At 65.6% G+C, this 53,920-nt stretch carries 60 protein-coding genes and 1 riboswitch (2 of these 61 cut by a window edge); of the genes, 35 read left to right on the forward strand and 25 right to left on the reverse strand.

What is annotated here, in order from left to right:
• From EJE94_RS10745 to EJE94_RS10825, 17 genes are all read right to left on the reverse strand, one after another.
• Window positions 1–38: the 5' portion of a hypothetical protein gene (locus EJE94_RS10745; protein WP_124962452.1), read on the reverse strand. It extends 832 nt beyond the left edge of the window; the window shows 38 of its 870 coding nt (coding positions 1–38); the start codon lies at window positions 36–38; the stop codon falls past the left edge of the window.
• Between the two features lie 417 nt (window positions 39–455).
• The gene (locus EJE94_RS10750) at window positions 456–980 is read right to left on the reverse strand and encodes a hypothetical protein (protein ID WP_121241331.1); all 525 of its coding nucleotides are present in this window, start codon (window positions 978–980) and stop codon (window positions 456–458) included.
• 10 nt (window positions 981–990) lie between these two features.
• Window positions 991–1,338 (reverse strand): hypothetical protein, encoded by a 348-nt coding sequence (locus EJE94_RS10755; protein ID WP_121241333.1) that lies wholly within the window; start codon window positions 1,336–1,338, stop codon window positions 991–993.
• Window positions 1,339–1,355: 17 nt separating this feature from the next.
• Window positions 1,356–1,541: a hypothetical protein gene (locus EJE94_RS10760; RefSeq protein ID WP_121241335.1), complete on the reverse strand. Its 186-nt coding sequence runs from the start codon at window positions 1,539–1,541 to the stop codon at window positions 1,356–1,358.
• 34 nt (window positions 1,542–1,575) lie between these two features.
• Complete coding sequence (locus tag EJE94_RS10765; protein ID WP_121241337.1) at window positions 1,576–1,959, reverse strand: hypothetical protein; 384 nt, start codon at window positions 1,957–1,959, stop codon at window positions 1,576–1,578.
• Between the two features lie 31 nt (window positions 1,960–1,990).
• On the reverse strand, window positions 1,991–2,386 hold the full coding sequence (locus EJE94_RS10770) for a type II toxin-antitoxin system VapC family toxin (protein ID WP_121241339.1): 396 nt from the start codon (window positions 2,384–2,386) through the stop codon (window positions 1,991–1,993).
• Window positions 2,383–2,658, reverse strand: a complete 276-nt coding sequence (locus EJE94_RS10775) for an AbrB/MazE/SpoVT family DNA-binding domain-containing protein (RefSeq protein ID WP_121241341.1) — start codon at window positions 2,656–2,658, stop codon at window positions 2,383–2,385. The genes EJE94_RS10770 and EJE94_RS10775 overlap by 4 nt, the downstream gene beginning before the upstream one ends.
• A 167-nt stretch (window positions 2,659–2,825) precedes the next feature.
• Window positions 2,826–3,668, reverse strand: coding sequence for an IolE/MocC family protein (locus EJE94_RS10780; protein WP_121241343.1), 843 nt, complete (start codon window positions 3,666–3,668; stop codon window positions 2,826–2,828).
• A 56-nt stretch (window positions 3,669–3,724) separates the two neighbouring features.
• The gene (locus EJE94_RS10785; RefSeq protein WP_121241346.1) at window positions 3,725–4,132 is read right to left on the reverse strand and encodes a type II toxin-antitoxin system VapC family toxin; all 408 of its coding nucleotides are present in this window, start codon (window positions 4,130–4,132) and stop codon (window positions 3,725–3,727) included.
• The gene (locus EJE94_RS10790; protein WP_121241348.1) at window positions 4,132–4,404 is read right to left on the reverse strand and encodes a type II toxin-antitoxin system prevent-host-death family antitoxin; all 273 of its coding nucleotides are present in this window, start codon (window positions 4,402–4,404) and stop codon (window positions 4,132–4,134) included. Before EJE94_RS10790 ends, EJE94_RS10785 begins: the two co-directional genes overlap by 1 nt.
• Window positions 4,405–4,503: 99 nt before the next feature.
• On the reverse strand, window positions 4,504–5,289 hold the full coding sequence (locus tag EJE94_RS10795) for an N-acyl homoserine lactonase family protein (RefSeq protein ID WP_121241350.1): 786 nt from the start codon (window positions 5,287–5,289) through the stop codon (window positions 4,504–4,506).
• A complete protein-coding gene (locus tag EJE94_RS10800) occupies window positions 5,286–5,921 on the reverse strand; it encodes a cysteine hydrolase family protein (RefSeq protein WP_121241352.1) in 636 nt (211 codons plus the stop codon). The genes EJE94_RS10795 and EJE94_RS10800 overlap by 4 nt, the downstream gene beginning before the upstream one ends.
• Complete coding sequence (locus tag EJE94_RS10805; RefSeq protein ID WP_121241354.1) at window positions 5,918–6,805, reverse strand: DMT family transporter; 888 nt, start codon at window positions 6,803–6,805, stop codon at window positions 5,918–5,920. Before EJE94_RS10805 ends, EJE94_RS10800 begins: the two co-directional genes overlap by 4 nt.
• A gap of 7 nt (window positions 6,806–6,812) precedes the next feature.
• A complete protein-coding gene (locus EJE94_RS10810; protein ID WP_121241356.1) occupies window positions 6,813–7,829 on the reverse strand; it encodes a fatty acid desaturase in 1,017 nt (338 codons plus the stop codon).
• A 59-nt stretch (window positions 7,830–7,888) separates the two neighbouring features.
• A complete protein-coding gene (locus EJE94_RS10815; RefSeq protein WP_121241358.1) occupies window positions 7,889–8,881 on the reverse strand; it encodes an ABC transporter substrate-binding protein in 993 nt (330 codons plus the stop codon).
• 48 nt (window positions 8,882–8,929) lie between these two features.
• Window positions 8,930–9,040, reverse strand: a riboswitch (guanidine-I (ykkC/yxkD leader).
• A gap of 250 nt (window positions 9,041–9,290) precedes the next feature.
• Window positions 9,291–12,593: a transglutaminase family protein gene (locus tag EJE94_RS10820; protein ID WP_121241360.1), complete on the reverse strand. Its 3,303-nt coding sequence runs from the start codon at window positions 12,591–12,593 to the stop codon at window positions 9,291–9,293.
• Between the two features lie 88 nt (window positions 12,594–12,681).
• Window positions 12,682–13,464 carry a proteasome-type protease gene (locus EJE94_RS10825; RefSeq protein ID WP_121241362.1) on the reverse strand — a complete coding sequence of 261 codons (783 nt, stop codon included), beginning with the start codon at window positions 13,462–13,464 and terminating at the stop codon, window positions 12,682–12,684.
• Window positions 13,465–13,611: 147 nt separating this feature from the next.
• Here EJE94_RS10825 and EJE94_RS10830 point away from each other — a divergent pair, with 147 nt between their 5' ends.
• Genes EJE94_RS10830 through EJE94_RS10845 form a run of 4 tightly spaced genes read left to right on the forward strand, consistent with a single transcriptional unit; the run spans window position 13,612 to window position 18,448 of the window.
• The gene (locus tag EJE94_RS10830) at window positions 13,612–15,081 is read left to right on the forward strand and encodes a circularly permuted type 2 ATP-grasp protein (RefSeq protein ID WP_121241364.1); all 1,470 of its coding nucleotides are present in this window, start codon (window positions 13,612–13,614) and stop codon (window positions 15,079–15,081) included.
• Window positions 15,078–16,043, forward strand: a complete 966-nt coding sequence (locus EJE94_RS10835; RefSeq protein WP_121241366.1) for an alpha-E domain-containing protein — start codon at window positions 15,078–15,080, stop codon at window positions 16,041–16,043. The genes EJE94_RS10830 and EJE94_RS10835 overlap by 4 nt, the downstream gene beginning before the upstream one ends.
• A 43-nt stretch (window positions 16,044–16,086) precedes the next feature.
• The gene (locus EJE94_RS10840) at window positions 16,087–16,818 is read left to right on the forward strand and encodes a trypsin-like peptidase domain-containing protein (protein WP_121241368.1); all 732 of its coding nucleotides are present in this window, start codon (window positions 16,087–16,089) and stop codon (window positions 16,816–16,818) included.
• A 10-nt stretch (window positions 16,819–16,828) separates the two neighbouring features.
• On the forward strand, window positions 16,829–18,448 hold the full coding sequence (locus tag EJE94_RS10845; RefSeq protein ID WP_121241370.1) for a sigma-54 interaction domain-containing protein: 1,620 nt from the start codon (window positions 16,829–16,831) through the stop codon (window positions 18,446–18,448).
• 70 nt (window positions 18,449–18,518) lie between these two features.
• Here the strand turns inward: EJE94_RS10845 and EJE94_RS10850 are convergent, their stop codons facing one another.
• Complete coding sequence (locus EJE94_RS10850; protein ID WP_121241372.1) at window positions 18,519–19,061, reverse strand: OsmC family protein; 543 nt, start codon at window positions 19,059–19,061, stop codon at window positions 18,519–18,521.
• 338 nt (window positions 19,062–19,399) lie between these two features.
• Between EJE94_RS10850 and EJE94_RS10855 the strand changes: the two genes are divergently transcribed.
• The 7 genes from EJE94_RS10855 (at window position 19,400) to cynS (ending at window position 24,930) form a co-directional block, all read left to right on the forward strand.
• Window positions 19,400–20,602, forward strand: coding sequence for an acyl-CoA dehydrogenase family protein (locus EJE94_RS10855; protein WP_121241374.1), 1,203 nt, complete (start codon window positions 19,400–19,402; stop codon window positions 20,600–20,602).
• 10 nt (window positions 20,603–20,612) lie between these two features.
• Window positions 20,613–21,005, forward strand: a complete 393-nt coding sequence (locus EJE94_RS10860) for a DUF302 domain-containing protein (RefSeq protein WP_121241376.1) — start codon at window positions 20,613–20,615, stop codon at window positions 21,003–21,005.
• Between the two features lie 3 nt (window positions 21,006–21,008).
• Entirely contained in the window at window positions 21,009–21,197 is a 189-nt protein-coding gene (locus tag EJE94_RS10865) for a rubredoxin (protein ID WP_121241378.1), read from the forward strand.
• Between the two features lie 146 nt (window positions 21,198–21,343).
• Window positions 21,344–22,684, forward strand: a complete 1,341-nt coding sequence (locus EJE94_RS10870; protein WP_121241380.1) for a CmpA/NrtA family ABC transporter substrate-binding protein — start codon at window positions 21,344–21,346, stop codon at window positions 22,682–22,684.
• 9 nt (window positions 22,685–22,693) lie between these two features.
• Window positions 22,694–23,536: a nitrate ABC transporter permease gene (gene ntrB / locus EJE94_RS10875; RefSeq protein ID WP_121242225.1), complete on the forward strand. Its 843-nt coding sequence runs from the start codon at window positions 22,694–22,696 to the stop codon at window positions 23,534–23,536.
• Between the two features lie 4 nt (window positions 23,537–23,540).
• Window positions 23,541–24,470 carry an ABC transporter ATP-binding protein gene (locus EJE94_RS10880; protein WP_121241382.1) on the forward strand — a complete coding sequence of 310 codons (930 nt, stop codon included), beginning with the start codon at window positions 23,541–23,543 and terminating at the stop codon, window positions 24,468–24,470.
• Window positions 24,471–24,486: 16 nt separating this feature from the next.
• Window positions 24,487–24,930, forward strand: coding sequence for a cyanase (cynS, locus tag EJE94_RS10885; RefSeq protein ID WP_121241384.1), 444 nt, complete (start codon window positions 24,487–24,489; stop codon window positions 24,928–24,930).
• Window positions 24,931–25,041: 111 nt separating this feature from the next.
• Here cynS and EJE94_RS10890 read toward each other — a convergent pair whose 3' ends face one another.
• The 3 genes from EJE94_RS10890 to EJE94_RS10900 all read right to left on the reverse strand — a co-directional run bounded on the left by EJE94_RS10890 (window position 25,042) and on the right by EJE94_RS10900 (window position 29,610).
• Entirely contained in the window at window positions 25,042–27,249 is a 2,208-nt protein-coding gene (locus tag EJE94_RS10890; RefSeq protein ID WP_121241386.1) for an SLC26A/SulP transporter family protein, read from the reverse strand.
• Window positions 27,250–27,345: 96 nt separating this feature from the next.
• Complete coding sequence (locus EJE94_RS10895; protein ID WP_121241388.1) at window positions 27,346–27,927, reverse strand: PM0630 family protein; 582 nt, start codon at window positions 27,925–27,927, stop codon at window positions 27,346–27,348.
• Complete coding sequence (locus tag EJE94_RS10900) at window positions 27,928–29,610, reverse strand: ABC-F family ATP-binding cassette domain-containing protein (protein WP_121241390.1); 1,683 nt, start codon at window positions 29,608–29,610, stop codon at window positions 27,928–27,930.
• A 198-nt stretch (window positions 29,611–29,808) separates the two neighbouring features.
• On the opposite strand from EJE94_RS10900, the gene EJE94_RS10905 reads away from it, so the two are divergent.
• Complete coding sequence (locus EJE94_RS10905; protein ID WP_306307956.1) at window positions 29,809–30,279, forward strand: low molecular weight protein-tyrosine-phosphatase; 471 nt, start codon at window positions 29,809–29,811, stop codon at window positions 30,277–30,279.
• 46 nt (window positions 30,280–30,325) lie between these two features.
• On the opposite strand, the gene EJE94_RS10910 is transcribed toward EJE94_RS10905, so the two are convergent.
• Complete coding sequence (locus EJE94_RS10910; RefSeq protein WP_121241394.1) at window positions 30,326–33,001, reverse strand: Rne/Rng family ribonuclease; 2,676 nt, start codon at window positions 32,999–33,001, stop codon at window positions 30,326–30,328.
• Window positions 33,002–33,433: 432 nt separating this feature from the next.
• On the opposite strand from EJE94_RS10910, the gene EJE94_RS10915 reads away from it, so the two are divergent.
• From EJE94_RS10915 to EJE94_RS10930, 4 genes are read left to right on the forward strand one after another with little or no spacing between them, the layout of a single operon-like run.
• Window positions 33,434–34,396, forward strand: coding sequence for an RluA family pseudouridine synthase (locus EJE94_RS10915; RefSeq protein WP_121241396.1), 963 nt, complete (start codon window positions 33,434–33,436; stop codon window positions 34,394–34,396).
• Window positions 34,380–35,036, forward strand: coding sequence for an HAD-IA family hydrolase (locus EJE94_RS10920; RefSeq protein WP_121241398.1), 657 nt, complete (start codon window positions 34,380–34,382; stop codon window positions 35,034–35,036). The genes EJE94_RS10915 and EJE94_RS10920 overlap by 17 nt, the downstream gene beginning before the upstream one ends.
• Complete coding sequence (locus tag EJE94_RS10925) at window positions 35,015–35,368, forward strand: Rieske (2Fe-2S) protein (protein WP_121241399.1); 354 nt, start codon at window positions 35,015–35,017, stop codon at window positions 35,366–35,368. The genes EJE94_RS10920 and EJE94_RS10925 overlap by 22 nt, the downstream gene beginning before the upstream one ends.
• On the forward strand, window positions 35,365–36,315 hold the full coding sequence (locus EJE94_RS10930) for a S49 family peptidase (protein ID WP_121241401.1): 951 nt from the start codon (window positions 35,365–35,367) through the stop codon (window positions 36,313–36,315). The genes EJE94_RS10925 and EJE94_RS10930 overlap by 4 nt, the downstream gene beginning before the upstream one ends.
• Here the strand turns inward: EJE94_RS10930 and EJE94_RS10935 are convergent.
• Together EJE94_RS10935 and EJE94_RS10940 are read right to left on the reverse strand one after the other, a co-directional pair.
• Window positions 36,302–37,015, reverse strand: a complete 714-nt coding sequence (locus EJE94_RS10935) for an SAM-dependent methyltransferase (protein WP_121241403.1) — start codon at window positions 37,013–37,015, stop codon at window positions 36,302–36,304. The two genes, EJE94_RS10930 and EJE94_RS10935, sit on opposite strands and share 14 nt — an antisense overlap.
• Before the next feature lie 10 nt (window positions 37,016–37,025).
• Complete coding sequence (locus EJE94_RS10940; RefSeq protein WP_121241406.1) at window positions 37,026–37,613, reverse strand: Maf family protein; 588 nt, start codon at window positions 37,611–37,613, stop codon at window positions 37,026–37,028.
• Between the two features lie 48 nt (window positions 37,614–37,661).
• Between EJE94_RS10940 and EJE94_RS10945 the strand changes: the two genes are divergently transcribed.
• The 10 genes from EJE94_RS10945 (at window position 37,662) to EJE94_RS10990 (ending at window position 45,234) form a co-directional block, all read left to right on the forward strand.
• Window positions 37,662–38,225 (forward strand): YceD family protein, encoded by a 564-nt coding sequence (locus tag EJE94_RS10945; RefSeq protein WP_121241407.1) that lies wholly within the window; start codon window positions 37,662–37,664, stop codon window positions 38,223–38,225.
• 22 nt (window positions 38,226–38,247) lie between these two features.
• The gene (gene rpmF / locus EJE94_RS10950; RefSeq protein WP_121241409.1) at window positions 38,248–38,427 is read left to right on the forward strand and encodes a 50S ribosomal protein L32; all 180 of its coding nucleotides are present in this window, start codon (window positions 38,248–38,250) and stop codon (window positions 38,425–38,427) included.
• A 68-nt stretch (window positions 38,428–38,495) separates the two neighbouring features.
• Window positions 38,496–39,521, forward strand: coding sequence for a phosphate acyltransferase PlsX (plsX, locus tag EJE94_RS10955; RefSeq protein ID WP_121241411.1), 1,026 nt, complete (start codon window positions 38,496–38,498; stop codon window positions 39,519–39,521).
• An 8-nt stretch (window positions 39,522–39,529) separates the two neighbouring features.
• Window positions 39,530–40,498, forward strand: coding sequence for a beta-ketoacyl-ACP synthase III (locus tag EJE94_RS10960; protein WP_121242226.1), 969 nt, complete (start codon window positions 39,530–39,532; stop codon window positions 40,496–40,498).
• 95 nt (window positions 40,499–40,593) lie between these two features.
• Window positions 40,594–41,526, forward strand: a complete 933-nt coding sequence (gene fabD, locus EJE94_RS10965; protein ID WP_121241413.1) for an ACP S-malonyltransferase — start codon at window positions 40,594–40,596, stop codon at window positions 41,524–41,526.
• Between the two features lie 3 nt (window positions 41,527–41,529).
• Window positions 41,530–42,270: a 3-oxoacyl-ACP reductase FabG gene (gene fabG, locus EJE94_RS10970; RefSeq protein WP_121241415.1), complete on the forward strand. Its 741-nt coding sequence runs from the start codon at window positions 41,530–41,532 to the stop codon at window positions 42,268–42,270.
• A 61-nt stretch (window positions 42,271–42,331) separates the two neighbouring features.
• A complete protein-coding gene (gene acpP, locus EJE94_RS10975; protein WP_121241417.1) occupies window positions 42,332–42,568 on the forward strand; it encodes an acyl carrier protein in 237 nt (78 codons plus the stop codon).
• A 25-nt stretch (window positions 42,569–42,593) separates the two neighbouring features.
• Window positions 42,594–43,826 (forward strand): beta-ketoacyl-ACP synthase II, encoded by a 1,233-nt coding sequence (gene fabF, locus EJE94_RS10980; protein ID WP_121241419.1) that lies wholly within the window; start codon window positions 42,594–42,596, stop codon window positions 43,824–43,826.
• Window positions 43,827–43,850: 24 nt separating this feature from the next.
• Window positions 43,851–44,255 (forward strand): protein YgfX, encoded by a 405-nt coding sequence (locus EJE94_RS10985; protein ID WP_124962453.1) that lies wholly within the window; start codon window positions 43,851–43,853, stop codon window positions 44,253–44,255.
• A 10-nt stretch (window positions 44,256–44,265) separates the two neighbouring features.
• Window positions 44,266–45,234, forward strand: a complete 969-nt coding sequence (locus EJE94_RS10990; RefSeq protein WP_121241423.1) for a PDC sensor domain-containing protein — start codon at window positions 44,266–44,268, stop codon at window positions 45,232–45,234.
• A gap of 3 nt (window positions 45,235–45,237) precedes the next feature.
• Here the strand turns inward: EJE94_RS10990 and nadB are convergent, their stop codons facing one another.
• A complete protein-coding gene (nadB, locus tag EJE94_RS10995) occupies window positions 45,238–46,806 on the reverse strand; it encodes an L-aspartate oxidase (protein WP_207855939.1) in 1,569 nt (522 codons plus the stop codon).
• A 198-nt stretch (window positions 46,807–47,004) separates the two neighbouring features.
• Between nadB and rpoE the strand changes: the two genes are divergently transcribed.
• The 9 genes from rpoE to EJE94_RS11040 form a co-directional block, all read left to right on the forward strand.
• On the forward strand, window positions 47,005–47,604 hold the full coding sequence (gene rpoE, locus EJE94_RS11000; protein ID WP_121241427.1) for an RNA polymerase sigma factor RpoE: 600 nt from the start codon (window positions 47,005–47,007) through the stop codon (window positions 47,602–47,604).
• 2 nt (window positions 47,605–47,606) lie between these two features.
• A complete protein-coding gene (locus tag EJE94_RS11005) occupies window positions 47,607–48,131 on the forward strand; it encodes a sigma-E factor negative regulatory protein (protein ID WP_121241429.1) in 525 nt (174 codons plus the stop codon).
• Complete coding sequence (locus tag EJE94_RS11010) at window positions 48,128–49,105, forward strand: MucB/RseB C-terminal domain-containing protein (RefSeq protein ID WP_207855911.1); 978 nt, start codon at window positions 48,128–48,130, stop codon at window positions 49,103–49,105. The genes EJE94_RS11005 and EJE94_RS11010 overlap by 4 nt, the downstream gene beginning before the upstream one ends.
• Window positions 49,102–49,575: a SoxR reducing system RseC family protein gene (locus tag EJE94_RS11015; RefSeq protein WP_121241431.1), complete on the forward strand. Its 474-nt coding sequence runs from the start codon at window positions 49,102–49,104 to the stop codon at window positions 49,573–49,575. The genes EJE94_RS11010 and EJE94_RS11015 overlap by 4 nt, the downstream gene beginning before the upstream one ends.
• A 4-nt stretch (window positions 49,576–49,579) precedes the next feature.
• Window positions 49,580–51,004: a DegQ family serine endoprotease gene (locus EJE94_RS11020; RefSeq protein ID WP_121241433.1), complete on the forward strand. Its 1,425-nt coding sequence runs from the start codon at window positions 49,580–49,582 to the stop codon at window positions 51,002–51,004.
• Window positions 51,005–51,008: 4 nt separating this feature from the next.
• Window positions 51,009–51,239, forward strand: coding sequence for a glutaredoxin family protein (locus tag EJE94_RS11025; protein ID WP_243642591.1), 231 nt, complete (start codon window positions 51,009–51,011; stop codon window positions 51,237–51,239).
• Between the two features lie 69 nt (window positions 51,240–51,308).
• A complete protein-coding gene (gene lepA, locus EJE94_RS11030) occupies window positions 51,309–53,102 on the forward strand; it encodes a translation elongation factor 4 (RefSeq protein WP_121241435.1) in 1,794 nt (597 codons plus the stop codon).
• A 19-nt stretch (window positions 53,103–53,121) separates the two neighbouring features.
• The gene (lepB, locus tag EJE94_RS11035; RefSeq protein ID WP_121241437.1) at window positions 53,122–53,910 is read left to right on the forward strand and encodes a signal peptidase I; all 789 of its coding nucleotides are present in this window, start codon (window positions 53,122–53,124) and stop codon (window positions 53,908–53,910) included.
• Window positions 53,911–53,918: 8 nt separating this feature from the next.
• Window positions 53,919–53,920 carry a 2-nt sliver of a DUF4845 domain-containing protein gene (locus tag EJE94_RS11040; protein ID WP_121241439.1) on the forward strand. It continues 355 nt past the right edge of the window, so just 2 of its 357 coding nucleotides fall inside the window; the start codon is cut by the window's right edge — 2 of its three bases fall inside, at window positions 53,919–53,920; its stop codon lies beyond the right edge, outside the window.

Below are 53,920 nucleotides of genomic sequence, written 5' to 3' on the forward strand. Positions count from 1 at the left end.
CCCTCAGATAACGACTTCCTTAGGAACGTGTACCACATTGACTTCCCAGTTCCTCGTCGAACAACTCGAACATGTTCGCAGTAGCGATCACGTTTCCCCTTACCTATGTATCGCGGGACCCCATCAATGACGAACACATATACGTAGTAGCCAAAGGGCGCAACTTTTGGGTAGTGGACGTTTTTCATTGCCTTTGCCTTACTGCGGCAATCCTTAATGACTATTCATCAATCAGTCGCGCACTCATATGTCGTCACGACGCAGGCAGCTTGAAGGTTCCGGAGCAAGCGGGAGATGAATCGCCACTTTATGGAACAGCCTGCTCCCATTTTTATCATCGCTTTCTGCTGACATGTCTGAAAAGCAAGCCTGTAGGAGAGGCACGGCGCGCGCGATCCTCTGCTGCTATCTGGCCTAGCTTATCGGTGTCGAGCATGGGAATTCCTGAAGACGGATTACTCGGGCGGGAACCGCAGCTGCGAAAAGCTGCGCCCGGCCTGGATGGCTCGCCGCTCGATATCCGCGGCGGACTCAAGCCAGCCTTGCTGCTCCAGAAACAACAGATAAGCGCGCGTACTGATCTTGCGGCAGTTGTCCGGCAGCAAAAAGCTGGCGCGGGCGATTTTGTGATCCTCGAACAGGAACACGCCGGTTTGTCGCGGCTGGTCCAGAGCGAAGTCGTTCATGGTTTCCTGGATCGCCAGTTCGCCGAGATTGGCGGTGCGGGCGGCGGCTGGGTCTGCCGCCAGCGTTTGCTGGTGATGCCGGAAAGTGCGGGTTGTGCGCACCGATACCTGGCCGGAGGCGGCCCACTGCGCCAGTTTCTCGCTGGTCGGCGTCTGGTTGCGCGTCACTTCGTGCAGCACCATATCGACCAGCACGATCGGCCAGCCGGGCTTGAACAGCAGGTCGAGCGCATCGGCATAGGCCAGCGTGATGAGCGGCCCGGCGTCGGGCAGCAGAGCAACGTTCGCGGCCATCGCGAGCGGCTCAGCTTGCCAGCGATTTCAGTTGATCGACCATGTCGCGCGTGTCCGCCTCCGGCAATCGCGGCATCGGCAGGTGGGCTTGCGCCATCAACAGGAAGAGGTCTTCCTCGCTGTCGATTCCCAGCGCGCGCATGGCTTCGTCGCCCGCGAGCCGCCCCAGCGAAAAGTCGAGCAGCCGCCGGTAATTCTGGTTGCCCGTCGCTTCGGCCGCCTCGAAGGTTTCGACAAGATGGCGAAGCTCGGCGTTGAAGAGCGCATTGACCGAGGTGTCGGTCTTGGCGGCAATGATTTTGGCGCGCTTGAGCAGATCGCGATCAACCGCGCCGGTGAAATTGACGGTGCTTGCCATTTCCTGCCTCCATGGAATTAACACATAGATAAGTGTAGCACACCGATCGGTGTTGCTGAAACCGCACCGGGGGGGTGCGGTGTTTGGTATCGGTGTCGTCTGTCCTTGCCGTATTCGGGGACGAGCGTGCGGTAGCGCTGGGGCACGGCTCTGAAATCATGGGTGGTGAAGTAGGGATTGGTGGCCAGATCGGCGACGAACATGGAGAACTCTTCTTCCAGCAGCTCATTTCTGCACCTATTCCGCCTCGCCCTGCAACGCCACCTGCATCTCCTGCTCCGTTACCGGGTACTTCAAGACGGCATGGATGGGGAACAGCGCCGCCAGCTTGCCGACGTGCGCTTCGTCACGGGGATGCGCGAACACGATGACTTTCGCTTCCGGCGCGAAGCGTTGAAGGGTCGAGAGCGTGACATCGAGATTGCACAGATTCGTCCCGGCGTAGTTGTTGGCCCAGCCGTAGATGAAATCGCCGACGAAATAGTCCGGCGCCTGCTGCTGCATTGCCTTGTGCAGCTTGCGCGCGGTGTCGAAAAATTCCACCGCGATGCCCAGCCGCTGGTACAGGGCGGTGAGGTTCGGGTGGAACGGGGATTCGATCAGGGAGAACAGTGTTTTCATGGCGCGTCGACCCCGCTGGCGGGGCAGCGATTCAAACTTCCCATATCCGCACCTCGGGCGCGATACCCGCGGCGCGCGCCGCCGTGCAGAAGTTGCGGTCGAATGTGTGCATGACGGCACTGCCGCAGGCGGCGAGATGCAGCGCGTCGGCGAAATCCGCGCCCAGCGCATACCAGTCGAGCGCCAGGCGGATTTCCTCGGCAGCCTCGATCACGGTGTCGTCGGTTTCCAGCAGCGCGTGGAAAAAATTCAGTAGTTCGGTCGGCGTTCTCTTGTAGCGTGCGCGCAGCACCCATTCGGTTTCCAGCAGTACGGTGCGCGGAACAAAAACGGTGTCGCCGGCAATCAGTTGGCGCACCACGGCGACCTGGTCGGGGTGGTCGGCGACCAGTGCGAGCACCAGCATGTTGGTGTCCAGCGCAATCATCGGTCGGCGCTCTCTGATGCTTCCCCGTCCTCGCTGTAATCGACGGGCTGGCAGAGATCTTCGATGGACAGGGGCGGCCCCTCATGTTTGAAGAGACCGATCAGGTCCGTCAGCTTTCGCCCGGTTTTCTTCGATACGGCCTTGAGCGTGACGCCGGACGCGCTGGAAACCAGGGCGATCTGCGTTCCGGCGTCCCAATGCAGTTCGTCCCGAATTTCTTTCGGGATCACGACTTGGCCCTTGCTGGAAAGCGTGATGGTCGCGATAGCCATGGAAACCTCCGGGGTAAGACAAAAAGTAAGTCTAATTATCGGCGTGTCTGCGGGTTATGGCAAGCATGTCGATGGGACCGCGCGTCGGTCGTGTTGCAGGAGATGCTGCACGGCTGAGCGCGCAGGGGGGCAGGCTTCCTGCTCGGCGTCCTGCCAGCGCCGACTTTTCAGGCGCCCTGCCAGCGCGCGAAGTGTTCGCGCTCCGTGTTCCCCATCCATCTGTTGATTTCCCATAGGTCGGCCACCGGCTCGCGGGTGTAGGGATGCTCGTGCAGGTAGCCGTCGGGGCCGAATTCCGGCGTGAGGGTCGTGGTCGCGTAGCCGCGGCTGCGCTGGCTTTGCCAGATCGATTGCCACAGGCGCTGGTGCGCTTCGAGCCAGCGCGCGTATTCGGGCGCGGCGGGGTGGGGCACCTGCGGGCCCTGGTCGTAGCCGACGCGGGCGTGGATGTGATGCACGCGCGAGGCGATGAAATCCATGGCGTCGGGCTCGTCGTCGAGCGCGCGCTCGCAGACGACGAACCAGTGGCTGAAGTCGGCGGTGAGGCGCAGTTCCGGCAGGCGGCGCAGCACCTCGACAGCGACCCAGGGATTGAACAGGGTGCGGCTGCGGTGGGTCTCGAAGACCAGCGCGTGGCCGGACTTTTCGGCGAGTCTCAGCGCGTCCTCGAAGAAGCACAGCGAGGTGTCCAGCGGCCAGGCGTCGCAGCCGGCGATGGCGGTGACGAAACGCGGCGCGAGTTCGTCGGCGGCGGCCAGCGCGGCGGCGATGTCGGCGAGGTGGCGCTCGGGTGGCGCGCGGCGGTCGGGGACGTACCAGCCGCCGGTGTAGACCTCGCCGATGTAGTCGAGGCCGGCATCGCGCAAGGAGGCGGCGAGTTCGCGCTGTTTGGCCGGCTCGGCAGGCAGCGTGGCTTCGAGACCGGCGAAGCCCGCTTCGTGCGCCTGCGCGGCGGCCTCGGCGTAACTGCCTTGGTGGCCCCAGAGGGTCTTGAAGATGTCGAGCCGCATCAGTCGAAGGGGCTGTTGGCGGGATCGTGCCGATGCCGTGCTTGCGCGACGGGTCGTTACCGCGAGAACGGATTGATCACGGCGACCCCGGTGGGGTCGAAATGGCCCGTGTTTCGCGTAACGACGGTCAGGCCATGGACCAGCGCCGTCGCCGCGATCAACAGGTCGGCGCCATCGTGGTTCAGGCGGGCTGACAGGCGCCCCCAGCGGCGCGCGATGGCGGGCGTGACCGGCAGGAGACGATCCGCGTAGAGGCGCGTCAGGTTCTCCAGCCATGCCGCCAGGGTGTCGGCGAATTCGGGATCGCCCTTGCGCCGCTTTTCGATGCCGCGCTCGATTTCGCCGAGCGTCACCACGCTCAGAAACAGTTGGTCGTCCTGCTGCTTCGATATCCACCGCACCGCGCCGGGGTCCGGCCTTGCCTTGCGCAACTCGGAGATGACGACGGTGTCGAGCAGGAACATCACAAGTCGACCTCGCGCAGGGCGATGCGGCCGGGCTCAGGGGCCGTTCCGGGCGCTTCGCCACCTTTGGGGATGGCAAGCAGATGGGCCACGAAACCGGGTGCTTCCGCCTGCGCTCCTGCGCGCAGCGCGCGATAGCTGGCCTCGGACAGCACGACCACGGCTTCACGACCCCTGCGGGTTACGTGTTGGGGCTCGCCTTGTATGGCCGACTCGACGACCTCGCTGAACTTCGCTTTTGCGTCCTGCAATCGCCACTGGGTCTTGGGCATGGCATCGCCTCCTGATTCCGTTTCAAACTAGTCAGATTATCTGGTCAGTCAGTGGGGGTGTCAAGGCGATTCGGTGACAACATGGTCGCGAACCTGGGGCTACTCGACGGCCCGAAACCCTTGGGCCACGAGCGTGCGATAAAACGAGATGTCGTGGTTGGGCCAGAGCTGCGCTCCTTCCTCGGCGGCGAGCCGCTTGAGCTTGCGGATGCTGGCGAGCGCCTGGTGTTCGCGCTCCTGCCAGCACAGGCCGGGGGCGACTTCGTCGTCGAGGTTCTCCTGCAGGTCGGCGGCGTCGCCGCAGAGGATGACCGGCGGGCCCTTGGGCAGTTCGATCAGCAGCGACATGTGGCCGGCCGTGTGGCCGGGGCTGGCGATGGCGCGCACGCCGGGGGCGAGGTCGTATTCGCCCTGCTGCACTTTCCAGCGATAGTCGCCGGCGAAATCCGCGGGGAAGTAGGCGACGTCCTCGCCCGAGCGCGCGGCGTCGAGCTCGTCCTGCTGGATGTGGATCTCGGCGCCGCAGACATCGCAGAGGCCGCCCGCATGGTCGAAGTGCAGGTGACCGATGAAGACGAGGTCGACGTCGGCCGGCGCGAGGCCGAGGCGGGCGAGGTGATGGGGCAGGCGGTCTTCCTCGCGCATCTCGGGCGGGCCGAAGGGGAAGACCTCGGGGTCGTAGTAGCGGGCGCACTGCGCCGGGTCGGCGATCTTGGCGTAGTCGCAGCCGACGTCGTAGAGGATGCGGCCGTTCTTCGTCTCGATCAGGTAGGCGAGGATCGGCGCCTCGATGGTGGTGCCATGGCCGCGGTGGCGCGTCGACAGCGACTTGTCGTAGCGGTGGGTGGCGGTGAGCAGCGGCCACAGGCGCAGCACATCGGTCATGGCGCGGCCGCCGTTTCGATCAGCGCTAGCGCGGCTTCCGTGTCGAGCAACTGGCCGAAGATGCCGCCCTCGACGCCGACCATGCGCAGCGCGGCGGCGTGCAGTTCGGTGTCTGCCGAGGCGCAGGCGTCGCCGACGAGGACGCAGCGGTAGCCGCGGTCTATCGCCTCGCGCAGCGTGGAATGGACGCAGACCTCGGTGGTGACGCCGCAGACGATCAGTTGCTCGATGCCGCGGTTTCTCAGGATGCCTTCGAGGTCGGTGTTGGTAAAGGCGCTGTAGCCGGGCTTGTCGACGACGGGCTCGCCGGGCAGCGGCTGCAGCTCGGGAACGATGTCGTGGCCTGCTTCGCCGCGAACGAGCAGGCGCCCGAGCGGGCCGCGCGTGCCGATCTCGGCGCCGGCGGCGCGGCTGCGCTCGAGCTTCGCCGGGGGGCAGTCGGAGAGGTCGGGGCGGTGGCCCTCGCGGGTATGCACGACGAGTAGCCCGGCCTGGCGCGCACCCCACAGCAGGTTGCGGATCGCGGGAATGGGGCGGCGCAGCGCGGCGACGTCGAGCCCCGCGGCGGCGGCGTAGCCGTCCGGGTCGAGGAAGTCGCGCTGCATGTCGATGACGATGAGTGCGCTCTTCATGCCGGCGCTTCCTGACTTGCGGGCGCGTCTTCGCTGCGTGCCTCGAGCACGGCGGCGGCGAGGATCAGCGTGCCGCCGACGGCTTCCTTGAGGCCGAGGTGTTCGCCGCCGATGAGCACCGCCGAGACCACGCCGACCACCAGCTCGGCGAGCAGCAGGATCGCGGCCTTGCCGGCCTCGAGCCGCGCGACGCCGTAGTAGGTGGCGAGCATGCCGGGCAGCACCCAGAACAGGCCGAGCGCGGCCAGCGCCAGCAGCGTCGCCGCGGCGGGCGCGGGCGGCCCTTCGTCGCGGACGAGCATGAAGCCGGCCGAGAGCAGGGCGCAGCCGGCGAAGACGGCGACCGAGCGGACGATCTCGGGCAGGGCGCCGCCGCCGCCCGGGTCGTGCGCCGCGCGGATCGCGATGTTGGTCAGCGCGAAGGCCAGTCCCGAGGAGAGCGCGAGCAGGTCGATGGCGCCGAGCGGCGCCGCGAAGAGCTGCGGGCCGCCGAGGGTGAAGGCCAGGCCGGCCATCGCCAGCGCCAGCGAGGCCAGGCGCAGCTGGGTGATCGGTTCGGCCAGCACCATGCGCGCGGCGAGGATGGTCCACACCGGCGCGAGGTAGAACAGCAGCATCACGCGCACCACGTTGCCGTGGGTGAGCGCGCTGGCGAAGGAGGCGTTGGCCCAGCCGCCGAGCAGGGCGATGAGGGCGAGCAGGCCGAGGCGGTTCTGCCAGGCCGCGCGGCTGGCCCAGGCCCAGGGCGCGAGGACCAGCGCCGGCAGGGCGTAGGCGACGAGCTGCACGAAGCTGCCGGCCACGCCGGCGCCGGCCAGCGCCTTGAGCGGCCACCAGAACAGGCCCCAGAGCACGGAGCCGGCGAGCAGCACGGCGATGGGCATGGCGATGCTAGACCGCGGTGAGGAAGGACACGGCGACCGCGCCCTTGAAGGCGGCGGGGTTGCCGGCATCGACCACGCCGTAGTCCTCGGACAGCACGCGGCCCGTACGGTGACGATGGAAGGGCGCGAGCAGCTTCGCCATGGGGATGGCCTGCGCGCAGGTCGAGCCGTAGAGCCGCCGGTGCAGCGCGGGCAGCCGGTGCCAGGGCACGGCGGGTTCCTCGTGGTGGGCGTTGTGGTAGGCGAAGTTGAGCAGCAGCAGGTTGAGCGCGGGCAGCCGCACCGAGACGAGGTTGGAATAGGTGTTGGCCTGCTCGTAGGCGGCGTCGCGCAGCTTGTCCTGCGGTACCTTGTCCTTGTCGAGAATGGCGAAGGCGTCGTAGGTGTGCTGGTAGCAGTCGGCGAAGCGCAGCACGGTGACCATGACCAGGTAGGCCGCGACGTAGAGCGCGGCGCCTTGCGGCGCGAACCCGGCGAGCAGGGCGAAGGCCGTGCCGCGCACGGCGAGGATGGCGAGCAGGCGCGGGCGCTCGGCGCGGCGCTCCGCGCGCATGAAGGGCAGCAGCATGACCCAGGCGTGCATCAGCAGGTCGACGGCGGGGACGTAGGCCCATTCGAGCGCGAGCACCAGTTGCCGGCGCCAGGCGGGGCCGGCCAGCAGCCAGGCCTTGACGTCGAGGCTGATGACGTCGGCGCGGTCGACGTGGTGGCGCATGTGCTTCAGGCGCAGGTGCTCGTAGCGGGCGTAGCAGCCGCCGGTGAGCCAAGTCATGAAAATGCCGGCGCGGCGGTTCCAGGCCGGGCGGGCGAAGATGCTGTTGTGGGCGAATTCGTGGAAGAGGTAGGCGGCGATGATCAGCGCGTGGGCGAACCACAAGGTGGCGGCGAGCGCGAGCGGCAGCGGCGCGGTCGCCATCAGCCACAGGCCGATGCCGTAGCCGGCGAGGGCGTAGGCCAGCGCCAGCACGTTGGGCAGGGCGCCGTCGGCGTGTCGAAAAATGAGGCGGAAGATGCCGGGTTTCATGGCAGCGGCAGGAAGAAGGCCGGCGCCGGCGTGTCGCCGGCGCCGACTTTTTGCATGGATTACTTGATGGCCTTGACGAAGCGGTCGTCGAGGGTGGTGGCGATGTCGACCGGCTTCTTGATCTGGCCGCTCTTCACCAGGATCTCGTTGATGATCGCGCCGCTGGTGTAGTAGGAGGTGGTTTCCTTGGCCTTGGCATAGGGCTTCAGCATCTCGGCCTGCGGGATGTTGTAGACGCCGGAGAGCTGCTCGCCGACTTCCTTCTCGGAGACGCCGACGGCCTTGCCGATGAGCTTGGCGGCTTCGGCCGGCTTGTCCTTCATGAACTTGAGCGCTTCGAGGTAGACGCTGACGATGGCCTGGATCTCCTTGCCGTTCTTGGCGATCTTCTTGTCGTCGAAGGCGAGCACGTCGGCGATCAGGCCCGGCGCTTCCTTGGACGAGTAGATGACCTTGATCTTGTCCTTGCCGGCGGTGAGGATCTGCGAGACGTTGGGCTCGTAGGTGACGCCGACGGGCACGGCGCCGGAGGCCATCGCCGCGGGAATCGCCTCGGGGGTCATGTTGACCGGGCTGATGTCCTTGACGCTCATGCCGTTGGCCTTGAGGGCGTAGGAGATGAGGAAGTCGGAGGGCGACAGCGGGGCGTAGGCGACCTTCTTGCCCTTGAGGTCGGTGATCTTGGCGATCGGCTTGGCGGCCAGCACGGCGTCGCCGCCGTTGGAGTAGTCGACCGGCAGCACGACCTTGAAGACCTGGCCCTGGCCGGCGGCGCCGATCACCTGGTCGTAGGTCATCAGTGCGCCGTCGACGGCACCGCCGGACATCGCCGAGGGCAGGGCGGCCGGATCGGGGAAGGTCTGCAGCGTGACCTTGAGCCCGTGCTTCTTGTAGAGGTCGAGCGCGTCGGCGACGTAGAACGGCGAGTAGCCGATCCAGGTGGTGAGGCCGATCTTCATGGTGGTGGCGGCCTGCGCGCCGGCGACGGCGAGGGCGCCGGCGATGCCAACGGCGAGGATGCGGGCTTTGCGGAGAAGGGACGAGCTTTGCATGGTGAGGCTCCTTGGCAGGGTGAAAGGCGGAGGGGCGGTGTCAGCGCGTCCTCCCGGGCTTTTGTCCCTCCGTGTAGCTCCGCGCTCGCGGAGCCGGTCGCTCTCGGACCAGGCATCCGCCGAACGAGATGGCGGACCGGAACCCTAGCGACACTTTCGAGCAGCGATGGCGATCGCCCCCTGGCTACCTCTTAGCAATGCTTGTGCCATGCAGCAGGCGGCGGTGTCTGCGTGTGAAACCGGGCGCCGGGGCTCAGCCGGCGCACCGCCGCGGTTCATCCGGCGAGTCCGCGGCACGACCTTGGTGCATCCCGGGCGTTCGAGCGGACTGGTTCAGCGCTGCGCCAGCATCCCCTTGTCGACGTTGAAGCGGATGATGTCGTTCAGCCGCTGACAATCGATTGCCGGGTCAGGGTCTGCGCCGCAGGTCCAGGGTATGCGGGTATTCCCCCGGCATTTCCTCCGCCGGTAGCGAATAGTCGCCGGGCGTGTGGCCGCTGGCGTGGAAGCGGATGTGGCGGCGTGCCTCCGCCTCCCAGGCATTCACCGGGAAGGTGTCGTAATTGCGTCCGCCCGGGTGCATCACGTGGTAGGTGCAGCCGCCGACGGCGCGGCCATTCCACAGGTCGAACAGGTCGAACACCAGCGGCGAATGCACGCCGATGGTCGGATGCAGGCCCGAGGGCGGCTGCCAGGCGCGGTAGCGCACGCCGGCGACGTACTCGCCATGCACGCCGGTGTTGCGCAAGGGCACGCGGCGGCCGTTGCAGGCGAGTGCGTAGCGGCCGTCGCTGAGTCCCGTCGCCTTGACCTGCACCCGCTCCACCGACGAGTCGACGAAGCGTGCCGTACCCAGACCGGTCACCTCCTCGCCCAGCACGTGCCAGGGTTCGATGGCGCCGCGCACCTCGATTTCGATGTCGCCCAGTTGCAGGCTGCCGTAGCGCGGAAAGCGGAATTCGAGGAAGGGCGCGAACCATTCTGCCTCGAAGGCATAGCCCGCGCCGGCCAACTCGCCGACCACGTCCTTGAGGTCGGTCCAGAGATGGTGCGGCAGCATCCAGCGGTCGTGCAGCGCCGTGCCCCAGCGCACCAGCGGTTTGGCATAGGGCGTCTCCCAGAACCGTGCCACCAGCGCCCGCAGCAGCAGCATCTGCGCCAGGCTCATGCGCGCGTGCGGCGGCATCTCGAAGCCGCGAAACTCGAGCAGGCCCTGGCGTCCCGACGCGCTGTCGGGCGAGTAGAGCTTGTCGATGCAGAACTCGGAGCGGTGGGTGTTGCCGGTGATGTCGGCGAGCAGGTGGCGGAACAGGCGATCGACCAGCCACGGCTGCGGCGTCTCCCCGGCGGGCACCTGCTGGAAGGCGATTTCCAGTTCATACAGCGTCTCGGCGCGCCCCTCGTCCACGCGCGGCGCCTGGCTGGTCGGGCCGATGAACATGCCGCTGAAGAGGTAGGACAGGCTCGGGTGGTGCTGCCAGTAGGTGACGATGCTGCGCAGCAGGTCCGGACGCCGCAGGAAGGGGCTGTCGGCCGGTCTGGCGGCGCCGAGCGTGACATGGTTGCCGCCGCCGGTGCCGCTGTGGCGGCCGTCGAGCATGAACTTTTCCGTGCCTAGGCGCGACAGCCGTGCCTCTTCGTACAGCGTCGTCGCGATGGTTTCGAGTTCTTCCCAGCTTGCCGCCGGCTGCACGTTCACCTCGATGACGCCGGGATCCGGGGTCACCAGCAGCTTCTGCAGGCGACCATCGCCCGGCGGGGGGTAGCCCTCGACGGCCACGGGCAGATAGAGTGCCGCGGCCGTGTGCTCGATGGCGGCGATCAGCTCCAGCGCATGCTCGAGGCGCTGCATCGGCGGCAGGAAGACATGCAGGCAGCCGCCGCGTGCCTCGACGCAGAGGGCGGTGTGCGGCACCTGGAGTTTTTTCCCGGCGCTGTCGCCCGGCGGCTGCGGGTTGATTTCCGGGTGCGCTTGGGTCTCGCCATCGATGCGGCTGAAGCGGGCGGCGACCTCGCCGTGGAAATCCGCCAGCGGCAGGTGCGGCGCGAACGGGTCGGCCTCGCTCTCGTGTTCCACTTCGTCTTCGGGCACCCAGGGCAGCGAGGCCAGCGGCAGGCGCAGGCCCATCGGCGAATCGCCCGGTACCAGGTAGAGCTGGCCGCGGCGGAATTCCCAGGGTACGGAATACCAGCCTGCGGCGTTCCAGCTCCATCCCAGCGGCAGCAGGTAGCCGACCGGGCTGTCGAGGCCGCGCGACAGCACCGCGGCGAGGCGGCGGCGTTCCGCCGGCGACTTCAGGTCGGCGTGCGCGGCATCGAGGTTGGCCGGCATTTCGGCTTCCTGCTGCAAGTAGTGGAGTCCATCCTCGAAGGCCGGTTGCACGCAGCTTCCGGCCAGTCCGAGGTGGCGCGCCAGAGTCTCGGCGAAGCGCCGCGCCTCCACGGCGCCGTGGCCATAGTCGCGGCAGGGATCCGCCAGCAGCTTTTCGTCGCGCCAGACCGGCACGCCGTCCTTGCGCCAGAAGATGCCCAGCGCCCAGCGGGGCAGGGGCTCGCCCGGATACCACTTGCCCTGCGCCATGTGCAGCAGGGCCCCGGGGGCGAAGCGCGCCTTGAGGCGGCGCGCCAGGACTTCGGCCAGCTCGCGCTTTTTCTTGCCCAGCGCGGCCGTGGTCCATTCCGGCGCGTCCATGTCGTCGACCGAGACGAAGGTCGGCTCGCCGCCCTGGGTCAGCCGCACGTCCATTGCCTGCAGCCGCGCGTCGACGTGGCGGCCGAGTGCGCGGATGCGCTCCCATTGCGCGTCGGTGTAGGGCTTGGTGACGCGCGGATCCTCCTTGAATCGGGTCACCGTATTGCTGAAGCTGAAATCGACCTCGCAGGGATCGGTGAGGCCCTCGATGGGGGCCGCACTGGACGGATGGGGAGTGCAGGCGAGCGGAATGTGCCCCTCGCCGGCGAAGAGCCCCGAGGTCGGATCGAGGCCGATCCAGCCGGCGCCCGGAACGTAGACCTCGGCCCAGGCGTGGAGATCGGTGAAGTCGTGTTCAGGCCCCGACGGCCCGTCCAGCGATTTCTCGTCGGCCGTGAGTTGCACCAGGTAGCCCGAGACGAAGCGCGCCGCCAGGCCCAGGTGCCGCAGGACCTGCACCAGCAGCCAGCCGGTGTCGCGGCAGGAGCCGATGGCGCGGCCCAGCGTTTCCTCGCAACTCTGCACGCCCGGTTCCAGCCGCACGGTGTAGCCGATCGCCGCCTGCAGCCGCTGGTTCAGGGCCACCAGGAAGTCGATGGTCGGCTGCGGTTCGCGTGGTATGCCGGCGAGGAAAGCTTCGAGCAGCGGCCCCGGCGCCTCGGCCTCGAAATAGGGCGCCAGGTCCCGCGCCAGGGCGCGGTCGTAGGCGAAAGGCCAATGCTGGGCGGCGTCCTCGATGAAAAAGTCGAAGGGATTGATCACCGTCAGGTCGGCGATGACCTCCACGTCGATCAGCAGCTCGCCGGTCTTTTCGGGAAAGACCAGTCGCGCCAGGTAGTTGCCGAAGGGATCCTGCTGCCAGTTGATGAAGTGCTTCTCGGGGCGGACTTTCAGGCTGTAGCTGACGATGGGCGTGCGGCTGTGCGCCGCGGGCCGCAGGCGCACCACGTGGGGGCTCAGTTCAACCGGACGGTCGAAGCGGTAGCGGGTGGTGTGCCTGATGGCAACGTGGATGGACATGGGTTTCTGCCAGTTCTCGCGGAGACTGGACAAACCTCATGCAACGACCATGCCCGTTGATCGGCGGCGCGTGCCGCCAATCCGAACGTCAGGCGTTGCTGGGGAAGTTCAGGACCCGGCCGTCGTCTTCGGCCGTCTTCGTTTCCGTTTCCCAGGGGAAGGGGGGCAGGTCCTGCAGGGCCTTCATCAGTCCCTCGTTCCAGCGCTCGGACAATTGCCGCGCGTAGGGGTCGTCCTCGCTGAAATAGATGCGCCGGCCTTCCCCGAGGCTGTCGCGCTCGTAGATCAGCAGTTCCACCGGCGGTCCGACGGTGACATTGCTGCGGATGGTCGAATTCATCGACACCAGGGCGCAACGCGCCGCACGTTCGAGGGACACGTCGCGCTTGACGACCCGGTCGAGTATCGGCTTGCCGTACTTGATCTCGCCGATCTGCAGGAAGGGATGCTCGCGCGACTCGTGGATGTAGTTGCCCTGCGGATAGACCATGAACATCTCCGGCGCCTGGCCGGCGATCTGGCCGCCGAAGACGAAGGTCGCCTCGAAGCTGGTGGTGGCCGTGTCCCGGCTGGTGTGCAGCTTCTGCACCTGGGTGCTGACGACGCCGAGATAGTCGGCCGCTTCCTGCATGCTGTTGACCGTCAGCAGGTTGGGCGCCAGCCCGGCGGGGATGTCGTTGTTGAGTTTCTTGACGACGGCCTGGGTGGTCGCCAGGTTGCCGGCGGAGAGCAGCACGAAGAAGCGCTGGCCCGGCCAGATGAAGGTGTGCATCTTGGAATAGACGCTGACGTTGTCCGTGCCCGCATTGGTGCGCGAATCGGAACAGAGCACGAGGCCGTCGTTGACGTTGATGGCGAGGCAGTAGGTCATGGGCAGGCAGGGATGAATTCGGCCGCGCCATTGTAAGGGCATCCCGTACCGCGTGGAAACCCGGGAACGGCACTTCGCGGGTGGCCTGCTTGTTGCTATGGATATTGCAACAGGTGACATCACAGGACAGGTACCGCAGGACAGGCCATGAATGCCAGGACCACGCAGAGCATAGAGTTGATCGACTACCCGCAGCCCGGCATTTACGACGAGCTGCTGGGCGACGACCTGCGTCCGCGTCCGGCGGCGCGGACCCTGTTCGACTACGTCAACCGCCTCGGCGCCGAAGAGCTGGTGGCCCGCCGCGAGGCGGTGGACGCGGCGATCATGGCCATGGGCATCACCTTCACAGTCTATAGCGAGGCCGGCAACATCGACCGCGCATGGCCCTTCGACATTATTCCGCGCACCATGTCGAAGCGCGAATGGGATCGCATCGACGCCGGCCTGAAGCAGCGGCTGACCGCCCTCAACCTGTTCATCGACGATCTCTACAACGCCCAGCGCATCGTCAAGGACGGCATCTTCCCGGCCGAGGTGTTGGCCGGTTCGAAGAACTTCCGCGACTGCTGCCGCGGCATGACGCCCCGTTTCGGGGTGTGGGCCCATGTCTGCGGCACCGACCTGGTGCGCGACGGCGACGGCACGGTCTATGTGCTCGAGGACAACCTGCGGGTGCCGTCCGGCGTGTCCTACATGCTGGAGAACCGGCAGCTGATGAAGCGCCTGTTCCCCGAGCTGTTCAAGTCGAGCGACATCCTCCCCGTCGACGACTACCCGACCCAGCTCTACGACACGCTGGCGGCGCTGTCGCCGCGCCAGGACGATCGTCCGGTGGTGGTGGTCCTGACCCCCGGCATCTACAACTCGGCCTACTTCGAGCACAGCTATCTGGCGCAGAAGATGGGCGCCATCCTGGTCGAAGGCTCCGATCTGGTCGTCAAGGCGGACGACTGTGTCTATATGAAGACCATCTCCGGCCTGCGCCGGGTGGACGTCGTCTACCGCCGCATCGACGACGATTTCCTCGATCCCGAGGCCTTCCGCGCCGACTCGATGCTGGGCGTGCCCGGCCTGATGCGGGCGTGGAAGGCCGGGAAGGTCGGCATCGCCAATGCGCCGGGCGCCGGCGTCGCCGACGACAAGGTGGTCTATACCTTCGTGCCGCAGATCATCAAGTACTACCTCGACCAGGATCCGATCATCCCCAACGTGCCGAGCTGGCTCTGCATGGACGACACGCAGCGCGAACACGTCCTCGCCAACCTCGACAAGCTGGTGGTGAAGCCGGCCAACGAGTCCGGCGGCTACGGCATGCTCATCGGTCCGCGCGCGAGCGAGGAGGAACGGCGCAAGTTCGCCGACCTGATCCGCGCCAACCCGCGCAACTATATGGCGCAGCCGACGCTGGCCATCTCCACCGCGCCCACCATGGTCGGCGACCAGCTCGCGCCGCGCCACCTCGACCTGCGCCCCTTCGTGCTGCAGTCGAACCGCCTCCATGTCACCACCGGCGGCCTCACGCGCGTCGCCCTGCGCCAGGGCTCGCTGGTGGTGAACTCTTCCCAGGGCGGCGGCAGCAAGGACACCTGGATCGTGGATACCGGGGAGGCATGATGCTGTCGCGCGTCGCCGAAAACCTCTATTGGGTGGGCCGCTACCTCGAACGCGCGGAAAACACGGCGCGGCTCATCAACAGCACCACCCAGGTGCTGCTCGACCTGCCCGTCAACGCCAGCTTCGGCTGGGACGTGCTGATCAAGGTGGCCGGCCTCGACGCCGAGTTCGGCGAGCGTTACCCCCAGGCCGGCGAGGACAGCATCATCCGCTTCCTCATCGTGGACGAGGACAATCCCAGTTCCATCATCTCCAGCATCCACAACGCCCGCGAGAACACCCGCACGGTGCGCGAGGTGCTGCCGATGGAATTATGGGAAAGGGTCAACAGCCTTTACCTCTACATCCGCGAGAACGGGGCGCGGGCGTTGATCGGACGCGGGCCGCGCGACGACGTGCTGCGCACCGTGATCGGCCAGCGCGAGTCGATCGTCGGCCTGCTCACGGGCTCCATGAGCCGCGACGTCGCCTATCAGTTCATCAAGCTCGGGCGCAACATGGAACGCGCCGACATGACCACGCGCATCGTCGACGTCAACTCGGCCGTGCATCTGCCGGCCGACTCCGCGCTGGCCGCGCTGACCAGCGAACGCGCCTGGATCAGCACCCTGAACGCCCTCTCGGCCTACCAGATGTATCGCAACCATGTCGGCGTCCATGTGCGCAGCCACGACGTGGCGGAATTCCTGCTGAAGGACCCCCACTTTCCGCGCACCGTAAGGCACTGCCTCGCCGAGATCGAGGGCTGCCTGTCCACGCTGCCGCAGCATGTGGATGCCATGAAACAGGTGCGCAAGGCCTGGCGTCGCCTCGACGGAATGAAGCTGGAGGGACTAACATCCCCGGTGCTGCACGAATACCTCGACCAGGTACAGGCCGACATCGGTGCCATGCATGCCGCCGTGGCCCGGCAGTATTTCCACCTGCACCAGCGAAATAACGGGGCGGGCGAGAACCAGTAATTCCGCGCGCGGTCGCGCGGCCCATCGAAACGGTGCCCCGCCAATGATCGAATCCCTGTTCCTCGTCGCCGCCCGCGTCCTGACGTTCGATGGAGCGCGTGGGCTGACTAACGCCAGCGGCTTTTTCTTCGAGCGCGGCGACCGGCTGTTCCTCGGCACCAGCCGGCATGTCATGTTCGACGAACCCAGCGAACACTTTCCCGACCGCATCGAAATCGAGCTTCACCTCAACCCGGACAATCTCGCCGAATCGACCGGATTCTCGATGCCGCTGTACCGGGACGGCAAGGGACTCTGGCGCCAGGGCATGGATGCGGCGGGCGAAATCGATGTGGCGGTCATCGAGATCGATCGGGCGGCGCTGCCCCGATCGGCGGTGTACCGGGCCTTCACGCCGCAGCACCTTCTCGGCCCGGTGGATCGGGTGGAAGTCGGCACGCCATTGCTGGTGGTGGGCTTTCCCCTCGGTTTCCACGACGCGCGGCACCACATGCCCGTGGTGCGCCAGGCCATGGCGGCTTCGCCGTTCGGACTGCGTTTCCAGGGAGAAGGCTATTTCCTCACCGATGCGCGTACCCACCGCGGCACCAGCGGCGCCCCCGTCGTCATGCGCGACGCCCGGCCGGATTCGCCGCAGGGCGACCTGCCATGGATCCTGCTCGGCGTCCATTCCGCCCGGCTCGATGTCGGCACGCGCGACCTCGACCTCGACGAGGCGTTGGGACTGAACTGCGCCTGGTACGCCGACATCCTGATGACCCTGACCGAAGGGTGACGCCCGACGCATGATCCGCCCACAACCGAAGCCCGGCGCCAGTGACGATACCGACCTGCGCGAGCAGGAGGCGCTGCTGGTGCGCGAGTGCATCCGCCAGATGGGGCGCAGCCTCGAGCCGGACCGCGCGATCCGCGAGATGCTGCACCTGCTCTCGGAACTGCTCGGCCTGAATCGCGGGCGCGTCGTACTGCCCGATCCCGCTCGCGGCGACCTCGCCATCCGCTACGCCTACGGCCTGACCGAAGACGAAATGCGGCGCGGTCGCTATGCGCAGGGGGAGGGCATCACCGGGCGCGTGATGCAAAGCGGCGAGCCGCTGCTCGTCCAGGACATCGATCGCGAGCCGGCCTACCTGGCCCGGGCCGTGGCCCGGACGACGCTGCCGCAGGAGACGGTTTCCTTCATCGCCCTGCCGATCGAGGTCGACGGCCGCGTCGGCGGCGTGCTCGGCGTGCATCGCCTGCGGAGCCGCCATCGCCGGCTGGCGGACGACATGGCGATCCTGGGCACCGTGGCGACATTGATCGGCCAGATCCTGCAGGTGAATCGGCTGGTTTCCGAGCGTACGGCGAATCTGGAGGACGAAAACCGCCGTCTGCGCCAGGCGCTCGAGCAGAGCCAGCAGACGCCGATCATGCACGGCATCGTCGGTCGTTCGCCCTTGCTGGCGCGCGCCCTGCGCCAGCTCGAGCAGGTCGCGGGCAGCGACGCCGGCGTCCTGCTGCTCGGCGAGTCGGGCACCGGCAAGGAATTGTTCGCCCAGGCGCTGCATCGGATGAGCGCGCGAGCCGCGCAGTCTTTCGTCAAGGTGAATTGCGCGGCGATTCCGGACACGCTGTTCGAGGCCGAGCTGTTCGGCCACGAGAAGGGTGCCTTCACCGGCGCGGTACAGGCGCGGGCAGGGCGTTTCGAGCAGGCCGACGGCGGCACCCTGTTCCTCGACGAGATCGGCGATCTGCCGCTCAACCTGCAGGTGAAACTGCTGCGCGTTCTCCAGGAGCAGGTGATCGAGCGGGTCGGCAGCCAGCGCGAGATCAGGGTCGACGTGCGCATCGTGGCCGCCACCCACCGCGACCTGCAGAAGCTGGTTGCGGAGGGGCGCTTCCGCGCCGACCTCTTCTATCGCCTGAACGTGATTCCGATCCAGCTTCCCTCCCTGCGGGAACGGCCCGAGGACATCAAGCATCTGGTGCTGCACTTCCTCGAGCAATTGAATGCCAGCCATGGCCGGCAGGTGGCACTGCAGCCGGGAGCGATGGCGAGCCTGGTCGCCTACCCGTGGCCGGGCAACATCCGCCAGCTCTACAACGTGCTCGAACGCGTCGTGCTGCTCGCCGAGGGCAGCCAGGTCGAGGAGGCGGCCGTCGACTATGCGCTGGTGACCGAGGCCCAGGGGCAGCCGGTGGATGTGCCGCCGCGCCGGATCGCGGATGCGGTGGAGCCGGCGGGGCGGACGCCGCCTGCGCAGAGTGCGGTCCGCGAATGGCGCTCGGTCGGCGGCGAAGAGGGCGCCGCCATCCGGGCGGCACTCAGTGCCGCGAACGGCAACAAGTCGCGGGCTGCGCAGGCGCTCGGCCTGACCCTGCGGCAGCTCAACTACCGCATCGCCAAGCTCGGCCTGCGCTGAAACGGCCAGGGCAGGTCGAGCGCGCCGTCCCGCCGGCGCCGACTTATTGCGGCGCCGGCGGCTGTGAAGCTCAGAGCGTCGCGAGGCTGAACGGTACCGGATTGCGCATGGTGTTCGCGACCGGCGAGCAGTAGTTGGCCTGCTTGACGATGTCGTCGAGTTCCTCGCGCGTGGCGTCGCCTTCGACCAGTACCTTGACGCGGATGGCCTGGAAGCCCATTTGCGCCGGGCTGCGCTCGGCGCCGCCCGCGCCCCAGGCCGCGGTGTTGCCGATGTCGGCTTCGAGGAAGATCTCCAGCCTGGAGAGCTTGACCTGGCGGAAGGTGGCCACGGCGGTGATGCCGACACCGAGGCAGCCGCCCAGCGCGGAAAGGGCGATTTCCCCCGGGGCCGGCACGGTGTTTTCGCCGAAGAGGTGCAGCGGCTCGTCGACGACCACGGGGTTGTGCTCGCCGACGAAGCTCCAGGTGCGGAACATGCCTTTCATCACGGTGTGCACCTTGTTCGTGCCCTTGCGCTCGGGATTTTCCTTCCCGGAAGCGGCGAATTTGAGCAGGCCGTCGCGATCGATGGGTTTCAGGTAGGTGGTGATGGTTTCGGCGGGTGCGTTCATGGCGTTCTCCTGTGGGTGAGTCGGTGATGGATCGATCGCGGCGGAAGGCGCGTCACACGGGCCTTCGCAGAATGCGTGCCAAGTCCGGGATGCGCTCCGCTCATGCCATGAATTCTTCTTTTGCAACAGGTGCTTAATGTGAAAGCCGGCCTTCGTGACGACTCTTTCGCTGACTATGGGATGGTTGGCAATGTGTTAACAAAGTGTTCACTCATTGTTTTTGGCGAAGACAGGCAATGTTTTCTAACTAGCTGATTTAAAGGTGTTTGTAGGGGTGGCACAGGGAATGCAATGGGATGGGCAATACCTTCCATCTACCACCTTCCAGGAGATCCGCCATGTCCGCCACTGCCACCGCCCAAGCATTCATCAACGATGCGTCGGCGCGCGACTACACCCAGCAACTCGAGGAGTCCGCCGCCAGCCTGGCGGCAGTGCGCGCGCTGGTCGCCGAAAAGCTCGCGCCGAAGGCGGTCGACGTCGACCTCAAGGCCGAATATCCCGAGGAGTTTCTGCGCGCCCTCGGCGCCATCGGCGGCTTCGGCGGCGCCATGGCACCCGAGTTCGGCGGCAACGGCCTCGGCCTGAAGCATGTGGTCCAGGTCATGGAGGAGGCGGCCAAGGTCTGCCTTTCGACCGGCTTCCTGGTCTGGTGCCAGACGGCCTGCGCCCGCTACATCCAGATGTCGGACAACACCGCCCTCAAAGCCTCGATGCTGCCGCGCATCGCCAGTGGCGAAGTGCTGGTCGGCACCGGCCTGTCGAATACGGTCAAGTCCTGCGACACGATAGAGGACTTCCGCCTGTCGGCGAAAAAGGTCGATGGCGGCTACGTCATCAACGGCGTCCTGCCCTGGGTGTCGAACCTGGGACCGAGCCACTACTTCGCCACGGGTTGTCCGGTGGAAGGGGCGGCCAAGGGCGACGATGGCCTGGTCTTCGTGCTGGTCGATTGCAATCAGCCCGGCTTCAAGCTGGTCGACTGTGCCCACTTCGTCGCACTCGACGGCACCCGCACGCTGGCCTGCCACTTCAAGGAAGCCTTCGTGCCGGACGCGATGGTGCTGTCCCACCCAGGGCAGTCGAAGGCCTACGTCCGCCGCATCAAGCCCGGCATGATCCTGGCGCAGATGGGCATGGGTCTCGGGCTGATCGAAGCCTGCACCGACATGATGAAACAGTCGAACAGGACCCATGCCCACGTGAACCAGTACCTCGACGATCAGGTCGAGGACATCGAGTCCGTGCTGCAGGAGGCGCGCGCCGCGACCTACGCCCTGGCCGAGGCCATCACCGCCAATCCGCAGGCCGATGTCGTGCTCGACATCCTCAAGCTGCGCCTGGCCGGCGGCGAACTGTCGCTGAAGGCGGCGAACGCTGCGCTGCTGCACATGGGCGCCAAGGGCTACCTGCAGAAGAGTCCGGCCCAGCGCCGCCTGCGCGAGGCCTACTTCATCGCCATCGTCACGCCGGCGACCAAGCACCTGCGGCGAGAGATCGCCCGCATCGAGGGCGGCGGCACCGGCTGCGCCATGGCCTGAGATGTCTGTCATGGAACTCAAACGCTTCGCCGTCCGCGTCTCCGCCGCAGTCGCTGTCGAGCGGCTGAGCGGGGCGGCCGCAGCCGTGCCGATGGGCCTGGTCGCTCACATCAACGGCCAGGCCAATTGCGCCAGGAAAGGGATCGACGTCCCGCCCGACCAGATCCTCGAAATCTTCCGTCCGGACTTCGCCGTCAAGGTCTGGGCCGCGGACAAACGTGCCGGCCTCGACATCCCGATCCGCATCCACGTCTGCGAGCACGAGGGGAAGACCTGGGTGGCCTGCCGCATGCCGTCGTGGATTTTTGAACCGTATGACAGCGCCGCGCTCGATGCGATCGGCTGCGAACTGGATGAAATTTTCGCGCGGATTCTTGCCGCGCTCGACGACGTCAAGGAGTGAATCATGGATGCAGAAGTCATTACCGAATATCAGCAGTGGATTTGCGTCGTCTGCGGCTGGATCTACGACGAGGCACAGGGCTTGCCGGCGGAAGGCATCCCGCCCGGCACGCGCCTCGCCGACTTTCCGGACGACTGGTATTGCCCCGAATGCGGCGTGACCAAGGCCGACTTCCAGCTTCTGGAATTCTGAACTGGTGCATGACGAAAACGACATGCACCCGTGCGGTGCGGAACTTGGCGGATGCGTGCTGCAAACGGTGCCCCGAACGGCATCTGGCGCATGGCACGGATGATGCAGAGCGGTAAACAGATTTCTCTCACAAGGAGCTTACGATCATGGACAACCCCTTCGACCCGAATGTCACGCTCCATGCCGGCTGCAACTGCGGACATCATGCCAGCCAGGCCGAGCACGAGCTGGCCGAGACCGAGGCGCTGAACCGCCGCGTCATCGAGACCACGGTGATGAAGGCGCTCTTCCCCAGGGATGCCGAGCGCCGCCGCTTCCTTTCCGTCGTCGGTGCGTCGACGGCCTGGGCGGCAATCTCCTCGCTGATTCCATTCGGCACGCTCGAGGCGATGGCCCAGGAAAAGGGCGCGCTGGAGAAGAAGGACCTCAAGGTCGGCTTCATCCCGATCACCTGCGCCAGCCCGCTGATCATGGCCGAGCCGCTCGGCTTCTACAAGAAGGAAGGCCTCAACGTCAGCATGATGAAGACGGCCGGCTGGGCGCTGATCCGCGACAAGGTGCTGAACAAGGAATACGACGCCAGCCACATGCTGGCGCCGATGCCGCTGGCGATCTCGATGGGCGTCGGCTCCAACGCGAGTCCGACCAACGTGATGACGATCCAGAACATCAACGGCCAGGCCATCACGCTGGCGATGAAGCACAAGGGCAACCGCGATCCGAAGAACTGGAAGGGCTTCAAGTTCGCCATTCCCTTCGAATACTCGATGCACAACTTCCTGCTGCGCTACTACCTCGCCGAGCATGGGCTGAACCCGGATACCGATGTCCAGCTGCGCGTGGTGCCGCCGCCGGAGATGGTGGCCAACCTGCGCGCCGGCAACATCGACGGCTTCCTCGGCCCCGACCCGGTCAACCAGCGCGCGGTCTTCGACGAGGTCGGCTTCATCCACGTGCTGTCGCGCGAGATCTGGGACGGCCATCCCTGCTGCTCGTTCGCGCTCCCGACCGAGTTCGTCAAGCAGAACCCCAACACCTTCGCCGCGCTCTACCGCGCGATCCTCAAATCGGCGGCGATGGCGCGAGACCCGAAGAACCGTTCGATCATGGCCGAGGTGCTGTCGCCCGCCAACTACCTCAACCAGCCCAAGGCGGTGCTCGAACAGGTGCTCACCGGCAAGTTCGCCGACGGGCTCGGCAACGTGAAGAACGTACCGGAGCGCGTCGACTACGACCCCTTCCCCTGGTACTCGATGGCCTACTGGATCCTGTCGCAGATGAAACGCTGGGGCTACGTCAAGGGCGACGTCAAGTACAAGGACATCGCCGAGAAGGTCTACCTGCTCACCGACGCGAAGAAGTACATGGCCGAAGTCGGCATGACGCCGCCGAAGGAGACCATGAAGAAGTTCAAGGTCATGGGCAAGGAGTTCGACCCGGCCAAGGCGGACGCCTACGTCGACAGTTTCGCCATCAAGAAGGTCTGAGGTGTGATCATGATCAAGGCACAGACGCTGAAGGCGGCATTCATCTCATTCATGCTCTTCGCCGTCTTCCTCGGCGCGTGGCAGCTCGCCACGCTGCCGAAGGACTCGACGACGCTCGCCGCCGCCGATGCGGAGTATGCGGCGCTGATGGGCAAGGGCGCGGAAAAGACCGACGGCTTTCCACCGCCGGCCAAGGTCGGCCGCGCCTTCGTCGAATACCTGTCGGATCCGTTCTACGACAAGGGCCCCAACGACAAGGGCATCGGCATCCAGATGGCGCACTCGCTGGCCCGCGTCGGCTTGGGCTTCCTTCTGGCGGTGATCGTGGCTCTGCCGCTGGGTTTTCTCATCGGCATGTCGCCGCTGCTGTTCCAGGCCTTCAACCCCTTCATCCAGGTGCTGAAGCCCATCTCGCCGCTGGCGTGGATGCCTCTTGCGCTCTACAGTCTGAAGGATTCATCGATCTCCGGCATTTTCGTGATCTTCATCTGCTCGATCTGGCCGATGCTGATCAACACGGCCTTCGGCGTGGCGGCGGTGCGGCGCGACTGGATCAACGTCGCCCGCACGCTCGAAGTGAATCCGTTGCGCAAGGCCTTCCTGGTGATCCTGCCGGCCGCGGCGCCGACCATCCTGACCGGCATGCGCATCTCGATGGGCATCGCCTGGCTGGTCATCGTCGCCGCCGAGATGCTGGTCGGCGGGACCGGCATCGGCTACTTCGTCTGGAACGAGTGGAACAACCTGGCCCTGCCCAACGTGATCTTCGCCGTGGTGATGATCGGCGTGGTCGGCATGGGTCTGGACATGATCTTCGGCGCGCTGCAGAAGCTCGTCACCTACCGGGAATAGTCCGATGAGTGCTCATTTTCTGACAGTCGAGGCGCTGAAGAAGGTCTATCCGGCCGATGGCGGCCAAGCCAATCCACCGGTGTTCGAAGACATCCACTTCCACATCGACAAGGGCGAGTTCGTCTGCATCATCGGCCACTCGGGCTGCGGCAAGACCACCATCCTCAACGTGCTGGCCGGACTCGAGGAGGCCAGCGGCGGCAACGTGATCATGGACGGCCGCGAGGTGATCGGCCCCAGCCTCGACCGCGGCGTGGTGTTCCAGAGCCATGCGCTGATGCCGTGGATGACGGTGCTCGGCAACGTCGCCTTCGCCGTCAAGTCGAAGTGGCCGGACTGGGGCAAGGACAAGGTGACGGCGCACTGCACCGAATACCTCGAGATGGTCGGCCTCGGCCACGCCATCCACAAGAAGCCGGCGGAACTCTCGGGCGGCATGAAGCAGCGCGTCGGCATTGCCCGCGCCTTCGCCATCCAGCCCAAGATGCTGCTGCTCGACGAGCCCTTCGGCGCGCTCGACGCGCTGACGCGGGGCACCATCCAGGACGAACTGCTGAAGATCGTGCAGGCCACGCACCAGACGGTGTTCATGATCACCCACGATGTCGACGAGGCGATCCTGCTCGCCGACAAGATCGTATTGATGAGCAACGGGCCGCACGCCAAGATCGCCGAGATCGTCGAGGTCACCATGCCCAGGAGCCGCACCCGCGCCGGCATCCACCACGACCCGCAGTACTACAAGATACGCAACCACCTCGTCGACTTTCTCGTCAATCGTTCCAAGACCTATGCCGGAGCCGAGGCCGAGATGTTCCACGATGCGAAGAACCCGCCCGTGGTTCAGCCCGGCCTCGAAGCCGAGCGAGCCCCGGTCGTGTCCCTGCCGGCCGAGAAACCCGCCCCGCAATTGAAGCAAGTCGTCAATCAGTGAATCAAAGGAGAACAGCATGAACCGCAATGACGTTACCGAGATGATCGTCGCCGCCAGGATCCAGAAAGGGATCAAGTGGGCCGACGTGGCGAAGAAGGTCGGCCTGTCCAAGGAGTGGGTGACCGCCGGCTGCCTTGGCCAGATGACCTTCGACAAGAAGCAGGCGACCACCGTCGGCAAGATCTTCGGCCTGCCGGCCGAGGCCGTCGCGCTGCTGCAGGTCGTGCCCTATAAAGGATCGCTGCCGACGGCCGTGCCCACCGATCCGCTGATCTACCGTTTCTACGAGCTGATCAGTGTCTACGGCACCACGTTCAAGGAACTGATCCACGAGGAGTTCGGCGACGGCATCATGTCCGCCATCGACTTCAAGATGGACATGAAGCGCGAGCCCAATGCGGCGGGCGACCGCGTGAATATCGTTATGTCCGGCAAGTTCCTGCCGTACAAGACCTATTGAAAAAAGTCGGCGCTGATTAAGCCCCTGCGCTACAAGGCGGTCAAGCAAGAAACGCTCTCCTCGCCGTAGCGGATGGCGGGACGGTGCCGCCGTGGTGCCAGTGCCGACTTTCTACGATTCCAGCGCCTGCAATTCGGCGTTGGCGTAGCGCAGGCGTCCGGCAAGCACGCTGGCAAGGCCTTCCATCAGTTTCACGGCCACCTTCTTGTGCTCGTCGGCGAGGACTTCGAAGGTCTTGCGCGAGAGCACGAAGAGGTCGACGTCGGTGAAGGCGATGGCGTCGGCCGAACGGGCGTCGCCGTCGAGGAAGGCCATTTCGCCGAAGAAGTCGCCGCGGCCGAAGGTGCTGATGTGGCGCGCCTGCTTGTCGTTGAGCGGCAGCATGATGCGCACCGATCCGCGGCGGACCAGGAACAACTCGTCACCGGCATCGCCGCGGGCGAAGATCTTGTCGCCGGCCCGGCAGGAGCGCTTTTCGAAGTGGACTTCGAGCGCAGCCAGCGTGGCTTCCTTGCGGCCCTTGAACAGTTCCAGTTCATGCAGGTCGAGCGGCTTCTCCTCGGCGCGTTCGAGCGCGGCTTCCTTCAGGATCCTGTTCTCGATCCACTCCTGCGCCCCGTCGAGTTCGCCGAAAATTCTCGCCGCGCTCTTCGACGGCGCCAGGCCGGTCTGGTCGAAGTAGTGCTGCATGTCGCGGCCGGAGGGCAGGTTCTGCGGCAGCTGGCTGAAGACGAGAAAACCGTCCTTCTCGGCCATCATGTCGCGGATCTGGTCGAGCATGTGGGCGGCGGTGACGTCGATCGTCTGCACGCGGCGCATGTCGAGCACGATGTACTTGCGCGTCTTGAGTTCGGGCTCGAGGATGGTGTACAACTGGTCGGTGGTGCCGAAGAACAGGGCGCCCTGCAGCTCGAAGATCACCGCCTGGTCGCCGCGCTGCTCGAGCACTTCCATTTCCTCCTGCAGGCGGATCTGCTTGGAGAAGCTCTGGTTGCCGTAGGCCTTGCGGCGGATGATGCTGCCGCCGATCTGCTCGCGAATGAAGAGGAAGATCGCCAGCACGATGCCGGTGCCCGAGGCGGGAATCAGGCCGACGGTCAGCGCCACCGTCACCACCGACAGGATGACGAAGAAATCCAGGATGGTGTGGTGCGATTTGAGCAGCTGCAGGCTGTGGCGGTCGATCATGCGCACGCCGATGACGATGAGGATGCCGGCCAGGGCCGCCACCGGCACCCAGGCGATCAGCGAGCCGAGGACGAGGAAGGCGACCAGCGCCAGCACGCCTTCCATCACGCCCGACACGCGGCTGGCCGCGCCGCTGGACATGTTCACCAGCGTCGCGCCCATGGTGCCGGCGCCGGGGATGCCGCCGACAACGGCCGAGGCGATGTTGCCCAGGCCCTGGGCGACCAGTTCGCGGTTGGAGTTGTGGCGCGAGCGCGTCAACGCATCGAGCACGACGCAGGTCTTCAAGGTGTCGATGGAGAGCAGCACCGCCAGCGTCAGTGACGGCACCAGCAGCATCTGCAGTTGGGAAAGCTCGATATCGGCCATGGCGTGGAAACGCCCCATGAAGGCCTCGCTGAAGCCACCGCCACCTCCCATGGGGCCGACGATCAGCCGGTTGCCCTCGACCACCAGCAGGGCCGGGTCGAACAGGCCGAGGCCGAAATAAGCCAGCACGCCCGCGGCGAGGCCGAGAATGGCTGCCGGCACGCGCCGCGTCACCTTCGGCGCACCGACCATGACGATGATGGTGATCGCGCCGACGACGATGCCCTGCCAGCGCCAGGCATCCGCCGCGACCAGCGAATGCCAGAAATGGATTTCCTTCGGCACGCCGAGGAGTTTCGGCACCTGGCTGGCGATGATGATCAGGCCGACGCCGGAGAGGTAGCCGCTGACCACCGGGTAGGGCATGTACTTGATCAGGCGGCCGAGGCCGACGCTGCCGAAGATCACCTGCAGGGTGCCGGCCATGAGCCCGATGATCACCAGCATCAGCAGCGTGGCTTCGAGCGCGGCGCCCTGGTGCAGGAACTCGATGGCGAAGGCCGACAGAACGGCGGCCGCAGGCGCGCAGGGCGCCGTGATGAGACGCTGGGTGCCGCCCAGCGCCGGGGATATCAGGCCGAGCGCCGTAGCGCCGAGTATGCCGGCCAGCGCGCCGTAAGCGGCGTAGGAGCCGCCCAGCGGCGAGTAGATGGTGACGCCGAAGGCGATGGCCGAGGGCAGCGCCACCAGCATGGCCGCGAGGCCGCCCCAGAAATCACCGGCGAGGTTCGGCGACAGGCGGGCGGGGGAAGGGAGGGGCATGATGCGGTCTCGGGCAGTCCGAAGCCAAATATACACCCCTTGCCAGGGTGGAAAGGCATGCACGAGATCAAGTGCGCGAGGTGCAGAGCGGGCTTCTTACCATTTCCTTCCAGCCTTCTTTGCACCAGCGGACGTCGTTTTCTTTGGCGGTGGGCTGCTCGCGGAATTTGCTTCGGGTGATGAAGAAGGTACCGACGCCAGGACGCTGTAGTCAAATGTCGCCGTCAGCTTGCGCTCGACATAGACCCGCAGCCGGTAGCGTCCGGCCTTGTCTTCCGTTCTTATTCTGCGCTCACCGAAAATCATGCCGTCGGATACCGGTATGCGACGTTCGTTGAGGCTCAGGAGAGACTCGCGCATTGCCGGCATGGCCGGGTCACTTTCATTGCTGCCGGATGCGGCGACGGTGTCCTGTGGTATCAGGATTTCTTCCCGGATCGCCAGTGATTTCTTCGTCGTCTTGACCTCGATCAGCCAGCCGTAGGGCTGCCCGGGGGTGAGTGGAATTTCGCTGGTCGCACCGAATCCGAGTTGATCCGAGCCGTCGTCCTCGAAGATGCCGAATTCGGCCTTGATGATTTCGACGTCGGGCGCGGCGGGTGCGGCGAGGGCCTGCAGGCCTGCAGTGAGTAGCAGGACGGCGCCGACGGCCGTGCCGACCAGTCTGCGGTGATTCATCTACGCGGCCCGCCTTTCCTGAGGAATGGCGTCCGCTTCCCGTGATCGTTTGGCCTCGTCGAGCAGATAACGCTGGTAATCATCCAGGTCCCCGTCGAAGGGCTCGATACCGCCGCGCGAGACCAGCCAGAACTCGTCGCACACCGCGCGCAGCAGGGCGCGGTCGTGGCTGACCAGCATGACGGTGCCCTCGAATTCGTTGAGCGCCATGCCGAGCGCCTCGCGGGTGGACAGGTCGAGGTGGTTGGTGGGTTCGTCCAGCAACAGCAGGTTGGGGCGTTGCCAGACGATCATGCAGAGCACCAGTCGCGCCTTTTCGCCGCCGCTCATGGTGCCGACGGCCTGTTTGACCATGTCGTTGCTGAAGTTGAAGGTGCCCAGGTAGTTGCGCAAATCCTGCTCGCGGGCGGCGACATAGCCGCTGCGTCCGGCGGCAAGGGTTTCCTTGGCGAGCCGGATCATGTGTTCCAGCGGGGTGTCCTGCGGGCGCAGCACGTCGAGTTCCTGCTGGGCGAAATAGCCGATATTCAGCCCCTTGCCTTCGGTGACTTCGCCGCTGATGGGTTCCAGCGCGCGGGCGATGGTCTTGACCAGGGTGGATTTGCCCTGGCCGTTGGCGCCGAGGATGCCGATGCGCTGGCCGGCGTGCACCGAACGGTTGATGTTGCGCACGATGACGGTCGGCGGGGTGCCGGCGGGTGCGTCCGGCAGCGGCGGGTAGCCGATGCTGGCGTTCATCATCGACAGCATGGGGTTGGGAAGGTTGGCGGGTTCCTGGAATTCGAAGTTGAATTCCGCATCGGCGAGGACGGGGGCGATCTTCTCCATCCGATCCAGCGCCTTGACCCGGCTCTGCGCCTGCTTGGCCTTGCTCGCCTTGGCCTTGAAGCGGTCGATGAACTTTTTCAGGTGGGCGATCTTTTCCTGCTGCTTGATCATGGCCGACTGCTGCAGCGCCAGTTGTTCGGCGCGCATGTCCTCGAAGGCGCTGTAGTTGCCGCCGTAGCGCAGCAGCCTGGCGTTGTCGATGTGCAGCGTGACCTGGGTGATCGCGTCGAGGAATTCCCGGTCGTGGCTGATCATGATCAGCGTGCCCGCGTAGCGCTTGAGCCACGCTTCCAGCCACACCAGCGCGTCCAGATCGAGGTGGTTGGTGGGCTCGTCGAGCAGCAGCAGGTCGGACGGGCACATCAGGGCGCGCGCCAGTTGCAGGCGCATGCGCCAGCCGCCGGAGAAGCTGTTGACCGGGTTGGCCAGTTCGGCCACCTTGAAACCCAGGCCGAGAATCAGGGCCTGGGCCCGGGCTTCGGCATCGTGGGCCCCGGCGTCATGGTGGTCCATGTAGGCATGGGCCATGCGCATGCCGTCCTCGCTGGCCTCGGCGGCGTGCACCTCGGCCTGGGCCGCCAACAGCGTCGTATCGCCCTCGATGACGAAATCGGTCGCGCTCTGGGCGGTTTCGGGCATGTCCTGCGCCACTTGGGCCATCCGCCATTGTTTGGGGATCGAACACTCGCCCCCGTCTTCATGCAGCGTGCCGTTGAGCAAGCCGAACAGGGTGGATTTGCCGGCGCCGTTGCGGCCGACCAGGCCCACCTTCTCGCCGGGGTTGAGGGTGACCGAGGTGTTGTCCAGCAGCACCTTGGCGCCGCGGCGCAAGGTGACGTTCTTGAGGGTAATCATGGGGGCGTATATCTTTAAGGATGCGCATGATAGTCATCGGAGTGCAAGGCATCTACGGAAATTTCAGCCTTCAGGCGTGCCCCCGTGCTTTTGGCGCAGATGGAGACCTTGATGCCGCCGGTGGTGTATGTCACGATACCTCACATGAAAATGCCGTCCAAGGCGTTGCTCAGAATGTCGAACTAATTGAAAAATAGAGTGAAAACAAGAGTTTTGTTTGTCTGCATGGGCAACATTTGCCGATCGCCCACGGCGGAGGGTGTGGTGCGCACCCTTCTGGATAGGGCCGGATTGCTACCCGAGGTGGAGATCGATTCGGCCGGCACGCATGACTACCACATCGGCAAGCCGCCGGACGAGCGTGCGCGCACGGCGGCGGCAGGGCGTGGCTACGACCTTTCTGCCCTGCGGGCGCGGCGCGTGTCGGAATTCGATTTTGTGCGCTTCGACCGCATCCTGGCGATGGACCGCGACAATCTCGACCTGCTGCGGCAGGCGTGCCCGGCCGAACATCGCCACAAGCTCGGGCTCTTCCTCGAATACTCCCGCAAATTCGGCGAGCGCGAGGTGCCGGATCCCTACTACGGCGGCGCGGAAGGTTTCGAGCGTGTGCTCGATCTGGTCGAGGACGCGGCGAGCGGCCTGATCGACAGTCTGCCGCGCAAATAAAACGGGCACGCCGCGGCGTGCCCGTATGCTGCGACCGGGACGGTGATCAGTCCCGCTTGGTTTCGACCATCTGCAATGGCTCGCTCGGCGCAACGGACACGGGTTTCGGTTTGCGACCCAGCGGCGGGTGCGGCACCACGATGGGCTCGGCCGCACGCGAACCGGCGGCGGTCTCGATCAACACCAGCCCGGCCTGTTGCAGCGAGGCCGACATGTCGACGGCCGCGGGGACCTCCGGCATGACAGCCACCGTGACGGGTGCCGCCGTCTCTTCGACGAGTGGCGGCTGCTCCGCTGGTGTGGTGACGGATTCGACGGCGGCAACAGCTTCGACGGTCGCAGGTGCGACTTCGACCGCGGCGGGTTCCGCAAACGTCGGCTCCGGCGTGACGGTGGCCTGGGTGCTTTCCGCGACCATCGGCGCGGCCACTTCGGTCACTTCGACCGGCGGGGCGATCGCTTCGGTCACGGCGGCAGGAGCTTCCGCTACGGCGACAGCGGCTTCGGCGGGCACGCCGGCGGTGACCTCGTCCGGTCGACGCTCGCTGCGACCGCGGCCACGACCGCGACGACGGCGGTTGTCGCCCTGGCCTTCGCCCTGCGGCGCGGCGCCTTCGGCGCCGGGCGCCGTCAGGCTGGCCGCGCTCTCGGCCACGGCGGCTTCGGCCACGGCCTCGGGACGCTGCTGCTGGCCGCCGCGCTCACCGCGTTCCTTGCGTTCGCCGCGCTGACGGCGATTGTCGCGTTGGCCTTCGGTGCGACCTTCCGTACCTTCGGCCGTCGGCTCGCGGCGCGGCTGCTGGCCACGGCCTTCGCTGCGTTCGCCGCCGCGCGGCTGTTTTTCGTCGCGGGTCTCCCGCCCTTCGCGATTGTCGCGACCCTCGCGGCGGCCACGGCCGCCCCGATCACGGCCATTGCGGTCGCGGTCGCCACGTTCGCCGCGCTCGCGGCGGGCCGGCTTTTCCGCGGCCTTGGGCTCGGCGGCGGGTTCGGCGGGCTTGCTGCCACCGAAGAAGGACAGGATGCGAGCGATGAAACCGGGCTCGGCCTTGGCCGGTGCAGCCGCTTGCGCCGCCTTGGGCTCGACGATCGGCGCGGGCTGGTCGGGCGTGATGCCCTTGACCGCGGCTTCCTGCCGCCCGGGCTTGGCTTCGTTCTGGGCGGACGGCGGCTGGTAGGCGGATTCCTCGGCGATCTTTTCGGCCTTCTCGACCATCTGGTAGCTGGCCAGCGCGACGCCTTCCTGGTTCAACTGGTCGTGGCGCAGGCGCACGATCTCGTGCTGCGGCGTCTCGAGATGACGGTTGGGCACGATCACCAGGTTGATGCGGTGGCGCACCTCGATCTTGGCGATATCGACGCGCTTCTCGTTGAGGAGGAAGGTGGCTACGTCGACGGGCACCTGGCAGTGCAGGGCACCGGTGTTTTCCTTCATCGACTCCTCTTCGAGGATGCGCAGGATGTGCAGCGCGGCGGATTCGGTCGAGCGGATGTGGCCGGTGCCGGTGCAGCGTGGGCAGGTGATGTAGCTGGTTTCGGCCAAGGCCGGACGCAGGCGCTGGCGCGACAGTTCGAGCAGACCGAAGCGCGAGATCTTGCCGGTCTGGACGCGGGCGCGGTCGAAGTGGAGGGCATCGCGCAGGCGGTTCTCGACTTCACGCTGGTTCTTCGACGATTCCATGTCGATGAAGTCGATGACGATGAGGCCGCCGAGGTCGCGCAGTCGCAGCTGGCGGGCGATTTCGTCGGCGGCTTCGCAGTTGGTGCGGAAGGCGGTCTCCTCGATGTCCGAACCCTTGGTGGCGCGGCCGGAGTTGACGTCCACCGAGACCAGGGCCTCGGTGTGGTCGATGACGATGGCGCCGCCCGAGGGCAGGGTGACCTGCCGCGAGTAGGCGGACTCGATCTGGTGTTCGATCTGGAAGCGCGAGAACAGCGGCACGTCGTCGCGGTAGCGCTTGACGCGGGCGACGTTGCCCGGCATCACGTGGGCCATGAACTGCTGCGCCTGTTCGAAGACGTCGTCGGTGTCGATCAGGATCTCGCCGATTTCGGCGTGGTAGTAGTCGCGGATGGCGCGGATGACCAGGCTCGATTCCTGGTAGATCAGGAAGGCGCCGCTCTGGCCTTTGGCCGCGCCCTCGATGGCGTTCCACAGCTGCATCAGGTAGTTGAGGTCCCACTGCAGTTCCTCGGCGCCGCGGCCGATGCCGGCGGTGCGGGCAATGAGGCTCATGCCGTTGGGCACGTCGAGCTGGTCCATGACCTCGCGCAGTTCCTGCCGTTCCTCGCCCTCGACACGGCGCGAGACGCCGCCGCCGCGGGGGTTGTTGGGCATCAGCACCAGGTAGCGGCCGGCGAGGCTGACGTAGGTGGTCAGCGCCGCGCCCTTGTTGCCGCGCTCGTCCTTTTCGACCTGGACGATGAGTTCCTGGCCGTTGCTGAGGACGTCCTGGATGCGCGCCTTGCCGGCGTCGACACCCGGTTTGAAGTAGTTGCGGGAGATTTCCTTGAACGGCAGGAAGCCGTGGCGCTCGGCGCCGTAATCGACGAAGGCGGCTTCGAGGCTGGGCTCGATGCGGGTGATGACCGCCTTGTAGATGTTGCTCTTGCGTTGTTCCTTCGAGGCCGATTCGATGTCGAGGTCGATCAGTTTCTGACCATCGACGATCGCGACGCGGAGTTCCTCGGCTTGCGTCGCATTGAACAGCATGCGTTTCATGTGTGCTCCCGCGCGCAACGCAGGGCACGACACACTGCACGCCGCCTCACCAATCAGGTGTGGGCGGCGGACTCGATCAGGTTGGAGTGAATGAAGCCATCGGTTTGAAGGTTTCGATGCAACCGGTTGTCAGGCGTGTCGTTTCAGGTGGCGTCGCACCCTGTAGTGACGGGGTGCGGCGCCACGCGGTTTTCTGCAATTGCGCGCAATCAAGTAACATCGCTTCTTTGGGCGAGCGAGATACCCTTTTGGGTTGCTGGAGGGGCGGCGATAGGAATCAAGCCGATTTTTCCGTCCAATGTCCTCCGCAGGAGACCTGTCGGAACAGGCTGTGCGGTAAAGACAACGTCCCGGGATGACGCCACCGGCGCCGCTTCGGGCCGCCGGGCACGCCGTCGCGGGACGGCAAACCGGGACCCAGTATAGTTGAAAATGAATGAGTTAAGCAAAGATTCGGCGACGCTGCTCGAAGTCGGGGAGGAGTCTGCCGGGCAGCGTATCGACAACTTTCTGCTGCGCCTGGCCAAGGGGGTGCCGAAGAGCCACGTCTATCGCATCCTGCGCAGCGGCGAGGTCCGGGTGAACAAGGGCCGGATTTCGGCCGATTACCGGGTGCACGAGGGCGACGTCGTGCGGGTGCCGCCGATCCGGGTGGCGGAAAAATCCGCCACGGCCGCCGTTCCGGCGCGCGACTTCACCCTCGCCCATGAAGACGAGGCCCTGATGGTCATCGACAAGCCGGCCGGTGTTGCTGTGCATGGCGGCAGCGGAGTCAGCTTCGGCGTGATCGAACAACTGCGCCGTGCCCGGCCGCAGGCCAAGTTGCTCGAACTCGCCCATCGCCTCGACCGCGAGACCTCGGGGCTGTTGATCGTGGCCAAGAAGCGTTCGGCGCTGACCCGGCTCCACGATATGTTCCGCGACGGCAACATCGCCAAGCGTTACCTGGCGCTGGTCCGGGGCCGCTGGATGAACCCGACCCAGCATGTGCGCCTGCCGCTGCACAAGTACCTGACGGAGGAGGGCGAGCGCCGGGTCGCCGTGTCGCGCGAGGGCAAGGAGGCGCACAGCATCGTCCGCCTGGTGGCGCGCTGGCAGAACTTCAGCCTGGTCGAGGTCGAACTCAAGACCGGGCGCACCCATCAGATTCGGGTCCACCTCGCCCATCTGGGCTTTCCGCTGGCCGGCGACGACAAGTACGGCGACTTTGCCCTCAACAAGGACTTGCAAAAGGCCGGCCTCAAACGCATGTTCCTCCATGCGGCGAAGCTGAAACTGGCTCATCCGCTGACAGGCGAACTGCTGGAGCTCGAGGCGCCGCTGCCGCCGGATCTGCGGGATTTCCTGAAACGGCTGGATGCCAACGAAGCCAGGGATTATGGCCAAACGCTTTGAACTGATCGTCTTCGACTGGGATGGTACGCTGATGGATTCGGCTGGCGCCATCGTCGCCTGCATCCAGGCCGCCGCGCGCGACCTCGGCCTGGCGCCGCCGCCGGAGGAACGGGCGCGCCACGTCATCGGCCTGGGTCTCGGCGAGGCGCTGCGCCACGCCCTGCCCGAACTCGAGGACGAGCGGCACCACGAACTGGCCGAGCGCTACCGTTACCACTACCTGGCGCAGGATCAGGATCTGACCTTGTTCGCGGGCGCCGAGAACCTCGTGCGTGCCCTGAACGAGGCCGGGCATCTGCTGGCCATCGCCACCGGCAAGTCGCGAAGGGGGCTGGACCGTGCGCTCGGGCACAGCGGTCTCGGCCTGCTGTTCCACGCCACGCGCTGCGCCGACGAGTGCCACTCCAAACCCCACCCGCAGATGCTGGAGGAACTGATGGAAGAGTTCGGCGTGGCCCAGGAGGCCACTCTGATGATCGGTGACACCACCCACGACCTGTTGATGGCGAAGAATGCGGGGGCGGCGGCCGTGGGTGTGGCTTACGGTGCCCATCCGCCCGAGGCGTTGGCGGCCGAGGCGCCGCTGCACCTGGCCGAGAGCATCGAGGATCTGCGGCGTTGGCTCGGCGCGAACGCCTGATCTGCGCCAGCGACGATCTCGTCGATGGCGGCCCCGGCATCCGCTGCGAAGTCGCCGGTGATGCGGCGGAAGCGCCGGTTGCCGCATTTGCGGTGCGCTTTCGCGGCCGCGTGCATGCCTACCTGAATCGCTGCGGCCACATTCCGGTCGAATTGGACTGGCAGCACGGCCAGTTCTTCGAAAGCGGCGGTTTATACTTGATCTGCGCCACTCACGGCGCGCTCTATGATCCGGAGACGGGTCATTGCGTCGGCGGTCGCTGCAATGGCCGCGGCTTGGTTCCGCTGGAGGTGAGCGAACGCGGCGGATCGGTGTATTTGCTGGAAGGATGAATGTGTCGGATTCGAATCAGCCCAACTGGGAACGTCAGATCATCGAGAAAATCGCCCTCGAAGGCATCGCCGAGCAGCGGCGTGCCCGCCGTTGGGGCATTTTCTTCAAGCTGCTCGGCTTCGGCTACCTGAGTGCGCTGCTTTTCTTCGCCGTGGACTGGGGTGAGTCGGCAGACATCGCCGATGGCAAGAAGACCACCGCGCTGGTCGATGTCAGCGGCGTCATCCAGGCCAAGGGTGACGCAAATGCCGAGAACGTGATTTCGGCACTGCAGGGGGCCTTCAAGTCCAAGCACACCGCCGGCGTGGTGCTGCGCATCAACAGTCCCGGCGGCAGTCCGGTCCAGGCCGGCATGATCAACGACGAGATCCGCCGCCTGCGCGCGAAGCATCCGGAAGTACCGCTCTACGCCGTGGTCGAGGACGTCTGCGCCTCGGGCGGCTACTACATCGCGGCCTCCGCCGACAAGATCTTCGTCGACAAGGCCAGCATCGTCGGCTCGATCGGCGTGCTCATGGACGGTTTCGGCTTCACCGGCACCATGGACAAGCTCGGCGTCGAGCGGAGGCTTCTGACCGCCGGCCAGAACAAGGGCTTCCTCGATCCCTTCTCGCCGCAGAATGCCGAGCACAAGGCGCATGCCCAGGAAATGCTCGACGACATCCACCGCCAGTTCATCGATGTTGTGCGCAAGGGGCGCGGCAAGCGCCTCAAGGAGACGCCGGACATGTACTCGGGTCTGATGTGGACCGGCGCCAAGAGCATCGAACTCGGCCTGGCCGACGGCTACGGCACGCTCGAGTCGGTGGCGCGCGACGTGCTCAAGGCCGAGGACATCCGCGACTACACGGTCAAGTCCAACTTCGCCGAGAAGTTCGCCAAGCGCTTCGGCGCCAACATGGCCGAGGGCGCGGCCAGCGTGGTGACGAGGTTTAGCCTGCGCTGAGCAACAGAAACACGGTCGGACGCTTGTCGAGGTCCGGCCGCTGTGCCCGACGCCAGTCCGCCACGCGGCGCGTGGCAACCGTCTCCGTCGGCAGGGAAAGGTCACTGGCCACGCAGAGCAACGTCTGCGGCCGGCAGGCCGTCAGCAGGGCATCGAACAGCGCCGCGTTGCGGTAGGGTGTTTCGATGAATAGTTGCGTCTGGGTATTCTTCTGCGATTCCCGTTCCAGTTCCGCGATGCGACGGCTGCGCTCGGGTTCGCGCGCCGGCAGGTAGCCGTGGAAGGCGAAGCGCTGGCCGTCGAGGCCCGAAGCCATCAGGGCCAGCAGCAGTGAGGAGGGACCGACCAGCGGTCGCACGAAAATGCCGAGTTCATGCGCGCGCCGGACCAGCAGCGCGCCGGGGTCGGCGACGCCGGGACAGCCGGCTTCCGACATCACACCCAGGTCGTGGCCCGCGCGCAGCGGCGCCAGCAGGCGCTCGACGTCGGCGGCGGCCGGCTTTTCCGGGATTTGCTCGATTGAAAGTTCGCGCAAGGGCAGGGGGTGGTCGAGGCGCTTGAGCTCGGCGCGGGCGCTCTTGGCATTCTCGACCGCGAAGTGGCGCAGGGTGCAGGCGATGTCGCGGCTGGCCTGGGGCAGGTAGTGCGGCCAGGGGGAATCGCCGAGGGCGACCGGAATCAGGTAGAGCGTCGCCGCCATCGGGGCAGAGTCAGGGCAACTCGACGCCCTCGGCCCTCAGCATCTCGGCCAGCGCGATCAGCGGCAGGCCGACCAGGGCGTTGGGGTCGTCGCCGCGCAGGTATTCGAGCAGCGCGATGCCCAAGCCCTCGGACCGCGCCGAGCCGGCACAGTTCAGGGCGTCTTCCTTGTCCACATAGCGGTGGATTTCGGCGTCCGACAGTTCGCGGAAGCGCACTTCGGTCGGGATCCCGCGAATGTGGGTCCGGCCGGTGGCGGCATTGAGCAAGCACAAGCCGGTATGGAAAACCACCGCTTTTCCGCTCATCGAGCGCAACTGGACGATGGCATTCTCTCGCGTTCCCGGCTTGCCGAAGCGCTGCGAGCCGCCCGCCACATAGGCGACCTGGTCGGAACCGATGATCAGGGCGTCGGGAAAGCGGCCCGCGACGGCGCGTGCCTTGGCTTCGGCCAGGCGCTGGGCGGTGGCGACGGGCGATTCGCCCGGCAGGGCCGTTTCGTCGGTTTCCGGGGCGACCGCCTCGAAGGGCATTTGCAGGCGGCCGAGAAGTTCTCGGCGGTAGGGCGAGGTCGAGGCCAGGACAAGTTTGGGCGGCATGCGTTTGTTTTGACTGGCAAAGGGGCGGCATGATAACATTCGCCGTTTATGTCGAGCCAGAAGAGTCAGACGAAAAGCGGCCCGACCGACCTCAGCGCAGCGGTCATCGACAGCCTGGAGTTTTCCCGCCAGGGCCGTGAGATAAGCGGAGTGGTGGCGGTTGCCGCGTTGGACCGCCTCGCCGATGTCGTGGTCGAGCCGGTGGGTTCTTTGAATTGCACGTTGCGCGGTTTGCCAGGCGAGCAGCGGCAGGACGGAAAGCCCGGGCTGGAACTGGAAGTGGCCGGCAGCATGAAATTTCGCTGCCAGCGCTGTCTGCAGGTGATGGACTTCCCGCTGCGCGTGGTGAGCCGTCTGCTGCTGCTGGATCCGGGCGAGATGTTGCCGGATGACGTTGTCGAGGACGATGACGAAGTTGCGGGCGACGAGCTGGATGATGAGTGGGACGCCATCGAGGCGAGCCGCGAGCAGTCGGTGCTGGCGCTGATCGAGGACGAGGTGCTGCTGGCCTTGCCGATCGTGCCGAGGCACGATGTGTGCGAGCCGCCGGTGGCAATGAAAGATGAACACGAGCCTTCGCCGTTCGCGGTGCTGGCGAAATTGAAACAGTAATAGAGAAGCAAGGAGTAGTGAAATGGCCGTCCAACAGAACAAGAAGTCTCCCTCCAAGCGCGGCATGCATCGCGCCCATGACTTTCTGACCAACCCGCCGCTGGCCGTCGAGCCGACCACGGGCGAGGTTCACCTGCGTCACCACATCTCGCCGACGGGTGTCTACCGCGGCAAGAAGGTTCTCAAGACCAAGGGCGAGTAAGTCTTTCGAAAACGGCCGGCGGAGCCATCCTGGCGCGCCGGCCGTTTTCACGAGCACACTTCCCTACGATGGCAATTACCATCGCGGTGGACGCCATGGGCGGAGATCACGGCCCGTCGGTCACCGTGTCCGCCGTATTCGATTTCCTGCGTCGCGAGAGCGACTGCGCCGCCATCATGGTCGGGCGCGAGGACGATTTGCGTCCCTTGCTGGTCGAAGTCGGGCAGGAATTCGGCGAACGCCTCCGCCTCCACCATGCCAGCGAGGTCGTCGGCATGGACGAGGCGGTCGCGACCGCACTGCGCAACAAGAAGGACTCGTCGATGCGCGTCATGGCCGATCTGGTCAAGGACGGCACGGCCGATGCCGGTCTATCCGCCGGCAACACCGGCGCGTTGATGGCGATTTCGCGTTTCGTCCTCAAGACCCTGCCGGGCATCGACCGCCCGGCCATCGCCGGAATCCTGCCCACGTCCAAGGGGCACACCTATGTGCTCGACCTCGGCGCCAATGTCGATTGTCAGCCCGAGCACCTGCAGCAGTTCGGCATCATGGGCTCGTTGCTGGTTTCCGCGCTGGAACACAAGGAGCGCCCCTCGATCGGCCTGCTCAACATCGGCGAAGAAGACATCAAGGGCAACGAGGTGGTCAAGCGTGCGGCCGACCTGCTCAGGATCAGCGATCTCAACTTCTACGGCAACGTCGAGGGTACCGACATCTGGAAGGGCACCACGGATGTCGTGGTGTGCGACGGTTTCGTCGGCAACGTTTTGCTCAAGTCCTCCGAAGGCCTCGCCCAGATGATCTATGGGGCCCTCAAGCAGGAGTTTTCGCGCAATATTTTCACCAAGCTTTCCGCCCTGGCGGCACTGCCGGTGATCAAGGCCTTCAAACGCCGCTTCGACCATCGCGCCTACAACGGCGCCGGCCTGCTCGGCCTCAAGGGCATCGTCTTCAAGAGCCATGGTTCGGCCGATGCGTTCGCCTTCCGCTGCGCGCTGCAGCGTGCGGCCGAAGCCGCGCGTGAGCGTCTGCCCGAGAAGATCGCCCAGCGAATGGCCGCCGTGGCGCCAACGCCGACTCTCTGCGACTGACCATGGCCATTGTTCATTCCCGCATTACCGGCACCGGCAGCTATCTGCCCGGCGCGCCCGTCTCGAATTCCGAACTGATCGCGGCGCATGGCCTCGATTCCTCCGACGATTGGATCGCCGAGCGCACCGGCATCCGCGCCCGCCACCTAGCCGGCGAGGGTGTCGCCGCCAGCGACCTGGCGCTCGAAGCCTGCAAGCGCGCGCTCGAGGCTGCCGGCCGCCCGGCCAACGACGTCGATCTCATCATCGTCGCCACCTCGACGCCCGACTACGTCTTCCCCAGCGCGGCGGCGCTGCTGCAGGCCAAGCTCGGCGTCACCAACGGCGGCGCGGCCTTCGACCTGCAGGCGGTGTGCAGCGGCTTCGTCTATGCCCTGACCGTGGCCGACAAGTTCATCCGCTCCGGCTCGCACAAGTGCGCGCTGGTCGTCGGTGCCGAGGTGTTCTCGCGCATCCTCGACTGGAGCGATCGCGGCACCTGCGTGCTGTTCGGCGATGGTGCCGGCGCGGTGGTGCTCGAGGCTTCCGATAAGCCGGGCATTCTCGCGACGGCCATGCACGCCGACGGCAGCCATCACGGCATTCTCTCGGTGCCGGGCCAGGTCTGCGGCGGCAAGGCGGTCGGCGATCCCTTCCTGCGCATGGACGGCCAGGCCGTGTTCAAGTTCGCCGTCAAGGTGCTGGCCGACGTCGCCCACGAGGTGCTCGCCGCCGCGAACATGACGGCCGACCAACTCGACTGGCTGATTCCCCATCAGGCCAATGTCCGCATCCTGCAATCGACGGCGAAGCGGTTGCACGTGCCGCCGGAGAAGTGCGTCGTCACGGTGGATCGCCACGGCAACACCTCGGCGGCTTCCATTCCGCTGGCGCTCGACGAAGTCGTGCGCTCGGGAAAAGTCGGCGCCGGCGACACGGTGCTGCTCGAAGGCGTCGGCGGCGGTTTCACCTGGGGCGCGGCCCTGCTCAAACTCTGATCTCGACCAGCATGAAATTCGCATTCGTGTTTAGTTCCGGCGTAACGCCCGCTGGCGCGGGCATTAGCTTTCACTGAAGACTCACGAGGAACAGAATGAAGTTTGCATTCGTCTTTCCGGGCCAAGGCTCGCAATCGCTGGGCATGATGGCCGCCTACGGCGACAGCCCGGTCATCCGCGCCACCTTCGATGAGGCCTCGCAAGCACTCGGTCGCGACCTCTGGCAACTGGTGGCCGAAGGCCCGGCAGAAGCGCTGTCGCAGACGGTCAACACCCAGCCGCTGATGCTGACGGCCGGCATCGCAGTCTGGCGCCTGTGGCTGGACAAGGGCGGCGTGCAACCCGCCATGGTCGCCGGCCACAGCCTCGGCGAATACTCGGCGCTCGTCGCTGCCGGCGTGCTCGAACTGAAGGATGCCGTGCCGCTGGTCGAACTGCGCGCCAAGGCCATGCAGGATGCCGTGCCGGCGGGCGAGGGCGCCATGGCGGCGATCCTCGGCATGGACGCTGAAACCGTGAAGGCGATCTGCTCCGAGGCTGCGCAGGGCCAGGCCGTGCAGGCCGTCAATTTCAATTCGCCGGAACAGACAGTGATCGCCGGCCACAAGGCGGCCGTCGAGCGCGCGGCCGAAGGCTGCAAGGCCAAGGGGGCGAAGCGTGCGGTGATGCTGCCGGTTTCCGCGCCCTTCCACTCCTCGCTGATGCAGCCGGCCGCCGAGCGCCTACAGGCCGCACTGGCGGGCCTGAGCTTCAACGCGCCGCGCATCCCCGTAGTGAATAACGTCGATGTCGCCACGGCCACGGAGCCCGAGGCCATCAAGGCCGCGCTGGTGCGCCAGGCGGCCGCGCCGGTGCGCTGGGTCGAGACCATGCGGGCCATGCAGGCGGCCGGCGTCAGCCATGTCTATGAATGCGGTCCGGGCAAGGTGCTGGCAGGACTGACCAAACGCTGCGCCGACGGCCTCGCCGGCGGTGCGATGAACGATCTGGCCGGCGTCGAGGCGACGCTGGCCGCAGTGAAGGGTTAAGCCATGCTCAAGGGACAGATCGCGCTGGTCACCGGCGCCTCGCGCGGCATCGGCCGCGCCATCGCGCTCGAACTCGGTGCCCAGGGCGCCACGGTGATCGGCACCGCGACGTCGGAAGCCGGCGCCGCGGATATCCAGAAGGCGCTGGAAGCAGCCGGTGTCGCCGGCATCGGTGCGGTGCTCAATGTCACCGATGCTGCCTCTTGCGAATCCCTGCTCGGCGAGATCGAGAAGAAATTCGGCGCCGTGTCGGTGCTGGTCAACAACGCCGGCATCACCCGCGACAACCTCGCCATGCGCATGAAGGACGAGGAGTGGGATGCCGTCATCGACACCAACCTCAAGGCGGTGTTCCGCCTCTCCCGGCTGGTGATGCGCCCGATGATGAAGGCCCGCTTCGGCCGCATCATCAACATCACTTCGGTGGTGGCGAGCTCGGGCAATCCCGGGCAGGCCAACTACTGCGCGGCCAAAGCCGGCGTCGAGGGCCTGACGCGTTCGCTGGCGCAGGAACTCGGCAGCCGCAACATCACGGTCAATTGCATCGCGCCCGGCTTCATCGACACGGACATGACCAAGGAAATGCCGGAGGCGCAGCGCAACGGACTGCTGTCGCGCATCCCGGCGGGCCGCGCCGGCCAGCCCGAAGACATCGCGGCCGCCACGGCGTTCCTAGCCAGTTCGCGTGCCGGTTACATCACCGGCAACACGCTACATGTCAACGGCGGAATGTATATGAGCTGATCTCGGTGATTCCGCCGAGTTTGGTAGAATGCAGCAGTTTTTCTCACCACAGGAGCAGGCAATGGAGAACCTCGAACAACGCGTCAAGAAGATCGTCGCCGAGCAGCTGGGCGTCAATGAAGCCGACATCAAGAACGAGTCGTCCTTCGTCGACGATCTGGGCGCGGATTCGCTGGATACCGTCGAGCTGGTGATGGCCCTCGAAGAGGAATTCGAGTGCGAGATTCCGGACGAGGAAGCCGAGAAGATCACCAGCGTTCAGCAGGCTATCGACTACGTCAAGGTTCACCTGAAGTAATCTTCAAACCGCTTGGGAGTGCACCTTGTCGCGCCGTAGAGTCGTCGTCACCGGCCTCGGGATCATTTCCCCGGTCGGCAATACCGTAGCCGAAACCTGGGACAACATCGTCGCTGGCAAGAGCGGCATCGGCCCGATCACGCGTTTCGACCCTGCCGCCTTCAAGGCGCGCATCGCCGGCGAGGTCAAGGGTTTCGACATCACGGCCTATCTCTCGGCCAAGGAAGCCCGCCGTATGGATGTCTTCATCCATTACGGCATGGCCGCCGGCATCCAGGCCATCAAGGATTCCGGCCTGACCGTCACCCCCGAGAACGCCGAGCGCATCGGCGTCAATATCGGTTCCGGCATCGGCGGCCTGCCGATGATCGAGGAGACGCACGACGACTACCTTGCGTCCGGACCGCGCAAGATATCGCCCTTCTTCATCCCGGGCACCATCATCAACATGATCTCGGGCAACCTTTCGATCATGTTCGGTCTCAAGGGCCCCAACCTTGCCGTGGTGACGGCCTGCACGACCGGCCTGCACGCCATCGGTCTGGGCTTGCGCACCATCCAGTACGGCGATGCCGACGTGATGGTCTGCGGCGGCGCCGAATCGACGGTGACGCCGCTCGCCGTCGGCGGCTTCGCCTCGGCGCAGGCACTGTCCACGCGCAACGACGATCCGGCGACGGCCAGCCGTCCGTGGGACACCGGTCGCGACGGCTTCGTCCTCGGCGAGGGCGCCGGCGTGCTGGTGCTGGAAGAGTACGAGCATGCGAAGCAGCGCGGCGCCCGCATCTACGCCGAACTGTCCGGTTTCGGCATGAGCGGCGACGCCTATCACATGACGGCGCCGAGCACCGACGGCCCCTGCCGCAGCATGCAGAACGCGCTGCGCGACGCCGGCATCAACGCCGACGCAGTGCAGTACATCAACGCCCACGGCACTTCCACGCCGCTCGGCGACAAGAACGAGACCGAGGCCATCAAGCTGGCCCTGGGCGATGCCGCAAGGAAGCTGGTCGTTAATTCGACCAAATCGATGACCGGGCACCTGCTCGGCGGCGCCGGCGGCCTCGAATCGGCTCTGACCGTTCTGGCCATCCACCATCAGGTGTCGCCGCCGACGATCAACATCTTCGAGCAGGATCCGGAGTGCGACCTAGACTACTGCGCCAACACGGCGCGGCAGATGAAAATCGATGTTGCCGTCAAGAACAACTTCGGCTTCGGCGGCACCAACGGCACGCTGGTGTTCCGGCGGGTCTGACGAGGCGGGGCAGTGCAGCTGCCCATGACGATCGCCCTGCGCAGTTCGCGCAGTCTCCTGCTGTCGCAGGTGCTTGCGCATCTCGTCGCACTGGGCCTGCTCTGGCCGCTTGCCGTTCCGACGCCATTCAAGGCTCTGCTCGTCGCTGCCATCGTCGCTTCTGCCTGGCGTGGCTTTCATCGCGTGCGGAAGCCCGCCATTGTCGTACTGCATCTCGGCAAGGGCGGGGCACTGGAGGTCGGGACGGCACTCGGCACACGTCTCCCCGCGACAGTCCAGGGGCAAACCACGGTTCTGCCCGGGCTGATCGTCCTGTCGCTGCAATCGGCAAGGCGCACCCCGGCGTTGTCCTTGCCTGTCGATGCGATGGCAGCCGATGATCATCGCCGCTTGCGCCTGTGGTTGAAATGGCAGGTGGCGGTTACATAGCGTGCGTCACATGAGCGACCTGCCCGAAGATACCCTTCAGGAAAGCATTGTCCACCAGCGCAAGGCGTTGATGGGATTGCTGCGCGAGCCGATGCGTCGCCTGGCCGACGATTGCGCGCGGGTCTGGGGAAACCGGCAGGAACTCGACAAGGCGCTGGCCGCGACGCTTGAAAGGCTGCCCTATTGCAAGCATCTTTACGTCGTCGACAACCGCTATGTGCAGATCAGCGACAACGTCGCCCACGGCGGCCTGCTCGAAGGCTACGGTCGCGACCGTTCGGCGCGGCCCTACGTCCAGGGAGTGGCGCCAGGCGCGGCGCTGATGCTTTCCGACGCGTACATCAGCCTCAAGGAACGCCGGCCCTCGCTCACCGCGCTGCAGGTCGTGCGCGACGATACGGGCAAGGTGCTAGGCTACATCGGCGCCTATTTTGGTTTGCGCGATCTGCCGCTGACGCGGACACTCTACGTCGAGCCGCGCCATTGGCGGCAGATCAAGGGCGACCCGTCGATCCGCGGCACCGTGTTTCACCAGAATCGCAGCGACAGCGACATGGACCGCCAGATCGACACCGTGCTCGGCGTCGTCACCGAGCTCATGCTCTACCACGGCATCTTCCACGTGATGCTGCATTTTTCGAGCAGCCGCGCGGTGATCTGGCTCTTCAGCGATCCCTACCGCTACCGCATGCTCGACATTGCGGCGCTGATCGACCCCGACACCTGCCTCGCCTATCCGCGCCAGCCCTATCCTGCCGATGCGCTGATTCCGGCGGAACGCCTGCGCGCGGTGCTCGACAACTTTCGTGCGTTGCGATTGATGGACGAAATGTTCTACCTGCGCTCGGGCACGGTGAATATCTTCAACGGCATCGTCGGCCTGACCTTTTCGTGCGACGGTTCGCACTACATTCCCTACGAAGAATTCCTCGCCATGGACACCGATTTCTGGGTCGGTGCCGGGCAGGGTGGTCGCTGATCGCTACGGCTTCAGCACGGTGTCGCGGGCCCGGTCCAGCGTGGCGGGATAGTCGCGGCTGAAATGCAGCCCGCGGCTTTCCTTACGCCGCTGGGCGCTTCTGACGATGAGGTGGGCAGTGAGCACGAGGTTGCGCAACTCGATCAGGTCGTTACTGACGCGGAAATTGGCATAGTAGTCGTCGATCTCGCGCTCGAGCAGCTTGATGCGGTGCAGTGCACGCTCCAGCCGCTTGTTGGTGCGGACGATGCCGACGTAGTCCCACATGAAGCGGCGCAGTTCGTCCCAATTGTGCGAGATGACGATTTCCTCGTCGGCGTCGGTGACGCGGCTTTCGTCCCATTGCGGCAGCCTCGGTGCCTTGGCCGCCTTCTTGCCGCGAATGTGGCGGGCGGCGGCGTCGGCGAAGACCACGCACTCGAGCAGCGAATTGCTGGCCAGACGGTTCGCGCCGTGCAGGCCGGTGCAGGCCGTCTCGCCGATGGCGTAGAGGCCGGGCAGGTCGGTCCGGGCGTCGAGATCGACCACGACGCCGCCGCAGGTGTAATGCGCGGCCGGCACCACCGGAATCGGCTGGCGCGCGATGTCGATGCCCAGTTCGTGGCAGCGGGCATGAATGTTGGGGAAGTGCTCGCGCAGGAAGGCCTCACCCTTGTGCGTCATGTCGAGGAAGACGCAGTCGACGCCGTGGCGCTTCATCTCGTAGTCGATGGTGCGGGCGACCACGTCGCGCGGCGCCAGCTCTGCGCGCGGGTCGTGGTCCGGCATGAAGCGATGGCCGTCGGGCAGGCGCAGGATGCCGCCCTCGCCGCGCATCGCCTCGGTGATGAGGAAGGACTTGGCGTGGGGGTGGTAGAGGCAGGTCGGGTGGAACTGGATGAACTCCATGTTCGCCACCCGGCAGCCTGCGCGCCAGGCCATGGCGATGCCGTCGCCGGTGGCCGTGTCGGGGTTGGTGGTGTAGAGGTACACCTTGCCGGCGCCGCCGGTGGCGAGCACGGTGTGCGTAGCGCCCAGCGTGAACACCCGCTCGGCCTCGATGTCGAGGACGTAAGCGCCCCAGCAGCGGTCGCGCGCAAGACCCAGCTTGGCGCCGGTGATGAGGTCGACGACGATGTGCTTTTCGAGAATCGTGATGTTCGGGTGAGCCCGCACCTTGCCGGTCAGCGTTTCCTGCACCGCGGCGCCCGTGGCGTCGGCTGCGTGGATGATGCGGCGGTGGCTGTGGCCTCCCTCGCGGGTCAGGTGGAAACCGAAAGCCGAATTGTCGCGGGTGAAGGGCACGCCCTGGTCGATCAGCCAGTCGATAGCCGCGTGGCTGTGTTCGACGACAAAACGCGTCGCCGCCGGATCGCAGAGGCCGCCGCCGGCGGTGTAGGTGTCCTGGATATGGGCTTCGATGGAGTCGGCGCTGTCGAGCACGCCGGCGATGCCGCCCTGCGCCCAAGCCGTCGCGGTATCGTCGAGAGCCCGCTTCGTCACCAGCGCGACGCGGTAGGTGTCCGCCAGGCGCAGGGCCAATGCCTGCCCGGCCAGCCCGCTGCCGATGACGAGAACGTCGAATTGACGCAGGAAGTCCGCTTTCATGCTGTGATCGACTATATCACGGTCGTCGGGAACTAAACCCGCGCCTGCCCTGTCTCTAGGCGCAGATGAAGCCGTGGCGCGGCGATGCCGGTGCAGGCATCGGGTATACTGAAATCGGCTCGCTTGCGGCGGGCCGCATACGGACAAGAACAGGAACCACCTGCACAGGGACATTGCCCGCCCATGGGAGAGCGCGAAGCGGATCAGCTGCTGGTCGAGCGCGTTCAGGCCGGCGACAAGCAGGCTTATGGCCTGCTCGTTACCAAGTACCAGCGCAAGTTGTTGCGGCTGGTCAGCCGGCTGGTACGCGACCCGCACGAAGCGGAGGACGTGGCCCAGGAAGCCTTCGTCAAGGCCTACCGGGCCTTGCCGAATTTCCGCGGCGAGAGTGCGTTCTATACCTGGCTCTATCGCATCGGTGTCAACACCGCCAAGAACTGGCTGGTGGCCCAGGGTCGGCGTGCGCCGACGACCACGGAGGTCGACAGCGAGGAGGCGGAGAATTACGAAGGCGGCGAACTGCTGCGCGACGTCGATACGCCCGAGCGGGTGTTGATGTCGAAGCAGATCGCCGAGACGGTGAACAAGGCGATGGAGGGCCTGCCCGAGGAATTGCGCACGGCGATCACCCTGCGCGAGATCGACGGGCTTTCCTACGAGGAGATCGCGGACGTGATGGATTGTCCCATTGGCACGGTGCGATCGAGGATTTTCAGGGCGCGCGAGGTGATCGCGCAAAAGCTGCGGCCCCTGCTGGACACGGGGCCCGACCGGAGGTGGTGAGGATGAAGAGCGACGTTTCCGCATTGCTCGATGGCGAACTCGGGGCCCACGAAGCCAGGGCGGCCTTTGCCGCGCTGCGCGACGAGGGTGAGCTGCGCCGGGCCTGGGATGAATATCAGACCATCGGCGCCGCGCTGCGCCACGAGGACCAGCTAGGCGCCTGCCTCGCGACGCGCGTGATGGCGGGTTTGGCCCACGATGTCACGGTGCTGGCACCGCGTCCGCCGCGAGCCGATGCCTGGCACAGGCCGCTGCTGGCCCTGGCAGCTTCGGTCGCCGGTGTGGGCGTGGTCGGCTGGGTGGCCTTCTCGGCGCCGGTCGGTCCGGGGCCCATGGTCAAGGCGGCACCGGCCCAGGAGACAGCAATCGCCTCCGTTGCCACAGCCGCGAGCGTGGCACCGTTCGCCCGGAGCGAAATGCAGGATTATCTTGCCGCCCACCAGGCACATATCCCGGCGACGCAGGTTCTGGGCGGAACACAGCATATCCGTACGGTTTCTGTTGTCGGTGGAGGCGAGCGCAGATGATGCGTGCGCATGCCGCTCGCCTGATGCTGCTCGGAGGGCTCTCCCTGCTGCATCCGTTCCTCGCCCACGCCCAGGCCGACGCTATGCAATGGCTGCAGCGCGCCAGCCAGGCGGCGAAGCGGCTCAGCTATACAGGTACTTTCGTCTATCAAAGCGGCAGCATTAACGAGACCTCGCGCATCACTCATCTGGTCGACGCGGCCGGCGAAGCCGAGCGCCTCGAGGTCCTCGACGGCAGCCCGCGCGAAGTGGTGCGCATCAATGATGAGGTGCAGTGCTTCCTGTCGGAAACGCGCACGGTCATCGTCGAACGGCGGCCCGGTGGACACAGCTTCCCGGCCTTGCTGCCGGCCAGCTTCGGCGGCGGCATCGGCGAGAACTATGTCGTGAAGAAGGGTGCCGCCGGTCGCGTGGCAGGGCTGGAGACGCAGGCGATATCGATCGAACCGCGCGACGAACTGCGCTACGGCCATCAATGGTGGGTCGATACCCAGTCCGGTCTGCTGGTCAAGGCCAGCCGCATCGGCGAACGCGGCGAGCCGCTCGAAACCTTCGCCTTTACCGAACTGCGGATCGGCGGGCCGATCGATCGCGAGGCGATCAAGCCGGCGGCCCGCATGAAAACCCAGGATTGGCGCGTGCACCAGTCGGTAACCACCGAGAACAAGGCCGACGACGGCGCCTGGAATTTCCGCGCGCTACCCGCCGGCTTTCGCAAGATATCCGGCATGAAACGCCAGGCCCGCGCCGATGCGCCACCGGGGATGCACTGGGTGTTTTCCGACGGCCTCGCGGCCGTCTCCGTATTCATCGACCCGCTGGGCGAAACGCCGGCGGAGACGGGGTTCTTCAAGATGGGAGCGCTCAACGTTTACAAGCGACTCCTCGGCGAGCATCTCATCGTAGTCTTGGGCGACGTGCCTCCGGTCACCCTCAGGCGGCTCGGGGATGGCATCGAGGGCCGCCGGAAATGACTGTCGCCGACAGCGCAAGCGGGAATGTCAGTTCCGGCATCGTGACGCGCCTAGAGGGTGACTTCGCCTGGGTCGAGGTCGTCAACGGCGGCAGCTGCGGTAGCTGCAAGTCCCAGGGTGGCTGCGGCAGCGGCCTGTTGGGATCGACCGCGTCGCCCCGTCAGTACCGGCTCCTGAACGACGTGGGTGCGCGACCCGGCGACACCGTCACCATCACGATGCCCGACGGCGGCGTGATCAAGGCGGCACTGTTGAGCTACCTGCTACCGCTGATGTTGGGTATCGCCGGCGCTGCGGCCGGGATGCGGCTGGGAGGCGCCGATGCCTATGCCCTGATCGGCTTGGGACTCGGCCTCGGCATTGGCCTGCTGGTGGTCAGACGCGCTTCACTGCGACGGGAACCCTGGCCGCGCATTTCGCTCCAATCGCAGGTCATTCGTTTACAACCCCGTCTTCACGAGGAATCCTGACGCCATGAAACGCCTGTTGCTTTCCTTCTGGTTGCTCTGTCTCGCCGGCCTGGCTTTCGCCCAGAGCAGTGCCCTTCCCGACTTCGCCGACCTCGCCGAAAAGCAGGGCCCGGTCGTGGTGAACATCAGCACGACGCAGATCATTCGCGGCAACCGCCTCGGCATGCCGCAGTTCCCCTTCGACGAGGACGATCCGGCGTTCGAACTGTTCAAGCGTTTCATCCCGCGCCACCCGCAGGTGCCGCGCGACTTCGAGAACAAGTCGCTGGGTTCGGGCTTCGTGATCAGCGCCGATGGCTACATCCTCACCAACGCCCACGTCGTCGATGGCGCCGACGAGGTCGTCGTCAAGCTGACCGACAAGCGCGAATTCAAGGCCAAGGTGATCGGCAGCGACAAGCGCACCGACGTGGCCCTGATCAAGATCGAGGCCAGCGGCCTGCCCGTCGCCCGACTCGGCGACACCACGCGGCTGCGCGTCGGTGAGTGGGTCGCCGCCATCGGTTCGCCCTTCGGCTTCGAGAACACCGTCACCGCCGGCATCGTCAGCGCCAAGGGCCGATCGCTGCCGCAGGAGAACTACGTTCCCTTCATCCAGACCGATGTCGCCATCAACCCCGGCAATTCGGGCGGCCCGTTGTTCAACATGAAAGGCGAGGTCATCGGCATCAATTCGCAGATTTTCAGCCGCTCGGGCGGCTATCAGGGTATCGCCTTCGCCATTCCGATCGATGTGGCGATGGACGTACAGGCGCAGCTCAAGTCCGGCGGCAAGGTCAGTCGTGGCCGCCTCGGCGTGACCATCCAGGAGGTCAGCAAGGAACTGGCCGAGTCCTTCGGTCTCACCAAGCCCGGTGGCGCGCTCGTCACGGCGGTGGAAAAGGGTTCGCCGGCGGAGAAGGCCGGCATCGAAACCGGCGACGTCATTCTCAAGTTCGAGGGCAAGGTGGTGAATTCGTCGGGTGACCTGCCGCGCATGGTCGGTTCGACCAAGCCGGGTACCAGGAGCACGGTGCAGGTCTGGCGCAAGGGTGCCACCAGGGACATCACCATATCCGTCGGCGAGATGTCGGAGGAGAAGCTTGCCGGCAAGGCGCCGCGCGGCAAGGGTGGCAAGGCGACCGAGCCGGCCGTCTCGAACAAGCTCGGCCTCGTGCTGTCCGAGCCGTCGGCCGAGCAGCGCAAGCAGCTGGGCGTGAGTCACGGTCTCGTCGTCGAGGATGTCCGCAACGGCGGAGCGCGGACGGATCTGCGACCCGGCGACGTGATCCTGGCTCTGGTCAGCAAGGGCGTCCATACCGAGATCAATGCGGTCGAGCAGTTCAACGGCCTGTTGGCCAAGTTCGACAAGAACTCCACGATCACTCTGCTGGTCAGGCGCGGCGAGGCACAGACATTTATCACCATCAAGGGGGTCGGCGATAAGTAAGCTGGTGCTTTACGGCCGTGGATACTGCCATCTCTGCCACGACATGCTCGCCGCGCTGGAGGACCTGCGCGGCGAGCATGCCTTCGAGGTCGAGGTGATCGACATCGACGCCGACCCGGCGCTGGAATCGAAATATAACGATTTCGTGCCCGTGCTCGAAGCCGATGGCATCGAGCTTTGCCACTATTTTCTCGATGCCGCGAAAGTGCGCGAGTACTTGAGCGGGCACCCCTGAAATCCGCTAGAATTCAGCCCTCGCAAGCTGCCCCAAGGTGCTGAAACGGCACCTTTTTTGTTTGTCCCGATGGACCATATCCGCAACTTTTCCATTATTGCCCACATCGACCACGGCAAATCGACCCTGGCCGATCGCATCATCCAGCGCTGCGGTGGACTCTCGGACCGTGAAATGGAAGCCCAGGTGCTCGATTCGATGGATCTCGAGCGCGAGCGCGGCATCACCATCAAGGCGCAGACCGCATCGCTGCAGTACAAGGCGAGGGACGGCAAGGTCTACAACCTCAACCTGATCGACACCCCGGGCCACGTCGATTTTTCCTACGAGGTCTCGCGTAGCCTGTCGGCCTGCGAAGGTGCGCTGCTGGTGGTCGACGCCTCGCAGGGCGTCGAGGCCCAGACCGTGGCGAATTGCTACACGGCGATCGAATTGGGCGTCGATGTGGTGCCCGTGCTGAACAAGATCGATTTGCCGGCGGCCGACCCCGACAACGCGCGCCAGGAAATCGAGGACGTGATCGGCATCGATGCGACCGACGCGATATTGTGCTCGGCGAAATCCGGCCTGGGTGTCGATGATGTGCTGGAAGCTGTCATCAGCCGCATCCCTCCGCCCAAGGGGGACCCCGCTGCGCCCCTGAAGGCGCTGATCATCGACTCCTGGTTCGACAACTATGTAGGCGTGGTCATGCTGGTGCGCGTCATCGACGGCGTGGTGCGTGCCAAGGACCGGATACTGCTGATGTCGACCGGTTCCACGCACCTGTGCGAACAGGTCGGTGTGTTCACACCCAAGTCGCTGGCGCGGAGCGAATTGCGGGCCGGCGAGGTCGGCTTCGTCATCTCCGGCATCAAGGAACTCCATGCCGCCAAGGTTGGCGACACCGTGACCACGGTTGACCGTCGCGCGGCTGCGCCGCTGGCGGGGTTCAAGGAAATCAAGCCGCAGGTCTTTGCCGGCCTCTACCCGATCGAAGCCAATCAGTACGATGGATTGCGCGATTCGCTGGAAAAGCTGCATCTGAACGATGCGTCGCTGCAATACGAGCCGGAAGTCTCGCAGGCGCTCGGCTTCGGCTTTCGCTGCGGCTTTCTCGGCCTGCTGCACATGGAGATCGTGCAGGAACGGCTGGAGCGCGAATTCGATCAGGATCTGATCACCACGGCACCCACGGTGGTCTATGAGGTGCTGATGCGCGACGGCACGCTGATCCAAGTGGAGAATCCTTCCAAACTGCCCGAAACGCAGAAGGTGGAGGAGATTCGCGAGCCGATCATCACCACCAAGATATTCGTGCCTCAGGACTATCTCGGTGCGGTCATCACCCTGTGCGAAAGCAAGCGCGGCTCGCAGGTGAATATGGCCTACCACGGCCGCCAGGTTCAGCTCACCTACGAGATGCCGATGGCGGAAGTGGTGATGGATTTCTTCGACAAGCTCAAGTCGGTGTCGCGCGGCTACGCCTCGCTCGACTACGAGTTCAAGGAATACCGCGCCGCCGACGTCGTCAAGCTCGACGTGCTGATCAACGGCGAGAAGGTCGATGCCCTGTCGGTGATCGTGCATCGCGCCAACGCGCCGTATCGTGGCCGCGAGCTGGCGGCCAAGATGCGCGAGCTGATCCCGCGCCAGATGTACGACGTCGCCATCCAGGCCGCCATTGGTTCGACCATCGTCGCCCGCGAGAACGTCAAGGCCATGCGCAAGGACGTGCTGGCCAAGTGCTACGGCGGCGACATCACACGCAAGAAGAAGCTGCTGGAGAAGCAGAAGGCCGGCAAGAAGCGCATGAAACAGGTCGGCCGTGTCGAGATCCCGCAGGATGCCTTCCTCGCCGTTCTGAGAGTCGGCGACAAGTAGCGACAAGCAAGGAAACCCCGTGAACTTCGCCCTGATCCTGTTTTTGTTGACCATCGCCACCGGCGTGCTGTGGCTGGCCGATCGCTACGTCTTCCGCAAGAAACGTTTGCCCGATGCCAAGGAGCCGGTCTGGGTCGAGTACGGCGCCAGCTTCTTCCCGGTGATCCTCATCGTATTCTTCCTGCGCTCCTTTCTGGCCGAGCCGTTCAAGATTCCCTCGGGCTCGATGATCCCGACGCTGCTGGTCGGCGACTTCATCCTGGTCAACAAATACACCTACGGCATCCGCCTGCCGGTCATCAACAAGAAGATCGTCGAGCTGAACTCGCCGCAGCGCGGGGACGTCGTCGTCTTCCGTTATCCGGTCGATCCCTCGCTCGACTACATCAAGCGCATTGTCGGCCTCCCCGGCGACAAGGTCGCCTGGCAGAACAAGCGGCTCACCATCAACGGCCAGCCGATGGCGATCAAGCGCGGCGGCGACTATCTCGACAAGGAGCGCCTCTTCTATACGCCTCGCTATATCGAGCAGCTTGGCCCGGTGGCGCACGACACGCTGATCGAGGACGATGCGCCGCCATTCATCTCGCATGCCCTGGCGTTCCCGTTCCGCGACAAATGTATCTACAATAGCGAGGGCGTCATATGCGAGGTTCCGCCGGGGCACTACTTCGCCATGGGCGACAACCGCGACAACTCCCAGGACAGCAGGGTCTGGGGTTTCGTTCCGGACGAGAACCTGGTCGGCAAGGCCTTCTTCATCTGGTTCAACTTCAGCGATCTCAAGCGCATCGGTTCATTCAAGTAGGGGACAGCAT

The organism is Sulfurisoma sediminicola, from assembly GCF_003865015.1.
In the GTDB taxonomy this organism is placed as follows: Bacteria; Pseudomonadota; Gammaproteobacteria; order Burkholderiales; family Rhodocyclaceae; genus Sulfurisoma; species Sulfurisoma sediminicola.

Excerpts from the sequence above, each read along its gene's own strand:
- EJE94_RS10865 (WP_121241378.1), top strand. The coding sequence starts at position 21,009 with ATGGATGCAGAAGTCATTACCGAATATCAGCAGTGGATTTGCGTCGTC.
- fabD (WP_121241413.1), top strand. The coding sequence starts at position 40,594 with ATGAAGTTTGCATTCGTCTTTCCGGGCCAAGGCTCGCAATCGCTGGGC.
- EJE94_RS10800 (WP_121241352.1), bottom strand. The coding sequence starts at position 5,921 with ATGAAGAGCGCACTCATCGTCATCGACATGCAGCGCGACTTCCTCGAC.
- EJE94_RS10750 (WP_121241331.1), bottom strand. The coding sequence starts at position 980 with ATGGCCGCGAACGTTGCTCTGCTGCCCGACGCCGGGCCGCTCATCACG.
- EJE94_RS10935 (WP_121241403.1), bottom strand. The coding sequence starts at position 37,015 with ATGGCGGCGACGCTCTACCTGATTCCGGTCGCCCTCGGCGATTCCCCC.
- EJE94_RS10910 (WP_121241394.1), bottom strand. The coding sequence starts at position 33,001 with ATGAAACGCATGCTGTTCAATGCGACGCAAGCCGAGGAACTCCGCGTC.
- EJE94_RS10810 (WP_121241356.1), bottom strand. The coding sequence starts at position 7,829 with ATGAAACCCGGCATCTTCCGCCTCATTTTTCGACACGCCGACGGCGCC.
- EJE94_RS10890 (WP_121241386.1), bottom strand. The coding sequence starts at position 27,249 with ATGCCCCTCCCTTCCCCCGCCCGCCTGTCGCCGAACCTCGCCGGTGAT.
- EJE94_RS10815 (WP_121241358.1), bottom strand. The coding sequence starts at position 8,881 with ATGCAAAGCTCGTCCCTTCTCCGCAAAGCCCGCATCCTCGCCGTTGGC.
- EJE94_RS10855 (WP_121241374.1), top strand. The coding sequence starts at position 19,400 with ATGTCCGCCACTGCCACCGCCCAAGCATTCATCAACGATGCGTCGGCG.
- EJE94_RS10760 (WP_121241335.1), bottom strand. The coding sequence starts at position 1,541 with ATGTTCGTCGCCGATCTGGCCACCAATCCCTACTTCACCACCCATGAT.
- acpP (WP_121241417.1), top strand. The coding sequence starts at position 42,332 with ATGGAGAACCTCGAACAACGCGTCAAGAAGATCGTCGCCGAGCAGCTG.
- EJE94_RS11005 (WP_121241429.1), top strand. The coding sequence starts at position 47,607 with ATGAAGAGCGACGTTTCCGCATTGCTCGATGGCGAACTCGGGGCCCAC.
- EJE94_RS10985 (WP_124962453.1), top strand. The coding sequence starts at position 43,851 with ATGACGATCGCCCTGCGCAGTTCGCGCAGTCTCCTGCTGTCGCAGGTG.
- EJE94_RS10930 (WP_121241401.1), top strand. The coding sequence starts at position 35,365 with ATGAATGTGTCGGATTCGAATCAGCCCAACTGGGAACGTCAGATCATC.
- EJE94_RS10805 (WP_121241354.1), bottom strand. The coding sequence starts at position 6,805 with ATGCCCATCGCCGTGCTGCTCGCCGGCTCCGTGCTCTGGGGCCTGTTC.
- lepA (WP_121241435.1), top strand. The coding sequence starts at position 51,309 with ATGGACCATATCCGCAACTTTTCCATTATTGCCCACATCGACCACGGC.
- ntrB (WP_121242225.1), top strand. The coding sequence starts at position 22,694 with ATGATCAAGGCACAGACGCTGAAGGCGGCATTCATCTCATTCATGCTC.
- EJE94_RS10915 (WP_121241396.1), top strand. The coding sequence starts at position 33,434 with ATGAATGAGTTAAGCAAAGATTCGGCGACGCTGCTCGAAGTCGGGGAG.
- EJE94_RS10940 (WP_121241406.1), bottom strand. The coding sequence starts at position 37,613 with ATGCCGCCCAAACTTGTCCTGGCCTCGACCTCGCCCTACCGCCGAGAA.
- EJE94_RS10770 (WP_121241339.1), bottom strand. The coding sequence starts at position 2,386 with ATGATTGCGCTGGACACCAACATGCTGGTGCTCGCACTGGTCGCCGAC.
- EJE94_RS10840 (WP_121241368.1), top strand. The coding sequence starts at position 16,087 with ATGATCGAATCCCTGTTCCTCGTCGCCGCCCGCGTCCTGACGTTCGAT.
- EJE94_RS11010 (WP_207855911.1), top strand. The coding sequence starts at position 48,128 with ATGATGCGTGCGCATGCCGCTCGCCTGATGCTGCTCGGAGGGCTCTCC.
- EJE94_RS10945 (WP_121241407.1), top strand. The coding sequence starts at position 37,662 with ATGTCGAGCCAGAAGAGTCAGACGAAAAGCGGCCCGACCGACCTCAGC.
- EJE94_RS10880 (WP_121241382.1), top strand. The coding sequence starts at position 23,541 with ATGAGTGCTCATTTTCTGACAGTCGAGGCGCTGAAGAAGGTCTATCCG.
- EJE94_RS10900 (WP_121241390.1), bottom strand. The coding sequence starts at position 29,610 with ATGATTACCCTCAAGAACGTCACCTTGCGCCGCGGCGCCAAGGTGCTG.
- EJE94_RS11015 (WP_121241431.1), top strand. The coding sequence starts at position 49,102 with ATGACTGTCGCCGACAGCGCAAGCGGGAATGTCAGTTCCGGCATCGTG.
- rpmF (WP_121241409.1), top strand. The coding sequence starts at position 38,248 with ATGGCCGTCCAACAGAACAAGAAGTCTCCCTCCAAGCGCGGCATGCAT.
- EJE94_RS10850 (WP_121241372.1), bottom strand. The coding sequence starts at position 19,061 with ATGAACGCACCCGCCGAAACCATCACCACCTACCTGAAACCCATCGAT.
- fabG (WP_121241415.1), top strand. The coding sequence starts at position 41,530 with ATGCTCAAGGGACAGATCGCGCTGGTCACCGGCGCCTCGCGCGGCATC.
- plsX (WP_121241411.1), top strand. The coding sequence starts at position 38,496 with ATGGCAATTACCATCGCGGTGGACGCCATGGGCGGAGATCACGGCCCG.
- EJE94_RS10845 (WP_121241370.1), top strand. The coding sequence starts at position 16,829 with ATGATCCGCCCACAACCGAAGCCCGGCGCCAGTGACGATACCGACCTG.
- EJE94_RS10835 (WP_121241366.1), top strand. The coding sequence starts at position 15,078 with ATGATGCTGTCGCGCGTCGCCGAAAACCTCTATTGGGTGGGCCGCTAC.
- EJE94_RS10780 (WP_121241343.1), bottom strand. The coding sequence starts at position 3,668 with ATGCGGCTCGACATCTTCAAGACCCTCTGGGGCCACCAAGGCAGTTAC.
- EJE94_RS10895 (WP_121241388.1), bottom strand. The coding sequence starts at position 27,927 with ATGAATCACCGCAGACTGGTCGGCACGGCCGTCGGCGCCGTCCTGCTA.
- EJE94_RS10765 (WP_121241337.1), bottom strand. The coding sequence starts at position 1,959 with ATGAAAACACTGTTCTCCCTGATCGAATCCCCGTTCCACCCGAACCTC.
- EJE94_RS10755 (WP_121241333.1), bottom strand. The coding sequence starts at position 1,338 with ATGGCAAGCACCGTCAATTTCACCGGCGCGGTTGATCGCGATCTGCTC.
- EJE94_RS10820 (WP_121241360.1), bottom strand. The coding sequence starts at position 12,593 with ATGTCCATCCACGTTGCCATCAGGCACACCACCCGCTACCGCTTCGAC.
- rpoE (WP_121241427.1), top strand. The coding sequence starts at position 47,005 with ATGGGAGAGCGCGAAGCGGATCAGCTGCTGGTCGAGCGCGTTCAGGCC.
- EJE94_RS10860 (WP_121241376.1), top strand. The coding sequence starts at position 20,613 with ATGGAACTCAAACGCTTCGCCGTCCGCGTCTCCGCCGCAGTCGCTGTC.
- EJE94_RS10775 (WP_121241341.1), bottom strand. The coding sequence starts at position 2,658 with ATGGCTATCGCGACCATCACGCTTTCCAGCAAGGGCCAAGTCGTGATC.
- EJE94_RS10830 (WP_121241364.1), top strand. The coding sequence starts at position 13,612 with ATGAATGCCAGGACCACGCAGAGCATAGAGTTGATCGACTACCCGCAG.
- EJE94_RS10790 (WP_121241348.1), bottom strand. The coding sequence starts at position 4,404 with ATGCCCAAGACCCAGTGGCGATTGCAGGACGCAAAAGCGAAGTTCAGC.
- cynS (WP_121241384.1), top strand. The coding sequence starts at position 24,487 with ATGAACCGCAATGACGTTACCGAGATGATCGTCGCCGCCAGGATCCAG.
- EJE94_RS10785 (WP_121241346.1), bottom strand. The coding sequence starts at position 4,132 with ATGTTCCTGCTCGACACCGTCGTCATCTCCGAGTTGCGCAAGGCAAGG.
- EJE94_RS10795 (WP_121241350.1), bottom strand. The coding sequence starts at position 5,289 with ATGACCGATGTGCTGCGCCTGTGGCCGCTGCTCACCGCCACCCACCGC.
- EJE94_RS11020 (WP_121241433.1), top strand. The coding sequence starts at position 49,580 with ATGAAACGCCTGTTGCTTTCCTTCTGGTTGCTCTGTCTCGCCGGCCTG.
- EJE94_RS10825 (WP_121241362.1), bottom strand. The coding sequence starts at position 13,464 with ATGACCTACTGCCTCGCCATCAACGTCAACGACGGCCTCGTGCTCTGT.
- EJE94_RS10990 (WP_121241423.1), top strand. The coding sequence starts at position 44,266 with ATGAGCGACCTGCCCGAAGATACCCTTCAGGAAAGCATTGTCCACCAG.
- EJE94_RS10920 (WP_121241398.1), top strand. The coding sequence starts at position 34,380 with ATGGCCAAACGCTTTGAACTGATCGTCTTCGACTGGGATGGTACGCTG.
- EJE94_RS10870 (WP_121241380.1), top strand. The coding sequence starts at position 21,344 with ATGGACAACCCCTTCGACCCGAATGTCACGCTCCATGCCGGCTGCAAC.